Genomic DNA, 57,671 nt, shown 5'->3' with positions numbered 1-57,671 from the left:
CAGTCGATTTTTCGGCTCTGTTAGGCGATGCGATTAACCATGTTAATGGGCTACAAAAAAGTGCAAATACACAAGCCACACGTTTTGATGCCGGAGATCGAACGGTCGGGCTATCAGATGTCATGATTGCGGGGCAAAAGTCGTCAGTGGCGTTTGAGGCGACAGTACAGGTACGTAATAAGCTTGTTGAGGCTTATAAAGAAATTATGAGCATGCCAGTTTAACGGCGATTGGTTGAAATATGGCAGAGTCAAACACACAGTTAGCCACAGCATCTGATGCAACGTTGATCACGGCAGAGAGCCGTGGGCAGAACCCTGATCTGGGGGAGCGATCATCACGTTTTGAGTTTTTATCGCAAATTGACTGGTTACGACAACTCATTTTAGTTGTGGCTCTTGCGATTTGTATCGCATTGATAATATTTGCTTTTTTTTGGGCGCAAGAGCCTGAAATGCGGCCGTTAGGCACATATACCAACGAGGAGTTGGTGCAAACGCTTGATTTTCTTGATCAGAATAAAGTGCCTTACACATTAGAAGGTAACACGGTCAAAATTAATCAAGAGACATATCAAAAAACCAAACTGATGTTAACGCGTGCAGGTTTAAATCAAACCCAAGATCAAGGTGATGATATTCTGCTCAAAGACATGGGGTTTGGCGTTTCACAGCGTTTAGAGCGCGAGCGCCTAAAACTTAGCCGTGAACGCCAACTTGCTTCTGCAATAGAAAAAATCCGCAATATTCAAAAAGCACAAGTTATGCTGGCTTTGCCGCGTGAAAGCGTTTTTATTCGTGATGAAGCAAAAGCCAGTGCCAGTGTCATGGTGACATTGCGTTCCGGCCGTAGTTTAACGCAAGAAGAGGTTGACTCAATTGTTGATATTGTTGCCTCAGCAGTGCCAGGGCTGAGTAACACCCGAGTGACAGTGACCGATCAAAATGGCCGCTTACTCAACTCAGGTAGCCAAGACCCCAGTGCAGTAGCCCAGCGTCGAGAATTTGACTTACAACGTCAGCAAGAAAAAATCTTACGTGAAAAGATTGACTCTATTCTGATCCCCGTATTAGGTATGGGCGCATATACCGCTGAAGTGGGTGTTTTGCTCGATTTTACCCAAACCGAACAAACCCAAAAACAGTTTGATCAAGCCAATCCAACCATGCGTAGCGAGTTTAACCGCGAAAATGTTAATCGTGGGCGGGGGGTAGCAGGGGTGCCTGGCGCTCTGAGTAATCAGCCTCCGGCAGACTCTTCTATTCCTGAAGATGTTAAAAACTTGCAAAACAGCGATAAAACCGCAGAGGGCAATTTTAGCAAAGAATCAACCCGTAACTATGAAGTTGACACCACCATTAAGCACACTCGTCAGGCCAGTGGGCAGGTGAAAAACATGAGCGTTTCGGTGGCAATAGACTACAAACCTGGAACGGCACCCGATTCAGGAAATCCGGTACGGGTTGCACGCAATGATGCGGAAATTGAAAATTTACGCCGTCTGCTTGTCGGGGGATTAGGGTTAAATATGACCCGTGGTGATGTGCTTGAGGTTGTTTCTGTGCCGTTTGCATCAACAGATGCTCAAGCGCAAATGACAGATCCTCCGTTCTGGGAGAGCGAAAATTTCCGCCAAAGTGTTCGTTATCTCTCGGCTGCATTAGTGGTGATTGTACTGTTACTGGTGTTGGTGCGCCCAGCAATGCAACGCCTGCTTAATCCAAAACTGGATAAACAGCTGCAAGATGGTGCTGACAACGATCTGCTGCAAGAAGATGAGCTCAAATTGCTCAGTAGTGATTTGGATGATAACTCTCTGTCTCTGGGCAGTATGCTGGAGTTGCCAAACCTACACCGTGATGAAGATCTGGTCAAAGCGGTGCGTGCACTGGCTGCTAATGAGCCAGAATTGGCAACGCAAGTGATCAAGTACTGGTTAGAAAATAATGACGGATAAAGAAGAGTTACCGGCATACAGCATGTCGGGATTAGAGATGTCTTCTATTTTGCTGTTAAGTTTAAGTGAAGAAGATGCGGGTAATATTTTAAGTAAACTTGAGCCTAAACAGGTACAAAAGTTGGGGCGGCAAATGGCTGTCACACTGGATCCTGGGCATGAGCAAGTTGCGCATGTTCATCGCCGTTTTGTTGATGATATTCAAAAGTTCACCAGTATTGGTGTGGGTAGCCATGACTTTGTGCGTAATGCATTGGTTGCTGCATTGGGTGAAGATAAGGCCAGTAATCTGGTTGATCAAATCATCATGTCGAGCGGTTCAAAAGGCCTTGATACCTTAAAATGGATGGATGCACGGCAAGTTGCCAGCATTATTCAGCATGAACACCCGCAAATTCAGACCATTGTATTGGCCTATTTAGAGCCTGATCAATCGGCAAATATTATGTCGCAATTCCCTGAACGGGTTCGCCTTGATTTGATGATGCGAATTGCCAATCTAAGCGAAGTTCAGCCCGCAGCCCTGCAAGAGCTAAACGATATTATGGAGAAACAGTTTGCTGGTCAGGCAGGCGCTCAGTCAGCCAAGATGGGCGGGCCAAAGGCGGCTGCCGAGATCATGAACTACTTCGATACCGCCATTGAATCACCACTGATGGATTCACTGCGCGATCAAGATGAAGAGCTTGCACAGCAAATTCACGATCTGATGTTTGTATTCGATAACTTAATGGATGTTGAGGATCGTGGTATCCAACTGTTACTGCGTGAAGTGGCCAGTGATGTATTGCAACGTGCATTGAAAGGGGCAGATGAACATATTCGTGAAAAAGTATTCCGCAATATGTCTAAACGTGCAGTTGAAATGTTGCGTGAAGATCTTGATGCAATGGGGCCGGTGCGAATTGCTGATGTTGAAGCCGCACAAAAAGAGGTGCTGGCGATTGTCCGTCGGATGGCCGATGCCGGAGAGATTGCGATTAATAGCCCTGGCAGTGGTGATCAGTTTATCTAACCTGAGGTATACCCATGGATAAGCCCCCAATAGCCCGTTATTTGCGTGCTGATCCACGCACTGCAGATCAGTTCTCTGCTTGGCCATTGCCTGATTACAGCCAAGAAACGGTTGATGAACAAACATTAAATGCACTCGGTTATAACCGTACAGTGCGTTGGGAAACACCCGATAGCGAAGAGGAAGAGCTCAGTGTACCGGGTCTGACGGCAGAGGCGTTAGCTGAAATCCAACAAGCTGCGCACGAAGAGGGGTTAGCTGCTGGAAAGTTAGCCGGTGAAGCACTGGGTTATCAAGCAGGTTTTGAGCAAGGGCAAAAAGAGGGGTTTGAAAAAGGGCAGCAACAGGGCTATCAACAGGGCGTTGATGATGGGCAGATTTATATTCGTGAACAAGTTGATGCCCTAATACAAACATTGGCAGCACTGCATCAACCTTTGCGTGATATTGAGCAACAACTTGAATTGCAATTGGTCGATATGCTAGTCACTCTTACAAAAGAGGTGACACATTGTGAAGTTATGCTTAACCCTGCCGTATTGCTCGATACGATACGTCAGGCGATTGCAGCTTTACCTGTTGCCGCAGCACAACCGCTGATTTTATTGCATCCAGCAGATTTGCAGTGGGTTGAGTCATTGTACGGTCTCGATGCAATTGCCGAGCGTGGCTGGCGTTTACGCACAGATCCTACGTTACAGCGTGGTGATGTTCAAGTGAGTGAACATATTTCTCAGGTTACGTTTTGTATGCGCGATCGCCTTGCGGCAGTCATCAATCAATTTCATCATACCAACCATAGCCATGTAGAGCCTGTTGCGCAGGCGGTACAACATCGGTTAGAAACTTTACCTACGCCGCTATCAGAGCCAAGCGCACCTGATTGTGAGAGTACATCTATCTCTATGTCGGCATCTGAAGTGATGAACAGATCAACGCCACTTGCTACGTCAACAGAGACATCAACGACACACACATCAATGGCACACACATCACCAATCTCTGATCAAAATATCTCTGCGCAACATCCTACTGATGAGCCATTGTGTGCATGAAACTGGCTGACTCTGCGTTAACACCGATATTGACTTCCCCACGTTCATTACAGGGAACACTGCCAGTATCAACATTACAACAACGTCTGTCAGCGTATCAGTTGCACGGATTAAGTACTCGTGCAGTTGCAGCCGGAAAATTAATGCGTGTGGTGGGGCTGACACTTGAAGCGGTGGGTTGTCGGGCTTCGGTCGGCAGCTTGTGCATGATAGAGACCCTCAGCGGTGAAATGGAAGCCGAAGTGGTGGGTTTTAGTGATGAAACCCTGTTTTTGATGCCAACTGAACCCTTAACGGGTGTGTTACCAGGGGCACGAGTTACACCGATTATCAGCAAGCAAGGTATTCCAGTTGGCCCTGAGTTGTTAGGGCGGATTATCGACGGTGTTGGCCGGCCACTTGACGGGCTTGGCCCATTGCGCTGTCAGCAAAGTGCTGATTTCTCTGCTGCACCGATTAACCCACTGCAGCGTAAACCGATTCACGATGTGCTTGATGTTGGGATTAAAGCCATCAACAGTATGTTGACGGTGGGTAAAGGCCAGCGGATTGGTCTATTTGCCGGATCGGGGGTAGGTAAATCGGTCACGCTGGGCATGATGACGCGTGGCACAACGGCTCAAGTAGTGGTAGTTGGGTTAATTGGTGAGCGTGGCCGTGAAGTGCGTGAGTTTATCGAAGAGATCTTAGGTGATGAAGGGCGACAACGTGCTGTGGTGATTGCCGCGCCTGCTGACTCTTCACCCTTGATGCGTTTGAAAGGTTGTCAGACCGCTTTAACGGTTGCAGAGTACTTTCGTGATCAGGGGCAAGATGTCCTGCTGCTGATGGATTCGCTAACCCGTTTTGCACAGGCGCAGCGTGAAATTGCTTTATCAGTAGGGGAGCCTCCGGCAACAAAAGGTTATCCGCCATCTGTTTTCGCCAAATTGCCTGCACTGGTTGAACGTGCAGGTAACGGTGCAGAGGGGCAAGGCTCGATCACTGCATTTTTTACCGTACTGAGCGAGGGGGATGATCTGCAAGACCCAATCGCTGATGCTTCGCGCGCCATTTTAGATGGTCATATTGTGTTATCGCGCCAGCTTGCTGATGCAGGGCATTATCCAGCGATTGATGTTGAACGTTCAGTCAGTCGGGTTATGCCATCGATCACCAGTGAAGAGCACCAACTGATGGCTCGTGCAGTACGCCAGATTTGCGCCACTCACAACCGTAATCAAGACTTAATCGCCATTGGTGCTTATCAGCGTGGGAATGATCCACGTGTTGATCAGGCTATCGATATCAAGCCAAAAGTTGATGAGTATTTACAGCAGCGGATGAAAGAGGTCTGCCCGTTTGATGCGTGTGTAAGTCAGCTAAAACAGGTATTGCTGGGGGGATAATACGCTCCGCCAATCAATGTATTCATAACGCGTATATGACCTGTAAGGGTTACGGCTATGCACTTTGTGAGCAGTACCACAAATAAATCAACCATATTATCAATTGTGGCACAGCAAATGCTCTCATCTTATAGATATAGGCTTTGTGCAAATTTAACATGCCAATAAACATACGCGTAATACGCAGTACCAGTGCATGATAAAAAGCATATATCGATCTTCTATCTCGATAGAAAAGCTCAGTGAAGCCCCCCTAAATGCGCGTAAATAACAGGAGTTATCAGGTGAATGCACTTACGCTGTTGCTAGAGCAAGCAGAACAAAAAGAACAAACTGCTTCGGGTGTTTTATCTCAAGCACGCCAGCAGTTGAGTGGTCATCTTGCGCAGATGGATGTGATTCACGACTACCGTTTTGATTATTGTCAGCAGTTATCTGTACGCGGCTCAGCGGGGTTAACGGCTCATGAGTATAGCCATTTACAGCAGTTTATTGGCCATCTTGATCAAAATTTAACGAAACAAAACTACGCGCGTCGCTCATTTGAAGAGCAGGCGGATCGGGCACGCGATCAATGGTTAACCGCAAAAAAAAAGCATAAATCGCTGATGATGTTAATAGAAAAGCGCACGTTGCAAAAACAGCAAAAAGCTGCACGTGAAGAACAAAAGCTCAATGATGAAATGGCTGAGCAATTACTGCGACGTAAAGCAACCACACGTTAACGCAGATACGTGTTAAGTCAATTTATTGTCACAGCAGATATTTTTTTTGGCGTTCCTTTCCCCGAAAATTGTAATCGCCACGATGCGTGCAGAAAAAGGAGATTTCGAGATGACATTAAGCGCAATACCGACAGCCCAATCTTCTGCACCTATGCCGCATTCGGCTGGCAAAAGCCAGATGAAACCTAACACTACAGCAGCAATTTTTCCCGCTAAAGAGGGGCATTTTGCCACGTGTCTAGAGCAATCAAATGTAGATTTAGCAACACCTACAGATAAATCACTTACAGAGAGTCAAGATGAAGCCGAATCGGCTATTGCAGACAATGCGAGTACACCTCTGGCAACGCTTGAGGGGCAGATTGCCACTTTGCCTTCTGAAAATACGATAAACAGTGAGTTATCCGGTAATCAGTTTAATCAACAGGCGAATATCACAGACAGTGAGCCAACAACGGTAGAAGGGCAAAATACCACAGAAACATTGGCTGCAGAGACACCGCTTAAGAGCGAGATCACAGGCCACGTCACCCTATTGAGTGATCCGTTAAACTCAATGATTAATGCACAAGATGATCCTTGGCTACAGCAGCTTGATGCTAACCGTAAAGCACTGCAATTACCTGTTTCCCACTTAGAGAGGGAGAGTCAGGGGGGGCAAGATGCTATACAGCATACTGATTTTAGCCACTTAACGGGGAAAATTTCTGCCACGAAGATGACCGAGAACGATGTTGCTATTTTGCAAGTTAATGAACCAGTATCAGCCCATTCTCAGAAAATAAAGACGCTGTTACACGGTGAAAATAGAGATAATGTCCTTGTTGACGATGATGTCACGTTGCAGAACAAGCTGATATTAAATGAGAGTAGTTTACAAAAAGAGCTGAGTAATAGCGCACAAATGGCAGAGCGTCTCTCGCTTTTAACCTCAGTAGCAACACAACCCAATGATAGCGCAGCAGCGATACCTATGCCGGCTCATGGGCAAGATTTACTCACGGCACTGCGCCAACATAATGCGATATCGACCCACCAAGCAGACGTTATCGCTACGCCAAATACACCCCTCCCGTTGCGTCATTTTGAACAAAGTGCACAGGTTTTGCATGAACAGGTACAGTTTTTGCTTAACCGTAAGTTAGATACGGTGGAAATCCGACTCGATCCCCCTGAACTGGGTAATTTACAGATTAAATTACAGATAAATCAGGATCAGGCACAAGTGGGGATCACGGTCCACAATACGCAAGCACGTGAGTTGCTTGAGCAGACATTACCGCGCTTGCGTGAGATGCTGGCACAACAGGGTATTTTGCTTGGGCAGACCCAGATACAGCAACAAGCACAAGGCCAAGGGCATGATCGTAGAGAACAAGCTCATGAACACCCGCATGCTATGTCGGCACAAACGTCACGCACAACAGAGTCTGCAGACGCTGAATCACGGTTGTTAGATACTGTCGCACTTTCATCCTATCAGGTTGATTATTATGCGTAGTTGATAACAGAGCATCGTTGATTACCGTGCAAAATATGGCGCAATACTCAATAGATTATTAACAATAAACGGGGCATTGCGCCTTCGTAAGAGCAGATTAAGGGATCAGGAAAAAGGCAATGGCGGAGAATCTTACGCTTGAGGGCTTGCGTCGTCGTAGTGCATCACAGCGAAAAAAAATTATGTGGGTTGTGGGAATTGTCACTCTGTTGGCGATTATTGCGGGCAGTTATTACTTTTTTTTCCATCGCAATAATTCTATAGAAAATGAGAAAATTGAAGCTGACTTTCTGCCTGCTATGGGCTCAACGGCATTATATGTCAACGCATCACGCTCGTTTGTCTTTAACGTGCAGGGGGAGTCGCGTGATCGGTTAGTTGAGATCAGTGTTCAATTGTTAGTACGTAATGAGATTGAGCAACAACAAGTACAAGCAAATCTGCCACTTATTGAAAATCAAATGATTACCTCATTTGCAACGGCAACAACAGAGCAGTGGCGTGATCCACGGAGTCGTGAAACGCTGCGCGCCCAAGTGCTCGCAGAGGTTCGCGATACGTTGCAAAAATTGCTAAATACACCAGCAGTCGAGCAAATTTTGTTAACTAATTATGTTATGCAGTAATTCAGTAGGGTGACCCTGTGAGCGATATCCTATCCCAAGATGAAATCGACGCGTTATTACACGGGGTTGATGATGTACTAGAAGATGTGCCTATTTCTACCCGCGCAGGGGGAATACGCGCGTTTGATTTTTCATCGCAAGATCGCATTGTGCGTGGGCGGATGCCCACTCTTGAGCTGATCAATGAACGCTTTGCCCGCCATATGCGGATCAGTTTATTCAATATGATGCGCCGCACTGCCGAAGTGTCGATCAATGGCGTGCAAATGCTGAAATTTGGTGAGTATGTACACACGTTGTTTGTGCCAACGAGCCTAAATATGGTGCGTTTTCGCCCCTTAAAAGGCACAGCTCTGATCACACTGGAAGCCCGCTTGGTTTTTATTTTGGTTGAAAACTTTTTCGGTGGTGATGGCCGTTTCCCGAATAAGGTTGAGGGGCGTGAATTTACCCCTGCTGAACGCCGAATTATTCAAATGCTGCTGAAGCTGATTTTCGGTGACTATAAAGATGCTTGGGGGCCTGTCATGGAGATGGAGTTTGAATACCTTGACTCCGAAGTGAACCCCGCGATGGCCAATATTGTCAGCCCAACAGAAGTGGTGGTGGTGAACTCATTCCATATCGAACTCGATGGTGGGGGCGGTGATATTCATATTGCAATGCCTTATTCGATGCTTGAGCCAATTCGTGAACTGCTAGATGCCGGTGTGCAGGGCGATAAAAGTGATACGGATATGCGCTGGGGCAAGGCGCTGCGTGAAGAGATCATGGAGATCAATGTTGATCTGCGCGCCAAGCTGCTCGATGTTGATCTGCCGCTGCGCGATCTGATGAATATGCAAGCAGGTGACATTATTCCGGTTGATATGCCAGAGAACCTGTTGGTATATGTGGAAGATTTGCCTACGTTTCGCGCCAAATTAGGGCAGGCAAATGAGAATTTGGCGTTAAAAATTACTGAACGGCTAAAACGCCCTGAGGTGATGAAAAGTGAACTCTCGTTGATCCGAGATAACGATAAATTACTTGATGAAATTGTGGTGCTAGACGATGAGTGACATAACAACTGATCAAGACCTACTGGCCGAGCAGTGGGCTAACGAGATGAGCAATGAGGGCAATCTTGATAACGGCGTAAAACGTGCCGAACTTGAAGAGTTGCATGATGATAGCGAAGCTCTAAATATGACAGAGCGAAAACGTCTTGACAGTATTTTGGATATACCTGTCACCATTTCGATGGAGGTTGGGCGTAGCCAGATCAGCATTCGTAATCTGCTGCAACTGAATCAGGGTTCTGTTGTTGAGTTAGAGCGTATCGCCGGAGAACCGCTTGATGTTATGGTTAACGGCACACTGATCGCGCATGGGGAAGTGGTCGTCGTCAATGATAAATTTGGTATCCGTTTGACTGATGTTATTAGCCAAACCGAGCGCATCAAGAAGCTTAAATAGATGATATTAAAAATGTTTTTTACTCTACAGGAACGAATGACCACGTTTTCATACCGAAAATTATTACAACACACACTATCGCAGCAGATAGGGTGTGTTGCAGTACTCTTTGCTTCCCCCTTATTTGCCACGCCGATAACAGGAAATACCACAATATTGGCGGCAAGCGGACAGTCACCAACCAGTATTGGTATGGCGCTACTCTCACTGTTGTGTGTGCTGGCATTAATTGTTGGATTAGGGTGGTTGGCAAAACGGCTACGGTTGCCGCTTCACAATAAAAGCAGTATTCAAATTGAGCAGCAACAGGCGTTAGGTCAACGTGAGCGTTTGTTAATTGTGAATGTTGAAGGGCAGCGTTTACTCGTTGGCGTAACACCGCAACATATTTCGCTGCTGACTACACTTAACTCGGCACAAGAGAACCAAAACGCTCACTCTTCTGGTGAGATAACGCACAGTACTGCTGCAACAACAGCGCATACTTTGGGTAGCGGGTTTGCCCAACAACTGCGGGCGGCAATGCAACGTCGGGCTGGAAGTACGGAACAATCAGTAACAAATGACACAACTGCTGATCAGGCAACAACCTCTTTTTCCTGCAAGTCCGCTAAGTGAGTTAGATGAGAGACTTTAAATCTGTTGTTGTTTTAGCCCATTTGCACTCGTTTTTTGGGCATGATCGTGCATCATTATCAGCATACTGGCCGTGTTGTATACGCATCAAGCGGTTTTGCTTGCGCTATCTGTTTGGCATCGGTCTGTTATTGGTGGCTGCTCCGCAAGCATTGGCGAGTGCTGGGGGGGCTACGGGTATTCCTGCGCTGACCATGAGTAACAACTCGGCGGGTGGCGCTGACTATTCTGTGTCACTGCAAGTGCTAATTTTAATGACGATGCTGAGTTTTTTACCGGCTATTGTCATTATGATGACTTCGTTTACCCGTATCATTGTGGTGCTCTCTATCTTGCGGCAGGCCATTGGATTGCAGCAAAGCCCCTCGAACCAGATTTTGGTCGGTATCACCCTGTTTATGACGCTGTTTATCATGTCTCCTGTGCTAGATAAGATCAACCAACAGGCACTGCAGCCTTATATGCGTGAAGAGCTGACCGCACAGCAGGCACTCGAAGAGGCGGGTAAACCTTTGCACACCTTTATGCTGGCTCAGACCCGAGAAAGCGATCTGGCCACTTTTGTGCAAATCTCAAAACAGCAATTTAACACCCCACAAGAGGTCAGCATGACCGTGCTGATCCCCGCGTTTGTCACCAGTGAACTGAAAACCGCATTCCAAATCGGTTTTATGCTGTTTCTACCGTTTCTGATTATTGATCTGGTGGTGGCGAGTGTGCTGATGGCGATGGGGATGATGATGCTCTCGCCGATGATTGTTTCGCTGCCATTTAAACTGATGCTGTTTGTGTTGGTTGATGGGTGGAGTTTAGTGCTGGGCACATTAGCAGGCAGCTTTGGGCTCTGAGTTGGATGATTTTTACGTATAAGAAGTAAGTAAGCGTATTTATCTGCGCTTATTTTCACTTATCGCCATACGTTTATCGCTGTTTTGTTTGCTCATGATGGTTTGCTCACAACCCATTTGCTAATGACTGTCTCTTGATAACAGGGAGCACACTGTGTCACCAGAATCGTTTGTTGAGATCTTCCAGCATGCGCTGTTTAAAGTGCTGTTACTGGTGTCTGTGATCATGGTGCCTGGCTTGCTAATAGGTTTACTGGTTGCAGTATTTCAAGCGGCTACCTCAATCAATGAACAAACATTGAGTTTTTTGCCCCGTTTAGTGGTGACATTGCTGGCACTGATCTTTCTAGGCCACTGGATGACCAGCCAATTGATGGATTTTTTCTTCAGCATTATTGATGATATTCCACGGGTAATCCGCTAATGACCCTGGCGGCAGACACGGTACTGCAATTTTGGGCCAGCTTTTTATGGCCGTTTGCCCGAATTGCCGGAATGCTGATGACCATGACCGCTATAGGTGCCGCGTTTGTATCAGCAAAAATCAGACTGCTGCTGGCTGTGGCAATTACGCTGGCGGCGCTACCCTCTATTCCGTTGATGCCACACGATGTTGCGTTATTTAGTTTTACCAGCGTTATGATCACCGCACAGCAAATTGCCATTGGTGTTGCTATTGGCATGATCTCGCAGTTTGTCAGTCAGACGTTTATTGTGCTGGGGCAAATTATCAGTATGCAGTCAAGTTTAGGGTTTGCGTCTATGGTTGATCCTGCCAGTGGCCAGAGCACCCCTTTGCTTGGGCAAATTTATATGATGCTGACACTGCTGGTTTTTCTGACCCTCGATGGGCATCTGATCATGATAGAGATGCTGATTCGCAGTTTCACTACTCTGCCGGTGGGAGAGTCAGGTATTACTGCTGGTGGCTACCGTCTGTTGGCGCAGTGGTTTGGCACGCTCTTTTTGGGGGCAGTCAGTATGTCATTATCAGCAATAATTTCACTGCTGACCGTTAATATTGCTATGGGGATCATGAACCGTGCTGCACCACAGCTCAATGTTTACAGTTTGGGTTTTGGTATCATTTTGTTGTGTGGATTGTTTTCGTTATGGTTTTTACTCTCAGCATTTCCGCGCCACTACAATATCTATTGGCAACATGCGGTAAACGACATGTGTACGTTGCTTAATCTTTCGTGTTCTGGGGGATAACCGCATGATTTTTTTTACTTTTCCGCATGATATTTTTCTTTCCTCTCAATCGGCAGTGTCTGTTTTCGTTTCAGCATTTATTTGCCATGAGCCAGTAAATTACCATAAGCAGGTTTCTGATGGCCGAGTCTGACGGGCAAGAGCGCAGTGAACAGGCTTCTGAAAAACGGTTAGCTGATGCTCGTAAAAAAGGGCAGGTTGCCCGTTCACGTGAATTTGCCACGGTCATTGTGCTTGTGACAGGCTCTGTCGCACTGCTTTGGTTTGGGCAAAAACTGGCCGTTGCACTGGCCAATATGATGCACCGACTGTTCAGTTTTACCCGCGATGAAGTGTTTGATGCCGATGCTCTGCTCACGATTGCGTGTGATGCATTGCTATCAATGCTGCCCTCTTTTAGCCTGATTTTACTGCTGCTGTTTATTGCCTCTATTTTGGGGGCATCCTTGGTCGGAGGGTTTAATATCTCTGTTGAAGCTATGATGCCAAAACTGAATAAACTCAGCCCTATGTCAGGCTTTAAGCGTATGTTTGGGATGCAAAGTTGGGTTGAGTTAGGCAAATCTATCCTCAAAATTTTACTGCTTGGCATCACCACATGGCGCTTATTGATAACCACCCGTGATGATTTAGCACAACTGAGTATGGAAGCCTTCCCACAAAATATGATTCATGCAGTTGATACACTATTGTGGTTTGTGTTGTTGCTCAGTTGCACCCTGATTTTGGTCGCAGCCATTGATGTGCCATATCAGTTGTGGAATCACGGAAAAAAACTGATGATGACCAAACAAGAGCTAAAAGAAGAGTACAAAAATAGCGAGGGAAATCCGCAAGTTAAGGGGCGTATTCGCCAATTACAGCGCGAAATGGCCAACCGCCGAATGATGGGGGAAGTGCCAACTGCCGATGTGATTGTCACTAACCCTGAGCACTTTTCGGTGGCTCTGCGTTATCAGCGCGATAAAGACAAAGCGCCAGTGGTGGTAGCCAAAGGGGTTGATATTATTGCAATGAAAATCCGTGAAATTGCTAATGCACATGCTATCCCAATTGTGGCCGCGCCGCCATTAGCACGAGCACTGTATCATAGCGCAGAGCTAGAGCAGCCGATTCCCGACGGGCTTTTTGTGGCTGTAGCACAAGTATTGGCCTATGTGTTTCAGTTGCGCCAGTATCAAGCAGGGCGCACCTTCCGCCGCCCGATACCTTTACCCGAAACGTTACCTATTCCAGATGATTTACAACGCTAATGCGAAAAGTGGCTTTATTTTTTATTAAAAGATCAAGAAAAGCATAAACAGAAGCGTAGCGCACTCTTACTCTTTTTGTGGATGCTTATCTATTTATCTATTTATCTATTTATCTATTTATCTATTTATCTATTTATCACTTGCCTATTTATTGCATCCAACTGAATTAACGTGGCTTTTCCCTGCCCTTATCGAGCGAGCGTTTACGGCGTTTTTGCTAATCTTGCACCTCCCACATCAGCGTCCAACCGATTGAAATTATAGGGTTAACACCGATTTATACTGTGAAATGGCAGATTAACAGAGTTTAATCAGCTTCACAGATTTTCGCTTGACATAATTATCTTTCGGCTATTGGCACTTATATTGCTTTGTTACGTGATATTGACGGTGTTCAGCCAAATTCCTGTCGCTCTGCTTTTATCTTGTATTGGTGAGTAAAGCGTTATTCGTATAAACAGGCTGAGTGACCAGTGGCATACGTTCAGGTCTATGGTTCATGAATTTTCAATCAGCATTAGCAAAGTTTCCGAGAGAAAAACTACAGCGTTTACAGGGAGTTGGTACACCAATACTGGTACTGGCAACGCTAGCGATGGTGGTATTACCAATGCCACCGATGCTGCTGGATATGGCCTTTACCTTCAATATTGCACTGGCGCTGGTCGTGCTGATGGTCTCGGTGTACACCTTAAAACCGGTCGACTTTGCCGTCTTTCCAACTGTACTGCTGATTGCCACTTTGCTGCGTTTGGCTCTGAATGTGGCCTCGACACGGGTTGTCCTGCTAGAAGGGCATAATGGGCCAGAGGCTGCTGGGCAAGTTATTGAATCTTTTGGTAATGTTGTTATCGGCGGCAATTATGCAGTGGGTATCGTGGTGTTTGTGATCTTAATGATCATTAACTTCATGGTCGTAACCAAAGGTGCAGGGCGGATCTCCGAAGTGAGTGCGCGCTTTACACTTGATGCGATGCCCGGCAAGCAGATGGCGATTGATGCTGATCTGAATGCAGGGTTGATTGACCAAGATCAGGCACGTACGCGCCGTGAAGAGGTTACCCGCGAGGCTGACTTTTATGGCTCGATGGACGGTGCATCGAAGTTTGTAAAAGGCGATGCCATTGCCGGGATCATGATTTTGTTTATCAACATCATCGGCGGATTTTTTATCGGGATGATGCAGCATGGGCTGTCGGTTGATGAAGCTCTGGCTATTTATACCCTGTTGACTATCGGTGATGGTCTGGTAGCTCAAATCCCTTCACTGCTGCTGTCAATCGCCGCCGCTATTATGGTTACGCGGCAAAATCGCTCTGAAAATATGGGTGATCAACTGGTCGAACAGATGACCGGTAACCCAAAATCATTGATGATCGCCACCGGTATTTTGTTTGTGATGGGCATCGTGCCGGGCATGCCGCATCTGGCATTTTTATCATTAGCACTGGTATTTGCTGGCATTGTGTATTGGAAACTAGAACAGCAAAAACGGCAAAACAAACAAGCTGAAAAAACCACAAATACCCCACCTGATGCGCTGCCTGCGCCACACAAAGATCTCTCGTGGGATGATGTGCAGCCTATTGATATTATTGGGCTTGAGGTTGGGTATCGGCTTATTCCGCTGGTTGATCGCGGCCAAAATGGTGAGCTGTTAGAGCGCATTAAAGGGGTGCGCAAAAAGCTATCCCAAGATCTGGGCTTTTTACTGCCTTCGGTGCATATCCGCGATAACCTTGAACTGCAACCGAGCACCTACCGCATTATGCTGATGGGTGTCAATTACGGTGAGGCTGAAATTCGCCATGATTGTGAGTTGGCAATTAATCCCGGTCAGGTTTTTGGCACGATTGAAGGTCAATCTACCCGCGATCCGGCTTTTGGGCTAGAGGCGGTATGGATAACCCCCGATCGCCGTGAACATGCCCAAGCTCTGGGTTATACCGTGGTTGATGCTGCCACTGTTGTAGCAACGCACATCAGCCAGATTTTGATTAACCATGCCTCACAATTGATTGGCCATGAAGAGGTACAAAACCTGCTGCAAATGCTTGCGCGCAGCGCACCAAAACTGGTTGAGAACTTCTCTCCAGACACCTTGCCGCTTGGTACGGTAGTCAAAGTTCTGCAAAACCTGCTCAGTGAAGCCATTCCTGTACGCGATATTCGCACTATCGTTCAAACATTAACAGAGTATGCACCACGCAGCCAAGATCCCGATGTCCTGACTGCGGCTGTTCGCATTGCTTTACGTCGAATGATAGTCCAAGAGATCAACGGCAATAGCCTTGAGTTGCCAGTGATCACCCTTGCTCCAGAATTGGAACAGATGTTGCATAAGACTATGCAAGCAGCAGGCGGTGATGCCGGAGGCATCGAACCTGGATTAGCCGAGCGTCTGCAACAATCAATGCTACAGGCTGCACAAGAGCAAGAGTTACAAGGAGAGCCTGCCGTTCTACTGACCTCTGGCGTATTGCGCTCAACCATGGCGCGCTTTGTGAAAAATGCCATACCCAGCTTACGGGTACTCTCTTATCAGGAAGTGCCAGATGATAAACAGATCCGCATTGTTAATTCAGTCGGTCGATAACACCGTCAGGAGGCAGTGTTGAAAATTAAACGTTTTTTTGCCAAAGACATGCGAGAGGCTCTGGAACAAGTGAAAGAGCACTTAGGGCCTGATGCCGTCATCATGTCGAACAAAAAAGTGGAAGGGGGGGTTGAAATCGTTGCCGCGTTTGATGATGCAGCATCGCCTGCGTTGGTTAGCCGAGCAGAAGAAGATGAAGCGGTTAAACGCGAACTGGTCGCACAACTGACCGCGGCCCGTAAGCGGATTCAGGAAGAGAAGCAGAGCAGTGCCTCAGCACCACTTGGGTTGCCAGCGGTAGCACCTCGTTTTTCTGTTGATGCAGAAGATAAGCGAGTTTCGCCCGTGATAAATAGCCGATTACGTGGCACATCATCATACCCATTGCCAGAAAATCGTGCTGTTTTGGCAGGGCAAATGCAGGCATTAGGTGTGAGTCGTAACGCCTCATCCATTGACGGAATGCGTAGTACTGATACGTCAGAACCACCTATCGATTCGCTCAGTGCTCTGCTGGCGCGCCAGCAACGCCGTCGACACGAGGGGGGGCATACCGAGCCACCACAGGCAACACGTTCATCACATACTGCAACCTCAGTACAAGCGAACAGCAGCTCAACCCGTTCACGTTCACGTGCCCAAGAGAACCAACGCGTTATCGAACAGATGCAGGCTGAGATGTTATCGATACGCCGCTTACTTGAGCATCAAGTCTCGAATTTAATGTGGCAAGAGATGGAACGTAAAGAGCCCGTGCGTGCCATGTTGATTGATCGTTTATTGAAAATGGGGTTTCCAGCAGAGCTTTCTGAGCAGTTGATCTGCTATATCCCAGAAAATACGGCTTTAGCTGAGGCTTGGTCACTGGTGTTAACCCTGCTCGAAGCGCAGTTAACCATGGTTGAAGATGATCTGCTTAAACGTGGTGGTGTGGTTGCGCTCATTGGCCCAACGGGTGTGGGAAAAACGACCACGATCGCCAAACTTGCCGCTTTGTATGCCATGGAGTACGGCGCAGAGCATATTGCACTGGTAACTACCGATAACTACCGTATTGGCGCACATGAACAATTGGCAACGTATGGTCGTATTTTAGGCTGTCCGGTTCGGATAGCTAAAGATGCAGATGAACTGGCCGCTGTACTGTATCAGTTACGGCATAAACGCTTTGTATTATTGGATACCGCAGGTATGGGGCAACGTGATCTGCGTTTAACTGAGCAATTAAATACGCTTATACAGACGCAAGGTGAGCGCATACGCAACTTTTTGGTATTACCAGCAACGGCGCAGCGCAGTGTCCTTCAAGAGACAGTCGAGCATTTTCGTCGTATTCCGCTGGCCGGAACTATTTTAACCAAACTCGATGAGAGCTTAAGTTTAGGTGAAGTGATGAGTGTCACGATCCAAAATGCGTTGCCGATCAGCTATATCACCGATGGCCAGCGTGTGCCGGAAGATATTCGTATTGCTGATCAACAATATTTGGTCAATCGGGCTGCTGAGTTACTCGATAAACACCCTACTGCACAGCATTTTTGGACAAGCGAAGAACGGACTCTAACGCAGGCAGTAAATTGTTATGACTAACGTGATGTTAAATGATCAAGCCAGTGGTTTGCGCAATTTAGTACAACCTGCTCGAACCAAAGTGATTGCAGTCACGGGCGGTAAAGGCGGTGTAGGAAAAAGTAATATTACCTTGAATATGGCCGTTGCATTGGCGCGTCAAGGTGTGCGCGTCATGATTTTTGATGCAGACCTGAGCTTGGCAAATGTTGATTTACTGTTAGGGCTGCGGGTAGGCAAAAACCTTTCGCATGTTTTAGCAGGGTTATGTGAGCTGGCCGATATTATTGTTGAAGGGCCATATGGGTTAAAAGTGATCCCGGCCTCTTCGGGCACGCAATCAATGACTGATCTTTCTGCTGCACAACATGTTGGGTTAATCCGCGCTTTTAGTGCCTTGCAAGATCAGGTTGATGTGTTGCTCATTGATACCGCGGCGGGTATCTCTGAGATGGTTATCAGTTTTGCAAAAGCGGCACAAGAGATATTAATTACCGTCTGCAATGAGCCAACTTCGATTGCAGATGCTTATGCGTTGATCAAAATTTTGAACCGTCAGCACGGTATTTTACGCTTTAAAATTGTGGTGAACATGGTGCTGAGTTATCGCGAAGGGCTTGAGTTGTTTAGCAAACTAAGCAGTGTTACTGAGCGTTTTCTCGATGCTAATCTTGAACTGGTTGCCTGTATTCCGCTTGATGATCATGTGCGGCAATCTGTACGTAAACAGCAAGTGGTTGTTGAAGCATATCCACAATCACCAGCGGCAGTTGCGCTGACTACGTTGGCAAACCGAGTGCGTACATGGCCTGCACCAAACCATCCGAATGGGCAATTAGAGTTTTTTGTTGAGCGGTTGCTGCGTCGGCCGGTTGATGCAGGGGAGAGTGTACGTGAATAAAGCACGTGCTTATCAACAGTGCCAAGATCGCGATAGTGAACTGATGCGTTATGTGCCGCTAGTCAAACGGATCGCCTGCCATCTACTTGGGCGCTTACCTGCGAACGTATTGCTCGAAGATCTGGTGCAAGCGGGCATGATTGGTCTGCTGGAAGCTTACCAAAATTATGATGCCAGCAAAGGGGCAAGTTTTGAAACCTATGCAGGTATTCGTATTCGCGGTGCAATGTTAGATGAAATTCGCCGCGGTGATTGGATACCCCGCTCAGTACACCGTAATAGCCGTAGTATTACCGATGCTATTAGCCAGCTTGAAAAGCAACTTGGGCGTAACCCACGTGACAACGAAGTGGCCGACTATTTACAGATATCAACCGATGCCTACCACCACATGCTGCAAGATGTAAATGGTGGGCGAATTATCGGTTTTGATGATCTGGGTATGCCTGAAGATATCGCATTTGCCCCTGAGGCGCGTCATCAAGACTTGTCTTTTCAGGGCGTAGAAGAGATGCACTTTCAGCAGGCATTGGCTGATGCGATTCGCTCATTACCTGAGCGTGAGGCTCTGATTTTATCACTTTATTATGATGAAGAGCTGAACCTAAAAGAGATTGGTGCTGTGTTGGGTGTGAGTGAATCTCGCATTAGCCAAATTCTTAGCCAGACAACACACCGTTTACGCGCCAAGTTACAAGCATGGTCAGCGGTATAAATATCACTTTATTTTAGTCAGTAACACCTCACCGGAGGCTCCTTTGGACAAAGAGATGAAAATTCTGATTGTTGATGATTTCTCAACGATGAGACGTATTGTTAAAAATTTATTGCGTGATCTAGGGTTTAACAACACACACGAAGCTGATGATGGCACATCAGCATTACCGATGTTGCGTAGTGGTGGCTTTGATTTTGTGGTGACTGACTGGAATATGCCTGGCATGCAAGGCATTGATCTGCTCAAAGTGATCCGCGCTGATGAGAGTTTGCGCCATTTACCGGTACTGATGGTTACCGCAGAAGCCAAACGAGAGCAGATTATTGAAGCGGCACAAGCGGGTGTAAATGGCTATATCGTCAAACCATTTACGGCGGCTATTTTGAAAGAGAAACTCGACAAAATTTTTGTACGGATGCAGTAACGCCACGGTTATACATAAATAGTGCCATAAAATGGAAGAGATTGATGATCACCCTTGAACAAGCACGAGAGTTGGTGAGTTTACTTGAAGCTGGTCAACAAGATGAAGCCGATCAAATCATCACGACTTTAGCAACGAGTGACTACAATGTTTTGTTTAACGAAATCGGAAAAGTGACCCGTGTTTTGCACAGTGGTCTGTCTGAGTTTCAGCTTGATCCGCGTTTAAATCAGCTAACACAACAAGATTTACCTGATGCACAAGGCCGTCTGAACTATGTCGTTAGTATGACTGAAAATGCGGCTAATCGCACTATGGATGCCGTGGATGCTGCATTGCCTATTGCTGATGGTTTAGCGCAACAAATTGAGGCCATTTTACCGGTTTGGCAAAAGCTGTTTAACCGTGAAATGGAGCTGGGCGAATTTAAAACACTCTGTATCGAACTTGATACCTTCCTAAAATTGACTCAGCAGCAGAGTGATCAACTGCGTACACAACTGACTGAAATTTTGATGTCACAAGATTTTCAAGATCTTACCGGTCAGATTATCCGCCGTGTAACCGGGCTTGTCGGGGAAGTTGAAGAGCATCTTATCACTATCATGAAATCGTTTGGTATGCCAGAGAGCGAGCAACACACTGAGCTCACCCACGAGCAAGCAATCAGCGCCGAAGGCCCAATACATGATCGTGAAAAACGCACTGATGTGGTGCAAAACCAAGATGATGTTGACGATCTGCTCTCTAGCTTAGGGTTTTAACCACCAAGCTATCCCCGTATCTGTGCCATGTTCAGGAGTACGTGATGAGTTTTGAATTAGATGAAGAGATCCTGCACGATTTTCTGATTGAAGCCGGTGAAATTATTGAGCGGTTATCAGAACAATTGGTTGAACTTGAGCAACAACCTAATGATAAAGAGCTGCTCAATGCCATCTTTCGCGGGTTTCACACCGTTAAAGGTGGTGCAGGCTTTCTGGCATTAACCGCACTGGTTGATACCTGTCACGGCGCAGAAAACGTGTTTGACGTACTGCGTAATGGCAAGCGCAGTATTGACTCTAACCTCATGGATGTAATCTTGCTGGCACTCGATACTATCGTTGCTCAGTTTCAGCAGATTCAGCAAGGTGATGAGCCAGAGCCAGCCTCTCCGGCATTGCTGCATGAACTACATCAGTTGTGTGATCCCCAACCTATCACCCTCACTGATCATACCCAAGCGAAAACAGAGATAACACCGGGTATGCATTCGGATGTGAAATTAGAGCCAGTGGCAAATACACCGCGTGCCGATCATGCGCTAAGCCTAGCAGCAAGCTTGTCACCTGCGAACGCACTCACACCGAAGCCTTCTAATGACAGCACTCCCTGCTTACTTGCTGATCGTCAATTTGGATTAGATGATATCTCTGATGATGAGTTTGAAAGTCTATTAGATACACTACACGGTGTAGGGCAAGCCCCTTGTAACGGAGCACATACCCCCCATGTTGCTATACCTGTAGCCACACAGACACCGGAGCAAGAGACTGTGTCTACAGAGGCTATTTCTGATGATGAATTTGAGCGTTTACTTGATGACTTGCACGGTGTTGGTAAAGGGCCGGCATTAAACACGGGTATGATAAAAGAGTCCGCATGGATCTCCCCCTCATTAGACATTGTACCAGAGGAAGCCACACCGCCTGCAGAAGTCTCTACCTTCGCATCTACCACAATAGCCGCACAACCATCGAATAACAGTGCACAGGCTCAAGTGGCTAAAAATACCTCTGCGGCTGAAACAACATTGCGGGTTGATACTAAAACACTCGATGAGATCATGAATATGGTCGGAGAGCTGGTATTAGTGCGTAATCGTCTGGTCAGTTTAGGGCTGAACAGCGAAGATGAAGAGATGGCCAAAGCCTGTGCCAATCTTGATGTGGTGACGGCTGACTTGCAAGGCGCGGTGATGAAAACCCGCATGCAGCCTATCCGTAAAGTCTTTGGCCGTTTTCCACGCGTAGTACGTGATTTAGCCCGTAGCCTGAAAAAAGAGGTACAGCTTGAACTGAGCGGTGAAGATACAGATTTGGATAAAAATCTGGTTGAAGCATTGGCCGATCCACTGGTGCACTTAGTGCGTAATGCAGTCGATCACGGTATTGAAATGCCAGATGTCCGCCAAAAAGCCGGTAAGCCAGCACAAGGCTCAGTACGTTTGTCTGCCTCACAAGAGGGCGATCATATCCTACTCATTATTGAAGATGATGGTGCGGGAATGGATGCCAATAAATTGCGCAACATTGCCGTTAATCGCGGAATGATGGATACAGAGTCTGCCGCACGTCTGAGTGATAACGAAGCGTATGCCCTGATTTTTGCCCCCGGTTTTTCCACGAAAAAAGAGATCTCTGATATCTCAGGGCGTGGCGTGGGTATGGATGTAGTAAAAACCAGTATCACCAAACTCAATGGTGCGATTCATATTGATTCAGAGCAGGGGCGCGGTACACGTTTAGAGATTAAAGTGCCACTGACATTGGCTATTTTACCTACCTTAATGGTTGGCGTTGCTGAACAGACATTTGCACTGCCACTTGCGTGTGTAAATGAGATATTCCACCTTGATTTGAGCCGCACCAACACCGTTGATGGCCAGTTGACCACCATCGTACGCAAGAAAGCCGTTCCACTGTTTTATTTACAAGATTGGCTAGAGAAAACACATAACAGTGAACCTCGGCCACAATTTGGCCATGTTGTGATTGTCCAGATTGCACATCAGCGGATTGGTTTTGTGGTTGATACCCTCATTGGCCAAGAAGAAGTCGTGATCAAAGCACTCGACAAACTGCTGCAAGGCACGCCAGGAATGGCAGGGGCGACTATTACCAGTGATGGTGGTATCGCCTTGATCCTCGATGTTCCTGGTCTGCTGAAACACTACACTGGCCGATAACGAGACTGGCGGTTATTGCCAAGGCAAATACCGCCAATAAACAGACCAGATGCCGGCAAGGTTGCCCAATAAAGAGAAATAAGTAGAGGGATAATGAGTATCAAAGTGTTGGTGGTGGATGATTCAGTCTTTTTTCGCCGTCGGGTGAGCGAGATCCTGAATAGTCATCCGCGAATAGAAGTGATTGATACTGCAAGCAATGGCCGTGATGCGCTAGAGAAAGTGCAGCAATTAAAACCTGATGTGATCACCATGGATATCGAAATGCCGGTGATGAACGGTATTGATGCTGCGCGTGAGATTATGCGTGTCAGCCCGACCCCAATATTGATGTTCTCTTCGCTCACTCACGAAGGGGCACGAGCTACCCTTGATGCGCTTGATGCAGGAGCCGCTGACTTTTTACCCAAAAAATTTGAAGATATTGCCCGCGATCGGGAAGAGGCCGTTGCTGTTTTGCAACAACGCGTGATCTCTATTGCACGTCGCCGATCTGCATCTGTGCTACGCAATAATGCGGCAATGGTAAGCACTGGCTCATCGAGGGCTCATGTTGCACGCCACTCATCTGATGTAGGGGGGCAATCGGCTGAAGCCCGGTTAGGTGTAACCTCTGCACAGGGGCGATTGTCACCAAGCCGCCAAACAGAGAGTCAGGCAGCATCAAATAGTACAACACGCACACTTTTATCTACCTTGCACGCACCACGCAATCAGGGGCATTCACGTCGCAGTGGGAAAAGTTACCAATTGCTGGCTATTGGTACATCAACCGGTGGCCCTGTAGCACTGCAACATTTATTGACACAGTTTCCTGCAAATTTTGCCCAGCCCATTTTACTGATTCAACACATGCCCTCAACGTTCACTGCTGCATTTGCTGCCCGCTTAAATAACCTGTGTAAAATCAGCGTGAAAGAGGCTACCGATGGTGATTTGTTACAACCGGGGATGGCCTATTTAGCCCCAGGTGGTAAACAGATGGTATTAGATGGCCGTCCAGGGGCTATGCGAATCCGTATTCTCGATGGCGGTGAGCGTATGAATTATAAACCGTGTGTTGATGTTACGTTTGCATCATGTGCTCGTCAGTATAAAGACAAAGTTTTAGCAGTAGTACTTACTGGAATGGGGGCCGATGGGCGTGATGGCGCAGTCTTACTGCACGAACAAGGCGCAACTATCTGGGCGCAAGATGAAGAGAGCTGCGTGGTATACGGCATGCCGCAAGCGATAGTAAAAGCAGGCATTGCACGCGAAATATTGCCGCTGAGTAAAATAGGCCAACAGATTTTAACCGAAATGGGGGCTGTTTAATCGGCTTGCTGCTCTTGAAGCTCTCTTTTAAACCTGCGGTATCGCTGAGTAAAAAATACCGTTAAGAGAGCCAAAGATCCCCATTTGATCACTCAGGGTGCTAATGTTTCTTGCATCCTGCAATAAAAACAGAATAAAAACAGATTGAGGAGCCGAACATGAGCCAAATCAAAACATTAGAATCAGGTAATCAGCGCGATCAAGTCTTGCAATGGGTGACATTCAAGTTAGGGGATGAAACGTTTGGCGTAAATGTTATGCAGGTGCGAGAAGTGCTGCGTTACAGCGAAATTGCCCCTGTACCGGGTGCGCCGGCCTATGTCTTAGGCATTATTAATTTGCGTGGTAATGTTGTCACTGTTATTGATACTCGAGCTCGTTTTGGGTTATACCCAAATGCGATTACGGATAATACCCGTATTGTGATTATTGAAACTGAACAGCAAGTCATCGGTATTTTGGTTGATAGCGTGGCTGAAGTAGTTTATCTACGCACCTCTGAAATTGATAAAACCCCTAATGTTGGTACTGATGAGAGCGCACGCTTTATTCAAGGTGTGTCGAACCGTGAAGGTGAGCTGCTGATTTTGGTCGATTTAAATAAATTACTGACTCATGATGAGTGGGATGAACTGAGCGGCTTGTAATGACTATCGTAAACATGGCGCTATTGAGTATACAAGGTGTTGTTTTGCTGGGGCTATTGTGGGGATATTGGCACTTGCGCCAGCAACACCGGTTGGCTTTACGGCGTGTAGAGGCCAGTGAAGTTCTGCTAAAAGCGGCCAGGCGACAGTTTGAAACTGTCGACAAAAATGTGGAAGAGTTGCGTAATGGCTTCACCGGGCTAGGCAATGAATTGCACCAAGTGTTAGATAAGCAAGAGTGGTTAACCCAAAAGCTGACAGAAGTGACCTACATTGACCCTGAGCAACGTCTATACAGCCGAGCAACTAAATTGGCAGAGATGGGGGCAGGGTTAGATGAACTCATGCATGAGTGTGAGCTACCCAAAGCAGAAGCAGAATTGCTGTTAAACCTGCGTCGCCAAATTAAAGAGCGGCGTGGTTAACTACAGCATAGCATACTGTAACAATCTACACCCTGACTGATAGCAGTGTAGACACAAGGCTTTATCGTTACAGATGATCCCGCTTGCGCTGGATCATCTTTCCTCACACTTTCACTTTAAAAATAGATAAAGCGCATAATTTGCACTTGAATTTGATCCTTATTCACGTAAAAATTCACGCTAACTTGCTGAAGTTATTCTATTTTAATAACTAGAAAGAGTTATTGTGTTGTGTGTCTGCCCACAATAACAACAAGTGTTGAAATAACCAGTCATGCTACTGATTGTGTTATTATTGTGTCCTCTCTTATCAATGTGTTTACAAAAACCATGCTGGACGCTTGTGAATTAAGCTGTATCCGGGGCGAGCAACCGCTATTTTCTGAGCTCAATTTCACTGTAACACCAGGGGAATTAGTACAGATAGAAGGCCCGAATGGTGTCGGAAAAACCAGCTTATTGCGTATTCTAGCTGGGCTGTCACAACCGGTATCGGGTGTTGTGCGTTGGCAAGGTGAACCTATCACCCGTTGCCGCGAAATCTATCATCAAGATTTACTCTATCTTGGCCATCAAGCTGGTATTAAACCAGAGCTGAGTGCATGGGAAAATCTGGCGTTTTATCGCAATATTAATCAACACAACCGTTTATCCCCCCATGCTCTCTTACCCGCGAAACCAAAGAGTACAACAGACAGTCTGTTTGCAATTCTTGAACGTGTTGGATTAGCAGGGCGTGAAGACCTACCTGTATGGCAACTCTCTGCCGGACAGCAGCGGCGGGTAGCACTGGCTCGCTTATGGCTCACATCTTGCCGTTTATGGATTTTAGATGAGCCACTTACTGCCATTGATAAACACGGCGTTGCGGTACTTACACGCCTATTTGAACAACATATCCACAAAGGGGGAATGGTTTTACTGACCACTCACCAAGAGATATTGACACAAAGCCCCACCTTGCTGCGAAAAATCAAACTGCAAGCACAGTGCACAAGCACAGATCACGTTGATAGCTCTTTTGCACTTGCACAGCACGGCAGCGCCATGCAACAGCAGGAGTTAACATGATTTTTACTGACATTATCCGCCGAGAATTGCAAACAGCCATGAGGCGTAGGGCTGATATCGTCAATCCGCTGTGGTTTTTCCTGATGGTGATCACCCTCTTTCCGTTGGGGATCGGCCCCGAGCCTGCGGTGCTGATGCGTATTGCACCCGGTATTATTTGGGTTGCCGCACTGCTCTCGGCTCTGCTTTCACTTGAGCGGCTGTTTCGGGATGATTTTCTTGATGGCTCACTTGAACAGATGATGCTACTGCCCACTCCTTTGCCATTTGTTGTATTGGCAAAAGTTTGTGCGCACTGGTTACTGACTGGATTACCTCTACTACTGCTTTCACCGCTGGCGGCACTGTTACTCTCTCTTGATACCGCAACATGGCGGGCAATGGCGCTGACACTGCTATTGGGTACGCCAACACTGAGCCTGCTAGGGGCTATCGGGGTTGCATTAACAGTGGGGTTGCGTAAAGGCGGAGTGTTACTGAGTTTATTATTGCTCCCTCTGTTTGTACCTGTGCTGATTTTTGCAACTTCAGCGATAGATACAGCCAGTATGCAACTGCCGATTAATGGTCAATTAGCCATTCTTGGCGCAATACTGGCTGCAACACTGACATTTTCACCTTTTGCAACCGCAGCTGCATTACGCATTAGCGTTAATTAATGGTTATCGATTGGCTCGTGCAAATGCACACAGGGTTGATAGCCAAATATGAAGTAATGGCAGGTTACAGCATTGGCAATAAAAGGTATGCACGTGCTGCCATCGAGTGAAGTGATGTTTTTTTATCTGTTTCCTGAACTGTTTTTTGAGCCATTTTGTTGAACCGTTTTTTTGAACAAGGGTATTTAGAATGTGGAAATGGTTACACCCGTTAGCCAAACCCGAAGTGCTGTATCGCTTATGCGGTACGCTGTTACCGTGGTGTAGTGCACTTACAGTGCTCACACTGCTGCCCGGTATTATCTGGGGGCTGACTTTTGCACCAGCCGATTATCAGCAAGGTGATAGCTTTCGGATTATGTATATCCATGTTCCAGCCGCAATTTGGTCAATGGGCGTGTATGCCAGCATGGCCGTTGCGGCCTTTATTGGGCTGGTATGGCAAATTCGTCAGTCAGATATGGCGGCAGCAGCTATGGCTCCGATTGGTGCGGTATTTACCTTTATCGCACTCTTTACAGGGGCTGCATGGGGAAAACCCATGTGGGGTGCATGGTGGGTGTGGGATGCTCGCCTCACTTCTGAACTAGTGCTGCTATTTCTCTATCTGGGGGTAATGGCACTTTATCGCGCATTTGATGATCGCACACTGGCAGCGCGCGCAGCCGGTATTTTGGCGCTGGTGGGCGTAGTCAATCTACCGATTATTCACTTCTCGGTAGAGTGGTGGAATACCTTGCATCAAGGTGCAAGTATTACTCGCTTGGCAAAACCGGCTATTGATAGCCGCATGTTATGGCCATTACTGCTCTGTATTGCTGGTTTTTTATTCTTCTTTATTACATTAACCCTGATGCGTTTGCGTAATGCTCTGTTACAGCGCGATAGCCAACGCCCGTGGGTATATGCATTGGCACATTCACAAGTGCATTCAGATTTACAGCCGTCTGCCGGCACAACCGACAAGGAGTGTTGAGATGACCCCTGCCTTTAGTTCACTGGCTGACTTTTTCGCCATGGGAGGCTACAGCTTTTATGTCTGGCTCTCGTTTGGCCTGACCGCACTGTGCATGGCCGGTTTAGGGTTTAGCAGTTGGCGTGAACGCCGAATTATTTTACGTGATGTGTTGCAGCGCAGTGCGCGGGCGCGTCGTATGCAACAAGCTCACCCGCGGGAGAACCAGCTATGAACCCACGCCGTAAAACGCGCTTATACATTATTTTAGCCGTGGTGCTGGGCATCTCATTAACCACCGCATTAGTGCTATATGCATTGCGCCAGAATATCGATCTCTTCTATACCCCAACGGAGCTTGTGCAAGGGAAAGGGGCAAATCACCAAAAACCGGAAGTAGGGCAACGTTTGCGGATTGGTGGCCTTGTGGTTCCTGGTTCGATAAAGCGTGATCCTGAATCACTGAAAGTCTCTTTTAAAGTGATCGATATTGGCCCGATGGTCACGGTTGAGTATGAGGGCATTTTGCCTGATCTGTTTCGTGAAGGGCAGGGCATAGTGGCACATGGCACACTAAAAGATGCAACCACAATCTCTGCCTTTGAAGTACTGGCCAAGCATGACGAGAACTATATGCCACCTGAAGTTGCAGAAGCGATGCAAAAAGGTGGACACCAGCCAGCAACGGCTGTGCCACAACAAAATAGCCCGCAACAACAGGATCAACAGAAAAGCAGCGGGGAAGTGAAATGATCCCAGAAATTGGTAATTACGCTCTGAGTCTGGCGCTGGCTGTTTCACTGCTTCTTAGCATCTATCCGCTAATCGGGGCATCGCGGCAAGATACCCGACTGATGGCAGTCTCTCGGCCGTTAGCATGGGCACTGTTTGCAACTGTCGGGATCTCTTTTCTTTGCCTGACCTATGCCTTTATCTACAACGATTTTACTGTGGCTTATGTCGCGAATAACTCCAACAGTCAGTTGCCTATCTACTACCGGATCTCTGCAGTATGGGGGTCGCACGAAGGCTCACTGTTACTGTGGGTGATGTTGCTGGCGGGCTGGACTGCCGCCGTAGCACGGTTTAGCCGTCAGATGCCGGCAGATGCGGTGGCTCGCGTGTTAGCGGTCATGGGCATGATTAATGCCGGATTCCTGCTGTTTATTATTATTACCTCTAACCCGTTTACCCGTACGCTTCCTTACTTCCCAACAGATGGGCGCGATCTTAACCCGCTGCTGCAGGATATCGGGCTAATTTTCCATCCGCCATTGCTGTACATGGGCTATGTTGGTTTCTCGGTGGCTTTTGCCTTTGCTATTGCCTCACTGATGACAGGGCGTTTAGATACCGCATGGGCGCGCTGGTCACGCCCGTGGACACAAGCTGCATGGGTATTCCTAACAGTTGGTATCGTACTGGGGTCATGGTGGGCTTACTATGAGCTGGGCTGGGGTGGCTGGTGGTTCTGGGATCCGGTTGAAAATGCCTCGTTCATGCCGTGGCTGGCAGGCACCGCTTTAATGCACTCACTGGCAGCTACCGAAAAACGCGGTACGTTTAAAGCATGGACAGTACTGCTGGCAATCAGCGCATTTTCGTTAAGTTTACTGGGCACATTTTTGGTGCGTTCTGGTGTACTGGTTTCCGTGCATGCTTTTGCCTCTGATCCGGCCCGTGGCATGTTTATTCTCGGTTATTTAGTGCTGGTGATCGGCAGCTCACTGCTGTTGTATGCGATCAAAGGTGGGCAAGTGCGTAGCCGCGTACGCAATGAGCTTTACTCCCGTGAGAGCTTCTTGCTTGGCAATAACGTCATGCTGGTTGCCGCATTGATTGTGGTATTGATTGGTACTTTGTTCCCATTGGTACATAAACAACTGGGCTTAGGCAGCATCTCAATTGGTGCGCCGTTCTTCGATACCCTGTTTACTTGGCTGATGGCACCGTTTGCCCTGTTGCTGGGTGTTGGGCCGTTGGTGCGCTGGCGCAGAGATGAGCCTTCTGCGCATATCAAACGTTTGATGATAGCTCTACTGATCACCTTCGCGGCCTCTGTTGCACTGCCGGCTCTCATGATGGACCAGATTAAAGCGATGACGGTTGTCGGCTTGCTGATGTCGATTTGGGTGATAGTGCTGACACTGATGGAACTGCATGAGCGCGCTACGCATCGCCACCGCTTTTGGGTGGGGTTGACCAAGTTACCGCGCAGCCATTGGGGTATGGTGCTCGGCCATTTAGGGCTGGCTGTTACGGTTATTGGCATTGCATTTACGCAAAACTACAGTGTTGAGCGTGATGTTCGCATGGTTGCGGGGCAATCTATTGATATTGGGCAGTATCACTTTACCTTTGAAGGGGTACGTGATGTTAAAGGCCCGAACTACGAAAGTGCGCGTGGCACACTGCAAGTCTCTGAAAACGGTAAACAAGTTGCTACTTTGCATGCGGAAAAGCGTTTTTATCCAGTTACTCGTGCGGTGATGACCGAAGCAGGAATTGATGCGGGAATTACCCGAGATCTGTATGCCGCACTGGGTGAAGACTTGGGTGACGGTGCATGGGCGGTGCGGGTTTACTACAAACCGTTTATCCGTTGGATCTGGTTTGGCGGCCTGTTTATGGCGCTCGGTGGCGTGCTCTGCATGCTTGATCCCCGTTATCGTTTGCGTAAATCGGCCCCTGCTAACAACACGTCAGCAAAAAGCGAGGCTGAATAATGAAACGTAATCTGCTGTATATCCCCCTTGTTCTATTTTTAGTGGTTGTTGTGGCATTTTTGGTTCAGCTCATTCGTAATGCTGGCGGAGAAGATCCAACAACCTTGGAATCTGCATTGGTAGGAAAACCGGTGCCAGAGTTTACGCTGGAGTCACTCAATCAGCCGGGTAAAGAGTACGATCGTAGCCTGTTTGTGACCGGCCAGCCGATGCTGCTGAATGTGTGGGCAACGTGGTGTCCGACCTGCTATGCCGAACACAAATACCTCAATCAACTGGCTGCAAACGGTGTTCGGATCATTGGCCTGAATTATAAGGATGACCGCACCAAAGCGGTAAAATGGCTGAATGATTTGGGTAACCCTTACCAGTACAGTTTGTTTGATGGGAGTGGTTTGTTAGGCATGGATTTAGGTGTATACGGCGCGCCGGAAACCTTTGTGATCGACGGAAAAGGGATTGTGCGTTACCGCCATGTGGGTGATGTAAATGAACAAGTTTGGCAGACTACCTTAAAACCGTTGTATGAAAAACTACAGGAAAAGCAATCATGATCTTGCGCAATACATCGCGCCGAAAGTCAGGCTTTAGTGGCCGAGTCATTGCGCAGTGCAGCGCGTTAGTTGCCGGATTAGTGCTGGCTGGTAGCGTGTGGGCAACGGTAGATACGTTTGAATTTAGCAGCCCACAGCAAGAACAAGAGTATCGCAGCCTGACAGAGATGTTGCGTTGCCCAAAATGCCAGAACAATAATATCGCCGACTCAACGGCTATTATCGCAACGGATATGCGGCAAAAAGTGTATGAATTACAGCAAAAAGGCTATAGCAAAGGTCAAATCGTACAATATATGGTTGATCGCTATGGGAATTTTGTCACCTATGACCCTCCGCTGACTCCGGCAACCCTGATTTTGTGGGTTGCTCCACTGTTGTTTGTGCTGGTCGGGGCGGGAGTGATTGTCGCACGTAGCCGTAAGGGGCGCTCTCAACATAAGCGTGCTGACGTACAGAGTGCAGAGAATAACGGCTCAAAAGGTCATGATGCTAAGGGTATCGATGTGGTGATGCTGAGCGCAGAAGAGCAGGCGCGATTGGACGATCTGTTAAAACCGGTTGCCGCAAAAAAGGATGAATCATGATGCTATTTTGGATGACAGCCGCACTGTTATTGCTGCTGGTTTGTTTAGCGTTTGTCTTGCCCGCGTTCAGACAACACTACCATGCTGACAACAGATCACGCGATGCATTGAATAAAGCCTTCTTTAATGATCGCCTGCGTGAACTTGATAGCGATGATGATCAGGGGCTATTGCCACAGCGTCAGGAGATGGTCAGCGAGCTGCAACAAACATTGCTGGATGATATTCCAGTGGCCAGCACCACGTCAGCAGCACCGTTAAGCCGTTGGGTTCTGCTGCCCGGTGTGCTCGTACTGGCGGGGCTGAGTATCGGTTTGTATTGGGGATCAGGGGCATATTCTGAGGTGAGTGCATGGCAGCAGGTGGCAAACAATCTGCCGGCACTTTCAAAACGGGTGATGGAAGAGGATAAAAATCCGCTGACACAAGAAGAGCTCACGCAGTTTGCACTGGCGCTGCGTACCCGTTTGCAACAAGAACCGGATGATGCGCAAGGCTGGTTATTGCTTGGGCGTGTAGGGTTGGCATTGGGTGATGCTTCAATGGCAACTCACTCACTGGCTAAAGCCAATACGCTTAGCCCGAATAACTCAAGTATTCAACTTAGTTACGCACAAGCCCTGATTTTATCTACCGATGAGCAAGATAATCAGCAAGGCCGCAGCTTGTTGGCCGATGTTTTGCGTACTGATCATACTAATATTCAGGCACTCAGTTTACTGGCATTTAGTGCTTATGAGCGTGGCGATTACCCACAAGCCATCAGTGCATGGAAAATTATGCTAAAATTATTGCCAGAAGGTGATAGCCGGATCACAGTTGTGCAACGTAGTATGGCGCAGGCCGAACAACAGATCAGTGCGCCGAAGACCTCGGTTAGCGTAAATGTGGCCATTTCACCGCAAGCGCAAGCTGCTCTGTCAGACGCGAAAGTGCTCTACGTATCGGCCTTAGAAGCGGGTTCACCCATTCCGGTGGCAGCCAAGCAGATACCGATTAGCCGTTTTCCATTACAGGTAACGCTCAGTGGCGCTGATGCGATGATAGCAGACCGCCCGTTGAGTGAAATAAAGAATCTGGTGGTGCGTGCCCGTTTATCGCTTGACGGGCAGGCAATGCCACAATCAGGTGATTGGTACGGTGAAAGTCAGCCACAGGTTTTTGATGGCCAAGTACACGTTAATATCACCATTGATAAACAAAAGCCTTAATAATGAATTTAATGTGAGCTGATGTTCACGCTATGGAATAACATGGATAATAAAATCGCATTTAGTTTACTGCTGGCCACCAGTTTATTAACGGGATGTTCAACAACAACTGAAAAAACAGAAGAAGTCAAAGCAACGAAAGTGACAACACCCGTTGCTGGCTCTAATTCAGAGATTTATGATCCGTTTGAAGGGTTTAACCGCACGATGTGGAATTTTAACTACACCGTGCTTGACCCTTATATTTTACGCCCGATAGCGGTTGGCTGGGATAATATTCCAAAACCTGTGACAACAGGGGTGCGTAATATGCTCAGTAACCTTGATGAACCTGCTAGTACAGTTAACTATTTATTGCAGGGAAAACCGAAAAAAGCGTTAGTCCACTTTAACCGTTTTTGGATTAATAGCACCTTTGGTTTGCTCGGATTAGTTGATGTTGCCACGTCAGCCGGATTACCTAAGCAAGATCAACGTGAATTTGGTCATGTATTAGGGTCTTATGGCGTAGGGTATGGCCCATATATCATGATGCCAGCTTATGGGCCATTTACACCTCGTCAAGATATTGGGGGAATTGTTGACTCTGTTTATATACCTTTAGCATGGTTAGTGCCGTGGGGGTCATTAGTGAAATGGACCATTGAAGGAATAGACAACCGTGCACAAGCATTAAATAAAGATGCGCTGTTAAAAAATTCATCAGACTCCTATATTTTTGTGCGCGATGCTTATTTCCAACATCAAGATTTTATTGTTAATGATGGTCGGGCAGTACAAAAAGAGAATCCGAACGCCAAAGAGCTCAATGATGTGCTTGATGAGATAGACTGATTATTGACGATAGCACATCGATAAATAACGCTTTTATCACAAAGTACTTATCGTATAGATACGGCAACAGTATCTAAACAGTACAAAAAAGAAGAGCAAAAAAATATAAATAGGCAAAGCCTATAAAGCATTAAATAATTCAAATGTGTAGAAAATAAAGGCATAAAAGGCGCTGAGAGAGATCAGCGCCTTTTGTTTTATGCAGTATTTAACCAAGAATAACCAATAAGAGGATATCTTAAAACACGTATGATAACTGCACGCCAGTTAGCCACAGATCACCGCTTGTTTGGCCAATAAATGAACCAGGAACTTGAGGCTCATTCCGGTTAGTCGTATTGCCATTAGGCTCACTGATATGTGCTTTTTTACTCGCAATATACGTTAACCCGACATCAACAGTCATCGCAGGGGTTACGGCATAACCAACCCCTGTACTAAACCAATAGCGATCGGTTTCAGGAATACTTAACGTGCGATTAGTATTACTGACAGCCGCTCTATCATAAGCAATACCAGCACGCCATGTCATTTGTTGGTCCATTTTCCATGTCGTACCCACGGCTAAACGGTAAGTGTCACGCCAATTTTCAGTTTTTACCGTGTCGCGCCCAATACCATCAATATTTGCAACCAGAGAGTCAAACTTGCTCCATTGCGTCCAGTTGATGCTTGAATGAATGGCCCATTGTGCATTGATATTATGCACGGCGGCTAATTCAGCCGTTGCCGGCAAGGTTAACGGTAAAACACCGGCTATTTTTTTACTCGGATTCATTGGGTTATAAGCTAAACCATTGGCATGGCCACTGAGATCTAACTTAACTTCTGATCGGTAACTTGCCCCAATACGAGTTTGATCTGTAGGCTGCCATACTGCACCCACATTCCAAGCAAAATCATGATCACTGCCCTCCATATATTTCAATGTTTGGCCTGCGAGTGGTTTGGTCATCGGGTTTGCTGAAAGGTATGTTGGCGCAGTTGCACCAATAGAGCCTTTGCCTGTGATATAGCGAACCCCCGCACCGAATTGCCACTGGTTATTGAGTTTATAAGCAATATTAGGATTAATTTCTACCGTCGTGATTGACGTATGATTACCAAACTGAGTCGCTGCAAAACCTTTTTCAATATCGGTAGAGAGGCCATAATTAGAGTTGACAGCTAACCCAGCAAACCAGCGATCGTTTAACGGTATCGCAAAGTAGGCATTCGGGATCCAGTTATTACCAATAACATTATTTGCATGGGTTGTTATTGATTGAGATTGCCCTGTAATCGGGTTTGGGAATGATGCGGCGGTGCCCGTTAACTTGATATTAGGATTGACATAAATTGCTCCAACAGAAAATTGTGGTGCAGTAAATTGTGTCAACAATGCCGGATTACGCGCTTGTGCTGATGCATTATCAGCCATTGCTGCTTCACCAGCAAAAGCGCGCCCTAATCCGGTTGCGGAATATTCGGCCAATTGAAAGCCTGCGGCCTGCGTGTTTAAAATAAAACCTGTAGAGAGTACAGTACTGATAAATCGAGCAGTAACGTTATATTTCATGTTTATTGTATTTAGATAGTGTAGGTACAGACAAAAAAGAGCATAGTAAAGGCTTGGTTATGTAATACAAAGCGGTATTACTGTGGGTAAGTATATCAAACATAAATGCTAATAAATAAGATTTAACGATATTTAATGCTGCCATTTCGTGTCAATTGTCATATTTAGAAATGGTTTCAGCGTACAAGCGTTTTGATTGCATCATCTTAAAACTGATTGATATTAAAGTATTTATCACCAAAGTTATGCTCTGTTTGCAAAATAGTGGTTTGATTTTGTAGCACGAAAAGATAAAAAAAAGCCCTGCTCAGTTTACCTAAGCAGGGCTTATATTCTGTTTATCGTTATCACTCAATGAGCGTGTTATGCTTTAGTTAACCTGCACTATTGCGTATCAGGGCTAATTAAAAGCGGTAGTTCATGCCAACGCTATACAGGTAGGCATCACCTTTTGCATCAAAGTTTGATTTAATGGTTGCAGGGCCAATTTTCTGATCTTCAGTAAAACTTGCACCACGGCCATTTAGGTAAGCAAAACCAGCATCAACACTCAGGTTACTGTTAAATGCGTAGGTTGTACCTAATGTATACCAGATACGGTTTTGGTCAGGAATAGAGATTGACGGGTGCTTGTTTGAGGCTTTCTCGTCATACGCAAAACCGGCACGGAATGTCCACTCAGGGCTATAGTAATATGTTCCCCCTACAGAGTAACGGTATGCTGTTTCAAAATTCTCATCTTTTTGTATGCATACTGAATCACCTGTACCGCAGTTGTTGCTGGTTGCTTTGAGCTCTTCAAATGCATTCCAACCCGTGCGCATAACACCATAGCTTACTGCAAATTGTGAGTTTAAGCGGCTATAACCAGAGATTTCCCAGATATCAGGTAGATCAACTTTCAAATTAGCTGGAATGGTTTGAAACTTTGAAGATGTGCCAGCGTAGTCACCATCAAAGTCTAATTTCACTTTTGAGCGGTAAGTTAATGCTAGGCGGTTAGCGTCGTTAATTTCCCACATTGCGCCAAGATTCCAACCAAAGGCCCATGTGTTACCTTTCATATTGGCAATTTCAGTGCTTGCAGGTAGGCCCGCAATTTGGCCTAACGCACCTGCATGGCGTACCAATTTCGCGTCAGCATATACCGCATTAACACCTAAACCAAAACTAAATTGCTGGTTTAAACGATAAGCGGCGCTTAAGTTAGCATTAACGGTTTTAAGATCGGTTTTGCCCCCTAAGAAACCAGCACTGTAGCTTGTTGGAAACTCAGTTGCTAAACCGTAGTTAGAGAACAGTGCTCCACCTACAGCCCACTTATCATTGACAGGATAAATAGCAGCACCGAATGGCACAACGGCAGTTGGTGCAATATCATTGGCATTTGCGGGCAGTTTGCCCATGACATTGCCTTTTACATCAACTGCAGGGTCAATATACGTTAAACCACCAGAGATAGCGGGTGCATCAAACATCATCATTGCAGCGGGGTTACGGATGACTACGGTTGCATTGTCTGCAACCGCACCTTCACCTGCAAAAGCACGTCCTAAACCAGAGGCAGAGTGTTCACCAATTTGATAGCCGGCTGCGCTGGCTTGAGCAGATAACAGTGCCACTGTCGTTGCTAATACTGATTTTTTTAACAAGCTCTTCTTATTCATATTACAGATTCTCTGTCTGTGATGATTATATGCGGTCTCACCTTCATGGTGAGTTGCGCCGGATTGTAGGGGCTTACTGATAGGTCTGAAATCAGACCAGTGGTCAATATAAGCGAAAAATAACTTTTTGTTAACACGGTTTCGCTTTGATACAGAATAAATTGACTCTCTTTGTGTATGAACAGCGTAATGTTGGTCTTTATCAGGCTAAGGTATGAAAATAAAAATAATATAAAACAGTTGCTTACATTTTTGGTGTGAATTGATTTAAAAAAATGAGCGATCTATCGCACGTTTTTGGAATTTTTTTGAAAAAGATGAGTCACTAAATCCAGTTTTTAACATGCTGATTACGTATTCCAATGTGTTTTGGCCTTGTGCAGTTGTATCAATAATTACAGTTGGGCAGGCTGGCCGAGCCGTGTATGATGAATCCGTACCTTTATTAAGGTTTTGGCTGTTTGATTGATTTGGTTTACAAGAGGGCTTATTAATGTCTAATGAAAATACCTGTCGTGTACAAGAGACTGCGGCTTGCTGCTGTGTGGATGTTGGTACTATTTTGGATAACACCGATTGTACGGCCAAGGTTGAGCAACAATTCGCTAATCGTGCCGATGCCGAGGCATTTTTAGAGCAACTTACTGAAAAAGCACGCGACATTGAATCTGATGCTTGTGAGATTACCAGCACACTGACTGACAATGCTAACGGCGTACAGCTTCATGCTGAGTTCACCTTCTCTTGTCAGGCTGAGACAATGATTTTTCAGTTGGCACTGCGCTAGGTTAGCAGTGCATGGGTAAATGACTACCCTGTAAAAGCCGTAGTTAGCGCAAAGCGTGACCCGTTAGGTTGCCGTTAACGAATCCTATTGATAAAAAAGCCGCCATTGCGTTTGTCGTATGACACGCTATTTGGCGGCTTTTTAATATCATAAAGGTCAATAGGGATATGCTATTTGGCTTTGTATCTCTTTTTTATTTAATTACTCAATTTTAAAGTTAATTTGTGGATAGTCATCGTGTTTGCGTGTTTTATGAGCCGATGTCTGTGTTGCAGGTGGTGCGTCTGCACGCCGAATGCCACGAATACGGTAGAGTAATTGGCGCAAGGGGGTACTATCCCATGCACTGGTATTTCCTTTATTGTTTGGGTTATCAGTACTGCGTTTGAGTTTGGTCAGTTCTCTGTCTATCGCATCACCATTTGGCAGTTCGGCAAAGTGGGTGAATTTTTTCCCTGGCCAACGCAATCGTGCCCATTGGCTAAATGCACGGGTAATTTGTGCCGGATCATGTTGGTTTAGCGCATATTCCAACTCTTGCCACGCTTTCTCTTCGGGCTCTGGTTCACTGGGCATCATCAGTGAAAGTTTACTTAGCTCATTACGTAAATTCCGTTTTTGGCTCATGTGCCAATAGATAAAACCACCTGTGAGTAATGCTGCAAACAGTGCTAGATAGCCCAAAATATTGGCGTAATTCTCTTTGGGTTTTACCATCGGAACAACAGGCTGGCTCAATGCCGGATTAATACTAATATTCAAGGGTTGGGCAGCTAATACCGCATTTTCAGCTTTTTCACTTTGGGTATTCCACCAACTGATTGTGATCTCAGGCAGTGTTACCACTGCAGTGCGTTTTGGCATCAAAATATGGCGGATTTCCAGCTCAGTTTCATCGTTGAGTGTACGCCGCTGCTCAACGGGTTGTGCATGTAAACTGATCTCATTCGGGTAGTCAATAGCTGGCATGACCAGCGGTTTATTACCTAATCCACGAGCACGCAGGCGAATAGTTCTTGTCAGTGGTTCACCCACTTTGGCAGCTGATGGTTGCGGAAACCAGGTCTCTTCAAGGGTAATTTTTTCGGCTGGAAGCCAGTTATTACGCAAATCTTTAGGTAAAGCCTTAATGTTGAGGATAACAGGCAGTGATTCGGCATAACTGTTGAGCGGCGGTTGCCGTAGGCTACTACCACGTACTGTGCCTCGAAAACGAATGCTACCTATAGTGACATTTTCAGTGTCAGTAGCGGTAATTTGATAGCGGCGGCTGATGATCTGATAGCGGTTGCCATCGCGCATTAAACTCCATGCTCGATCTTGCCCTATTTGTCGCAATGTTCCGCCACTGATCTCAGGTGTTGAGAGCACGCCGTCGAGCAGTTCACTGGCCAGTTCAAGATCAACATCCAAATATATCGCTTCATCAGGATAGGCTATCGGCTTTGAGAGCCGAGTACTGAGTACGGCTTGATCAAGGGTAATTACGGGCTCAGGTTCAGGTGTAGGCAGTGGTGACTCTGCAGAGGGGGCTACCGGTGGAGTAATCGTGACGGTAAGAGGTTGGCTTGAGACGTTATCAATGGTGAGTGCAGGAATTGTATAACGGCCAGCCTGATCGTGTAACAGGGTGGTTTTCCACTGTGTCTGTGCCGGATTTTTTTTATCTGCCGGAATAGGGGTGTATTCGGTGTTCCCAATAACAAAAGACAGGCCAAACAGTGGGGAGAGATCCAGCGCATCATTAGGTAGAGTATCGTCAGCACTGACCGTTAAAACAAAAGGTTTTCCTTGCTCTACCGTGCTGCTCTCAATACTGATATTGAGAGAACTTAGTGCTATGGCCTGCGAGCTAAATACAACACAGCATAAAATAATGCTCAGGGTGCGCAGAGTAAAGAGACGCGAGTGAAATAAGCGCAACGTATCGCGTGTCATCAACATAGTGGTGATCTTTTCCAACTGAGAGTGAAATAACCGTGAATGGCACATTAATGTAGCCAGCAAATGCAATAATTGTGCCTTATCTGCGTAAGGTGACAATATCAGTAGACAGATGTGGTCGTTGCGTGAAGTCAATATGGTAGTGCTAGATAAATAGGAGAAAGAAAATAAGACATAAAGAAAGCACAAGAAAGGCTGCATGTATCAGGCAAAGTCAAAAAAATGGCAGTTATAGCCAGATGATGTCAGTTAAAGGGTAGACACATCATCACCTAAAACAGATGTTTTAAAAATGTGAACATAAGGTTACACTTAGGGTGTTCAGGTCAGACCAGATAGGGGCTTACCCCGTGAATCTTCAGGAAGGAGTACACATGAGAGCCGCGCAAAATCTTATTACCCGTAACGGGGAGCGTGTTGCTGTGGTTGCTGGGTTACGAACACCGTTTGCTCGTCAGGCAAGTGCATTTCATGGTGTGCCCGCATTGGATTTAGGGAAACTGGTGGTAAATGAGTTGGTGCTCAGAACGGGGATTGATCCGGCATTAATTGATCAATTGGTTTTTGGTCAGGTAGTACAAATGCCAGAAGCGCCGAATATTGCCCGTGAAATTGTACTGGGTACGGGCATGAGTGTGCATACCGATGCTTACAGTGTTTCACGTGCGTGTGCGACCAGTTTTCAGGCAGTGGCTAATATTACCGAAAGTATTGTGTGTGGCCATACGCAGGTGGGGATTGCCGGAGGCGCTGACTCCTCATCAGTACTGCCTATAGGGGTATCAAAGACACTGGCGCGTGCCTTGGTTGATCTGAATAAAGCCCGTTCACTGAGCCAACGGCTGAAGGTGATCAGCCGTTTACGTTTGCGGGATTTAATGCCGGTTCCACCGGCAGTTGCCGAGTATTCAACGGGCCTTTCAATGGGGCAAACCGCAGAGCAAATGGCCAAGACCTACGGTATTAGCCGACAGGCGCAAGATGAGCTGGCACTTCGCTCACATCAGCGTGCGGCGCAGGCGTGGGATCAGGGGCTGCTGGATGATGAGGTGATGACTGCCTATGTTGCGCCGTATAAAGCGCCGTTTGCAAAGGATAACAACATTCGCCACGATGCTACGCTGGCCGGTTATGCGAAGTTGCGCCCAGCATTTGATCGTAAACACGGCAGTGTCACCGCAGCGAACAGTACACCGCTGACCGATGGTGCAGCCGCTGTGATGCTGATGTCAGAAGGGCAGGCAAAAGCGTTGGGGCTGACACCACTGGGTTATATTCGTAGCTATGCGTTTGCCGCGATTGATGTGTGGCAGGATATGCTGATGGGCCCGTCGTATGCGACACCGCTGGCGCTTGACCGCGCGGGGATAACGTTGGCAGATTTAACCTTAATTGATATGCACGAGGCCTTTGCTGCCCAAACACTGGCCAACGTACAGATGTTTGCGAGCCAAAAATTTGCGCAGGAAAAGTTAGGCCGTAGTCAGGCTATCGGCGAAATTGATATGGATAAGTTTAATGTGCTGGGCGGATCGCTGGCGTACGGCCACCCGTTTGCTGCCACAGGTGCTCGGATGATCACCCAAACGCTGCGCGAGTTACAGCGCCGTGGAGGTGGTTTGGCGTTAAATACCGCATGTGCAGCCGGTGGGCTTGGCGCCGCTATGATATTGGAGAGTGAATAATGACAACGCAAAGCGCATTCTCTGTCACCGTAAGGGATGATGGTATCGCGGTACTGACTATTGATGTTCCCAATGAGAGCATCAATACATTGAAGGCCGAGTTTGGTCAGCAAATTCGGGCTATTTTACAGCAATTGCAACAACCCTCAGATCCGGCGCAACCGACCGTAAAAGGGCTGGTGTTGATCTCCGGTAAGCCAGATTCATTTATTGCCGGTGCGGATATCAACATGCTGGCAGCTTGCCGCAACAGCAGTGAAGCACAGCAACTTTCACGTGAAGGGCACGCAATTATGGCAGAGTTGGCTGGCCTGCCGTTTACGGTGGTTGCGGCCATTCATGGCGCTTGTCTGGGCGGTGGGCTTGAGCTAGCACTGGCCTGCCATGCGCGAGTCTGTTCGCTGAGTGATAAAACCGTACTGGGGTTGCCAGAAGTGCAACTGGGTTTACTGCCCGGCTCTGGCGGAACACAGCGTTTACCGGCGTTGGTTGGGGTGGCAAAAGCACTTGATCTGATGCTCAGTGGCCGACAGGTGCGCGCTAAACAAGCCCTCAAAATGGGGCTGGTGGATGATGCCGTGGCGGATACGGTATTGCTTGATGTTGCCGCAGCACTGGCATTAAAGCCTAAACCGACCCGTAAGCACCCGAACGGTAAAATGGGCTGGCTAATGGATGGCAACAGCATCGGGCGCAATATCATTTTAACTCAGGCACTCAAGCAAACGCTGAATAAAACCCGCGGAAACTACCCTGCGCCGGAGCGCATTATTGATGTGGTGCGTATCGGCCAGAGTGAGGGGTTTGATGCCGGATTAGACGCGGAAGCGCGCCATTTTGGTGAGCTGGTGATGACACCAGAATCGGCTGCCCTGCGCTCGATTTTCTTTGCCACCACCGAGATGAAAAAAGAGTCAGGTGCTAACGCGAAGGCGCGACCACTTCAACAGATAGGTATTTTGGGCGGTGGGCTGATGGGGGGCGGAATTGCATTTGTGACCGCTACCAAAGCTGGGCTGCCAGTGCGGATTAAAGATGTTGCTGAAACCGGCATCAACCACGCACTGCGCTACAGTTTTGATTTGCTTAATAAACGGGTTAAAAAGCGGATTTTGCTGCGATCCCAAATGCAAAAACAGATGTTGATGCTCAGTGGTGGTTTGGATTATACCGCCTATCAACATCGTGATTTGGTGGTGGAAGCGGTATTTGAAGATTTGAATCTGAAACAAAAAATGGTGCAGGATATTGAGCTACACGGTAAACCTGAAACCATTTTTGCCTCGAATACCTCATCACTGCCGATCCACCAAATTGCCGCCCACGCGCAGCGGCCAGAAAATGTGATAGGCCTGCACTATTTTAGCCCCGTAGACAAAATGCCGCTTGTTGAGGTGATCCCGCATGCTGGAACATTGGCAGAAACGATCGCCACAACAGTGGCTTTTGCCAAAATGCAGGGAAAGACCCCGATTGTGGTGGCCGATAAAGCCGGTTTTTATGTTAACCGTATTTTAGCACCGTATATGAATGAGGCCGCGCGCTGCTTGCTGGCGGGCGAGGCGATTGAGCATATTGATGCTGCACTGCTTGATTTTGGTTTTCCGGTAGGCCCGATTACGCTGCTTGATGAGGTTGGCATTGATGTGGGTGCTAAAATAGCACCGATTCTTGAGCGGGAGTTAGGCGAGCGTTTTGCCGCACCAGAGGCGTTTGCCGCCTTGCTGGGTGATGATCGCAAAGGGCGTAAAAATGGCCGCGGGTTCTATCTGTATAACAGCAAAAAGAAGTTGTATCGCCTAACAGGACAAGAGAAAAAAGAGTCAGATAACCGTGTCTATAAAGTGTTGGGAGTTCAACCTAACTCATCACTTGCCCCACAAGCATTGGCCGATCGTTGTGTGTTGATGATGCTCAATGAAGCTGCTCGTTGTTTAGATGAAGGCATTATTCGCAGCCCACGCGATGGGGATATCGGTGCTATTTTTGGTATTGGATTTCCGCCGTTTTTAGGTGGGCCATTCCGTTACATGGATCGCATCGGAGCTGCACAACTGGTGCAGCAACTTCAAGAACATGCGAAGTGTTTTGGCCAACGTTTTGAACCTTGTGATGCGCTATTGCAACGTGCTGAAACTAATGCGAAATTCTATTCACAATAACAATATAACCTCCTTATGTAATCACTCCTCTTAACCAGCCATTCGGCTGGTTTTTTTATGTGATAAACGCAGTGGCTTGGTGGTATGTTATCCTGCACGCTATCCCCTCGAAAAAATACAAACTGATTGAGTGAATGTAATAATGCAAATTTGGGTTGATGCAGATGCTTGTCCAAAAGTGATTAAAGAGATCTTATTTCGTGCCGCTGACAGAGTTAGGGTGCAAGTGACTCTGGTTGCTAACCAGCCTATCGGTATCCCATCTTCTAAATTTATCCAAGCTGTGCAGGTCAGTGCCGGGTTTGATGTGGCAGATAACGAAATTGTCCGTCGTGTAGAAGAGGGCGATCTGGTGATCACGGCAGATATTCCGCTGGCATCAGAGGTGATCGAAAAAAAGGGTATTGCGTTGAACCCACGTGGTGAGCGGTATACCACCGAGAATATCAGGCAGCGCCTGAATATGCGTGATTTTATGGATACGCTGCGCTCTAGCGGTATCCAGACCGGTGGCCCTGCGGCACTTAATCAGCGTGATCGGCAAGCATTTGCTAATGAGCTAGATCGCTGGCTGCTGGCATTTCAGCGCAGCCAGAAAGCGGTGCAGTAACTTTATATTCTTGCCTCTTACTTCTGTTTACCCCTTGGTATAAAGCCTCGCCCAATACGGGCGAGGAGTAGCCAGCTCATGGTGTAATACACCTTGTTATGTCTCTGTGCTATATACTCGTGCAATATATCAGTGCTATAGATTAACGCCATGAATGAGTATCGTATACTGGGTAAAGTACTTTATACTCAACGCGTTACGGCTGGTGTAACTTTTGGCTGGCTTGCACAAAAGCGTGTGGATGAGTGATCATATGCCCAATATGTAGCCTTTCCTGATTGAGATGCGCCTCACCGTGGCTGCATAAGATCAACCGATCTGCCGTGCGCGGGCGTAGCATCTCGATAATAAAACGGATCACATCAGCTCGCCGTACCTGAGTTAGCTCTTCTGCAATACGCTGGCGCTGATCAAAAGCCCAATCTTTATTCCCGATACTGACCCATGCCCGTTGTGCGCGGGTTCGCAAATTGGTATCGGGTTCAGTAATTTGTGCCAATAGCCCATTTTTGCTGGCTTGCCACTGGGCTTCACTCAATTCAAGTAATACAAGCGGAAACTCATCAATAAACTCATCAATAGATTCAAGCAGATGTGTAGGCCCAGCCACAGGTGACTGCACATAAAAAATCAGCCCCGGAAAACGATTGAGTGGTAGGTTGCCTGATCCCAGCATATAACCGAGCTGTTGGCGTGTGCGTAGCTCATGAAAGAAGGTGGCTGACATTAAGTGGTTAGTAAAAATCGACAGCATAATATCGTTTGGCGTGCAGTCAGCCGCTTGATAATAGACCAAAAGTGCCGAGTCTTGGTGTGGGCAGTCATACGGCAGCATTAGGGTACTACACCCCTGAATACTGACTAACTGGCGTACTGTTTCTACTCCGGCATTGTCGGTTGTTAACAGCGCATCAGTAAGCTGTTTTCCTATATCTCTGGCTTGTTGTGCTGGCCAATCACCATAAACCAGCATTTCGATATGCACCTGTGAAAACATCTGCTCAACAAAATCAGGCAGCTCATTTAACGTGATACTTTCAAGTGCAGGGAGCAGCTTTTCATATGGCGGATTATTCGGTTGCAGTAAACCTGTGAGCTGATTAAACAACTGCGAAATAGGTTTATCTTCAGCCACATTACGCCAGTTGCGCAGCAGTTGTTCATGAATCGTATCAAAGCGTGCTTGTGTGAATTTACGGTGAGTAAAACGGTGCAAAATGGTGGCCAGCAACAGCGGTTGTTTGGCACTAAAACCAGAAAGATGCAGCGTAACGCCTCCCTGATGAGCATAAATATTGTAGCCGATACCAGCAAGCTCTGCGGGGTAGGTCTCTTCGGTCAGTGAATCTATTAGCATTTCAACACACAAACGGGTCAATGCCACGTGGCGTGCAGAGCTGACGGCATTGAGGCTATCAATCGCGATATATATGTGCCCTTTGGGTAGATGAAACTCCGGCTCTTGGCAGTGCCATAAGCGAAAACCACTGCTGTCACTGAGCAGTTGTGGGTGCGCAGTGGTATTTTCCAGTGTTTGCGGTTGCAAATGCTCGATAAGATAGGGGTTAGGTTCAGGCAGATAAAGCGCACTGTTATGCGCGGCCTGATCGCGCAAGCATTGCCATTGGGCAACCCATTCCGGTGGCAGCGGTGTAACCGAATAGGGGGTAAAATACCATTGAGCCTGTTTATCGGTACTGACTTCCGGTGCAATTAGCGTTACGCGGCAGCAAGTTGGCTGCATCAGATCAAGAAAATGGTTAATCTGTTCGGCATCGAATTGCTGCATCATATAATCACCACAAATCAGATCTTCGGCGGAATAGATAAACATATTCATGACTAAATGACTGACCAGATCAATCGGTTTACACGGCTCTTGAAAGTGAAACGCTGCATCGAGTACCGTGCGTTTTTCGGCATAGCGCCACGCGTGCAAACCCTGTTGCGCTATCAGAGATAAATACGAAAATATTGCGCCGATAATGGCCTGAACCTGATCAACCCCTTGAGGCGTAAGCAGTACGCTTACCGTGAAATCTTTAAAATTTGCGCCACTGATCCCGCCGCCGGCTGACAGAGTATTCACCCAGCCCTGCTGTTTTAACCAAGATAACAAACTGCCTTGCCCCTCATAACCCAGTAAGTGAGCAATAAATGAGAGTGGTTTTTGGGGATACAAAGCATCTATATTGGGCAAAGGAAAGGTCAGCGTCAGCTTGCGCATCTCTTTTTTGGGTTGAACCTGAATCAGTATTTGCAAATCTTCGGGCCGATACAGCGGTGGTAACGCTGTTTTTATGGGCGCAACGTGCGGTTCAAGCTGGGCGGTGGCCTTTGAAATCGTGGTTGAATCGGAAAGAGAGGCTGATGTTATTATTGAAGCCGTATTGGGAATTGCTGAAAAGTAGGCTTCTACCCATGCTTGCAACTGTGTTAAAGAGTGTGGCCCAATCACAGCAAGACACATACGTGATGCTTGATAGTGGGTGTGATAGAAAGCTAGCAGATCATCACGTACTGTGCGGTTTTCTCGATCTGCCAATGTCTCTTCCGAACCGACCGAAAATTTAGCGAACGGATGCGTCGGATTTACTGTCTCTTTATGTACCTGATACAAACGGCGTACATCATCATTAATCTTTAATTTATATTCTGCATCAATGGCCTGACGCTCTTTATCCACCAATTCTGGGTGAAACAGTGGTGCGGTAAAAAATTGTGCAAAGCGATCAAGCCCTTCGGTAAAAAAATCGGCCGAGATATCGAAAAAGTAGCTGGTATGTTCTGTGCCTGTCCATGCATTGTTGCTACCGCCGTGACGGTTGATAAATTGCTGAAAATCGCCCGCGTGCGGGTAGGCTTCTGTCCCTAAAAAAAGCATATGCTCAAGAAAATGCGCCATACCCTGACGATCGAGAGGATCATCAAAATGCCCCGTTTGTACTGACAAGGCTGCCGCTGCACGCGCTGTAGTGGCATCGTGAATCAGTAATACCCGTAGTTTGTTGGATAAAGTCAGTGTGCGATACTGTTTATAATCGTTGGGGCTTTGGTGCACAGCAGTGCCTCAGTTAAGGTAAAAAGTACAACAGCAATAATAGATGCCATCACATCGTTATCACCCTACGTTTAAATACGGTGTGGCAAGATGTAACGTGTAAAGACAATACGGGTAAAACCCAGTGAGGGTTGTACTGTACAAGCTATGGTTGTGTGTTTTATAGGAAGCGTATTCACATTATGGTGCGTGAGTAAACAGTGTGCAATTTTCTTTCTCTGCTTTCTCAGTAAGGGGCAGCACCTTATTTGGTTTAGCGTGGCAAATATCAGGCATTAATCAGGGTGGTTTATCAGAATAGACAGTGAGAAAAGTGCCGTTTATACGGTTGCCAGCATGCGGTGAGCATCACGTTCGTAGGGGGCGGCGTTTAGTTTTTAGACATATTCAGGCACAATATAATTTTTAGATATACCGATAGTTATGCAATCAATATAGGTCTATCGAGTGTTACGCTATAGCACAGCGTATGACTTGCCAGCCACAAAAGGTGAGTAAGAGGCCACAATATTATGGCTACCCTATTAGGGTTGTAAATTGTAAGCTCGGTAAGTTGCCACAGTGATAGAGATCTGTGTTTAAACATTATCTTAAATACGGTATTAAACCGTAAACCGGCAATTGCCTATGTTGTTTTTCTGGTAAGGTTTTTCTCGCCAGATTATTACGGATAAACCGAATTAAAACAGAAGATTACAGTTATTATGCACGTATTTATTATGCGACACGGTGAGGCGACTCATCAAGCCCCTAGTGATGCCCAGCGCGCACTGACACCGCGCGGCCGCGAAGAGTCTCAGTTAGTAGCAACATGGCTTGCAGCGCAATATCATCAGATAGCAGAGCTAAAAAGCACAGGCATTGAACGAGCACTGGTTAGCCCCTATTTACGAGCCCAGCAAACCTTTAATGTTATCAAACCGCTGTTACCGGTGATTCAAGAGACAGAAACGTGGGATGCCTTAACACCAGATTGTAACCCAACACTGATCGCCGATTACCTCACGACATTAGCCACAAGTGGCTTAAACAGTGTGCTGGTGGTATCACACCTGCCATTGGTTGGGTATTTAGTGGCTGATTTGTGTGTAGGGGAAGTTCCGCCCATGTTTGCAACCTCAGGGCTGGCACAGGTACACATTGATGCCAGCACCGGTCAAGGAACACTGTTACGCTTAATACAGCCAAGCCAACTGCTCTAAGAATACATGCACATGTATAAGTACACTTGTTTTGAAATACCGCGGTGTTGAAATACTTTCGTTTTGAAACAAGCGTATAACGGGATATTTATAACATGTTCATCAACGCTGGCATGGCTACTCAACGACATCGAGTAAAACCAGCAATGCTGCATCACCCCCCCACTCTTTAGGGGCTTGATAAAACGCTCTAACTTCAGGGTGTTGTGCTAACCATAACGGGGATTGCCGCTTCAATACATGGCGGCCATAACCATGCATCACACACGCACAAGAGACATGCTCGCGTCGGCATGCGGCCAGCAGTGCACCCAGCTCTTTTTTTGCCTCTTCTTGTGTGAGCCCATGCAGATCAAGAAACAGTTCGGGGGTAAAATCGCCACGTCGTAACTGCTTGAGCTCATAATGGCTGACGTCGGCCCTGACATAGCGAACTGGCCCATCGTGCTCAATGAGCGGCTGAAACTCATCAGAGAAATAGAAGCTGGCATCTTTTTGCTCTTGACGCAGACGAATCTGCGCACGTTCAGGGCGCTGAATGCGGGGTGGGATTATGGTATCCTGCACCAACTTTTTCGCCCCTTGTATGGCTTCTTGAAACAAGGTGCAGTCGTCTTCGGACAATCTGTTTTTTTTCTTCATGTGATATCGGGTTCGTATCAATCAGTAGTGATAGAGTGAAACAACCCGTAGATTATCACGTTGCGAGGTTTTACACGTGGATAAGATTTTTATTGATGAAGCTGTCAATGAGCTGCATACCTTACAAGATATGTTGCGTTGGACCGTCAGCCGCTTCAATGCAGCGGGGATATACTATGGCCACGGCACCGATAACCCGTGGGATGAGGCCCTGTCATTAGTGCTGCCAACGCTCTATTTGCCGTTAAATTTACCGCAAGAGATGCACAACAGCCGTTTACTGCCCAGCGAGCGCCACGGTATTATCGAACGGGTTGCCCGCCGGATTAATGAGCGTGTACCGGTAGCCTATATCACGAACAGCGCCTGGTTTTGTGGCATGGAGTTCTACGTTGATGAGCGGGTTCTTGTTCCACGCTCCCCGATTGGTGAGCTAATCCAGAACCATTTTGCTGGCTTATTACCGCGTGAACCAAAGCGTATTTTGGATATGTGCACCGGAAGCGGCTGTATCGCCATTGCTTGTGCCGCACAATTTCCTGAAGCCGAGGTGGATGCCGTAGACATTTCACCGGATGCACTCTCTGTTGCTGAACATAATATCTACGAACACGGCTTAGAACAGCAGGTTACGCCAATTCGTTCTGATGTTTTCCGCGATCTGCCGCAGGATAAATATGACCTAATCGTCACAAATCCACCGTATGTTGATGCTGAAGACATTGCCGATATGCCTGATGAGTATCACCATGAGCCTGAAATTGGTTTGGCCTCAGGCAGCGATGGGCTGAAACTGACGAAACGCATTTTAGCCTGTGCACCCGATTATCTGCGTGATGATGGTGTGCTGATTTGCGAAGTGGGCAACAGCATGATTCATTTAGAAGCACAGTATCCTGATGTGCCGTTTACATGGCTGGAATTTGAACACGGTGGTTTAGGGGTCTTTATGCTGACCCGTCAGCAACTTGTTGATCACTACCACCATTTTGCGATTTACCGTGATTGATTAATGCGGGCTCATCTCCCACGGTTTCTCTGTTGTGGCGTGTCAGTGGTGCTGACAGACAGAGGCTAATGCTTTTTACTGTGCAAACCATCTTAACGTTATCACCGTTGAGCAGAGATAAAACCGCGTGATCTGGGTGATGCGCTGCCATTTTTAGCGTAATCTAGCAGAAAATATGTAAATTCCGAACGGGCAGCCTTGAGCTGCCCGTTTTTATTGCGCATTATCAAGGAGAGTAAAAACGCAAAACATAACGCGTAAAACATAAAAATAGCGCAAAAACCCTCAATAATAACGATGAATATAAAACGGATGGACTGATGGCAGGGAACAGTATCGGACAACTTTTTCGGGTGACAACCTTCGGTGAATCACACGGCATCGCATTAGGGTGCATTGTAGATGGCGTGCCGCCCAATATTAGCCTAACCGAGGCCGATTTACAGCACGATCTGGATCGCCGTCGCCCTGGAACATCACGCTATACCACACAGCGCCGTGAACCGGATGCGGTAAAAATTCTCTCAGGTGTATTTGAGGGAAAAACCACTGGCACCAGTATTGGGCTGTTAATTGAAAATACGGATCAGCGTTCGCAAGATTATTCGGCGATTAAAGATCAGTTCCGCCCCGGCCATGCCGATTACACTTATCACCAAAAATACGGTTTGCGCGATTACCGTGGCGGTGGCCGCTCGTCTGCCCGCGAAACCGCGATGCGTGTTGCAGCGGGTGCCATTGCCAAAAAATACCTGCAACAACAGTTTGGTGTGCAAGTGCGTGGCTATTTATCCCAAATGGGGGATATCGCACTTGATCTGGTTGACTGGCAGCAGGTTGAGCAAAACCCCTTCTTTTGCCCTGATCCCACAAAGTTAGAGGATCTAGATGCACTGATTCGTGATCTGAAAAAAGAGGGTGACTCGGTCGGTGCAAAAGTGACAGTGATTGCCGAGCACGTGCCGGTTGGCTTGGGTGAGCCCGTTTTTGATCGCTTAGATGCTGATTTAGCCCACGCACTGATGAGCATTAATGCTGTGAAAGGGGTCGAGATTGGTGATGGTTTTGCCGTGGTTAATCAGCGCGGCAGTGAGCACCGTGATGAGATCACCCCGCAGGGTTTTTTAAGCAACCATGCAGGCGGTATTTTGGGCGGGATCAGCAGCGGCCAGCCGATAGTGGCGCATCTTGCGCTGAAGCCGACATCCAGCATTACGATTGCGGGACGCTCGATCAACACCCAAGGCGAGGCGATTGACGTTGTGACAAAAGGGCGGCACGACCCTTGTGTCGGCCTGCGTGCTGTGCCGATTGCCGAAGCGATGATGGCGATTGTGTTGCTTGATCACTTACTGCGCCATCGCGCACAATGTGCGGATGTGCAAACCACTACGCCATCATGGTCAGTATGAGTTACGATGAGTCAGTATAAATTACCAGTGATTTCACTGTGTGTAGCCGCAGTATTGGGGAGTTTTGCCCTGAGCGCCACTGCGTCACCGTGGAGTCAGTTCACCGCTCCGATGCGCGGTGCACCGCAAGCGATTGGCGGGTATGCCAATGGGTGTGTGGTTGGCGCTGTGCCGTTGCCGTTATCAGGCAAAGGATATGAGGTGATCAGAACCGAGCGGTTGCGTTATTTTGGGCACCCAGAGTTGATTCGTTTTATTACGCGATTAGCCCAGCGTAGCCAGCAGGCGGGGTTGGATAATTTTTGGGTCGGCGATATGGCGATGCCTGTAGGTGGGCGTTTTATCTCAGGGCATGCAAGCCATCAAAATGGGTTAGATGTGGATATCTGGCTGCGCTTTAGTCAGGGAAAACTCAGTGCTAAGCAAAAGCAGAATCCATCTGCGGTGAGCTTGGTTGATTTCTCAGCCAGAAAAGTCAAACCTGCATTGTGGAAGGCGCAATACACGCGCTTAATTGAACTGGCAGCCACAGATCCTAATGTGGCACGTATTTTTGTTAATCCGGCCATAAAAAAGCAGTTGTGTGAAACGGCAAAAGCAGCAGGTGATACCCGTTGGTTGCATAAAGTGCGGCCATGGGGTGGGCATGATTATCACATGCATGTCAGGCTTGCTTGCCCACCAGGTTCAACGGCGTGTGAAGCGCAGCTACCCCCACCCCCTGGTGATGGTTGTGGACAGGAGCTAACTGATTGGTTGCGCCCACCACCGGCAGTGAAACCCGCATCGCCTAAAAAACCTGCATTGCCAAAAGCCCCTCCTGTAATGCCTGCAGCATGTCGGGCATTGCTGCCTTAGCTGGGTGTTTTCTGAAATTTAGCTGGGTATTTTCTGAAATAGAGATAAACCAATCACAAATAAAAAATGGCCGTTACAGTGTGCACTGTTTCGGCCATTTTAATTACCATCGACCTACGATATTTGATGGCTGTAAATAGTTATCGTATAAACGTATGTGCCTATTACACTGTGATTATACGTAGAAAATCAACGAGTACAGGGTGGTGACCACCAGTGCACCGAGCATTGGAATGGCAGTGCGTTTGACCAAGTCAAACGGTGATACTCCTGCTGCGCCAGCAACGGCAACAATCACGCCAGTAATCGGGGAGATAGTGCGGCCAAGGCCCGCAGCTAATTGCATCGGCAGCAGCATGGATACTGCTTGAATCCCCACTTTTCCGGCAATATCAGGCACCATAGCAGCAAATGAGAAGAATGGTGCGTTACCTGAGCCCATCAGGAATGCGGCAATAGTAATAATCACCACCATGAGCAGAACGAGAAATACCGGCGAAACATTTGAGGCAATCGCCCCGTGGATCACCATATCCAAAATACCAATCGCTTTTAGGCCATGTGCCAGTGTTTGACCGGCAATAATCAGGCTGACTACACGCGCAAATGCTTTGCCCATTGCATCAAAGAACACCAGAATATCTTTAAAGACTTTTTTACCGCCAAAGCGTACTGTTTCAACGGCCATGGCTACCGCAAAGCTGATCAGCATAGCGGTAACGACATCAATTTTCACGGTAGAGATGATCATTTTACTGAAGGTGAAAATCAGGATCAGCGGGATCATCGGAAACAGTGCATACCATAACGGCGGGGTGCTTAGGGTTTGTTCCGTCGTGTTATTCTCTTCATGTGTTACGGTTTTTTTTGCTTCACGCTGATCAAACCAACGCTGTACCACCATATGTAAAACCGCGATGGTTAGCATGCCTGCAATAGCAACAGGGCCTTGATAGTGCAAAAAGTATTCGGTAACAGGCATCTGGGCAATTTTAGATGCCAGATTCACGTTACCTGAAGCAGGGCCCAGATCAAGACATGCTGTTGTTGCAATAACAGCGGTTGCCGACATGCGGCTAACCCCCAAATTGATCATAATGGGGTACATTGTGACCATTAATAACAAGCCCAAACCTGCTGCACTGGGAATAAAGATGTTTAGCAATTGGCCTAAAATATAACCCATTGCCATTACTAAATAGGGGTTGCGAATAATTGAAAGTGGGCGAGTTGAAATGGCAACAAGTGCGCGCGATGCACCAATATGATCCATATATTTAGCAAAACCACCTACGGCCATAATAATCAGGCCTAAATCGGCAACAGTGCTGCCCATCATCCCTTTAATATAGTAGAAAATATCGAGCCAAACCGAACCACTTGATTTAGCTTCGGGCAGGGGAACACCTGTGTTAAGTAAAATAGCCGCAGCCAATAAAATGATACCGGCTATAAAAAGAACCATCTGCGGATTATATTTTTTAACAATAAGATAACCGGTTGCAAATACCACAACCAAACTGATGAGAGCGACCATATAGGGTCTCCTTGTAACAAAAATGTATAGATCAGGCAGAAACGAAAATTGTTATCGGCTCGATTATTTTGTTTCAATAATGTTTAATTTGTTTGCGCTATTTGTGTATTTACACACACGGATTCTCAGGTGTGTATAGCAACGTATATACAGGTCTTTATTTAAATGAAGCAGTGAGTCGAATAAGCGTCAATCTTATTACACCTGCTTATTACACTGGGCGCGCTGATATTAAATAAGGTTATTTGAAGCGCGGCGACTTTCGCATAGATAGGTAAATAAGGTCAATCATTCAGGGGAGAGTTACGTGAAGTTGATCTGAGCGGTGATGATTTAAACGGCACGGCTCACAAATTTAAAATAAACAGATGTGCACATTTTTGCATTTGTTGTGTGCCGTGTGTAAGAGAATAGGGGAGATTATAGTTGCCATTTTAGTGTAAATAGAGTGACATTACTTCTACGCTCTTTTCCCCCCCACCCTGATTTAGGTGCATAACCCACTTCTAGGCTTAACTGTTTATAACCTAATGAGATCATCGGCAGTGCAACGATATTATTTTCACCTGAGCCGTTTAAATACCCAGCCTGAATGCCAATGCCCAGTGTGAAATTAGGGGAGATATTCCACTCTTTATTGTATGCAGCGCCAACATAGTAGGCCATATCACGTAATGAGTCATAATATGTGCCGGTGCGTACAGAGAGTTTGCCTGTTACTGAGTTGCCAATAAGAGCCCAATCAAGGCCTAATCCGGGGTTAAAGGTATTAAAGTCGCAAGTTTTGGCTCTTTTTCCTTGGCCTTTTATACAGCCAGAATGCAGAGATGAGCCGTGTATCAATACAGAGAGGTTATTTTCAGCAGATGCCATAAATGGAATACAGAGTATAACCAGATGAGAAATAAATTTAATCATAGAATTAACCCCTTAAGAAACAATACAAAATGTTATTCAGGTATATACAGTTGTATATATTAATTCTTTATGACTTTTATAAGCTAACCGTGTGGGTTTTCGTGAGGTTTTGTGTTGTATAAAGGGTATAATACCTAACTCTTTTTTCTTCAATGTGAGATCTAATTAAATTTCATTTAAAAATGGAGCTTTGTTTGTAACGTATTGATTTGAATCATTTACATTTTTAATTGATTCGATTTTAAGTCGGATTTTAATTTTAATGGCTTACTTGAGTTTTTATTGAATAGGCTTTATCACATAAGATAAAGAGTGCGAAAACAGACATGATAGGAGTTAAATTGCTACGATTTTAACTTTTAAATTTCATTTATGAAACTAAATTTTTTATTTATTTGTACGTATTAAAAACATGGCACAAAGTCCTAACTTGTTTTGTGAATTTTATCACTGCATTATATGTAACAACTTTTGAATGGCTGGTAATGTATATACACACATTACTGTGTTGTTTGTTATCATCATATCTGGGTCGGAGTGATATTTTTCCGGCCCTCTTTTTTTATCTGCTATAACATTTCTTTTAAAAAAATAAAGCCTCCTCAATATTTTCTGCTCAGTGATGATACGTGTTCGAAAATAATCATGTACAGTATCAGCGTTAATCTTCAACGTCATATAAATGATAAAACTCTTATTTTATTTGTAAGATAGCAGTAAATATAATATGTATTACGGACTCTTTTATTTTAATAGGAAGAAATAGGGGGGAACATAATGATATTATACGATGAAAATAACTTATACTGCTAATGAGATGAGATGAGATGAGATGAGATGAGATGAGATGAGATGAGATGAGATGAGATGAGATGAGATGAGATGAGATAAGATGAGATAAGATAAGATGAGATAAGATAAGATGAGAATAGTGTTACAACGATAATCAATATTGAACACCAATAACCATGCTCACAATAAGTATACTACTCACTGTGAGCACAGCACCTCATCAATGAACACTTTTTATTCAATTTGATAAGGGGGCAAGAGTGTCATTACTCAGTAACGATATCTTTAGCGCCTTGAATTTCAATATCTACACGGCGATCAGCCGCTAAACAAGCAATTAGCTTATTGCGGTTTTTCTCAGTATCGCATTGTGTGCCAGTGACTGGGTTTGCTTCGCCCATACCTTTAACACTCAAGTTGCTTTCTGGCAGGCCAAGGTTTACAAGGAATTTAGCGACAGTTTCTGCACGTTGTGTAGAAAGCTTTAAGTTATAAGCTTCTGAACCAATACGGTCAGTGTAACCAAGAACCACAGTAGATTGATCTTTTAGGCCCATGTTGCTCATTTCTTGGTACATTTTGCTCAGAGCAACTTTACCTTCTTCCTTTAAGCTGGCTTTGTTGAAATTAAACAGCACATCAGAAGTTAGGGTAAAACGCTTAGTTTCAATAGTTGGTGCAACAACAACAGGCTCAATGGCAGGGGCTGCGACTGTTTGACCAAAGCGATAAACAACACCTAGGCTTAACAAGTTAGAGTCCGGGCGTGCGCCAACTTTGGCTTTATTACCTACATCGCTAATCCACTGATATTCAGCACGTACAGCCCAGTTAGGGTTGTATGCATATTCACCACCTAACGCAACAACCGGTGATGCACCCGTGTCATGGGAGTTTTTACCGTTAGCACGATAGCCCATTACACCTACACGGGTATAAAGGTCAAAATCTTCAATAACTTCGTAACCCAATTTAGCACTCAGTTGAATGCCTTGAGTCATCAGTTTACGGCGGCCATCAACAAAGTTATACTTCATTTGGCCCAAGTAATCATACCCACCTTCAATCGCTAACCATGGGGTGATTTGGTAACCTGCAAATACACCTGCACCTACGTCACTTTTATCACGATTAGACGGATTGCTTGCTTGCTGAGATAAATTTACGTGTGTGTAGTGTGACCAACCTAATTTAGCACCCGCATACCAAGTATTATCTTGTGGCGCAGCCTGTGCCGCAGTAGCAGAGAATAAGCTGGCAACAGTTAATGCTAAGAATGTCTTTTTCATTTGAATCTCTTATTAGTTTTTTGCACGCAAGTGCATAATAGATAATGGTGCTTTCACCATAATAAATATATCCACACTCTTTCATAATCAATAATATGAATATAAATAGAGGTATTGATATTAATGTGTTCTACAGGAAGTAGCTCGTAATTGTAACTTGTCGTTTTATTTGATCATTTAACAGTTTGTGCTTTCCGTACTGTATTTTTATTAATAACCGTTGTTGTTAAAGGGCTCATCCACGGGTTATTTGTGAAAAAAGAGCCATTTAATTGGGTGTGCTGAATTAATGTCTCTTTAAATGCACGGTAAAGCCGTTTATCAATACGGTGTTCTGCATTCCAAAACAGATTGAGTGAGTTTTGGTATGTTAAACCGGGCATATCATATAATGCGCGGCCCATCACTTTTAATTTACAGCCGTGGTGTAATGCAGAGAGCCCAACGGTACTATTAATGGTAATAACACCACACGCATGCCTTAACATGGTAGGCAGGTGTTGATCGTGCATATAATAAACACGGCACGCTATACCCGCTTTTTTAGCCAGCTCACTGATTAAGTGGCCGTAATAGCGGTGCCCGCGATCCATTGGGTGGTGTTTAAACACTAATACCCGATTTTTATCAGCATATTGTGCAAATGATGTAATTAGCTCATCAATATACTCGCGTACATCTGCATAATCACTGTGTGTTTTTACTTGGCTATCATTA

Annotated in this window: 51 protein-coding genes and 1 pseudogene (2 of these 52 running past the window's edge); 43 read left to right on the top strand and 9 right to left on the bottom strand. The window is 46.5% G+C overall.

Going from position 1 to position 57,671, the window contains the following annotated elements; all coding sequences use genetic code 11:
- The 35 genes and pseudogenes from fliE to ACRC53_RS11285 all read left to right on the top strand — a co-directional run.
- Positions 1-224: the 3' portion of a flagellar hook-basal body complex protein FliE gene (gene fliE, locus ACRC53_RS11455; protein ID WP_438643530.1), read on the top strand. Its footprint begins 100 nt before the window's first position; only the last 224 of its 324 coding nucleotides appear in the window; its start codon lies off the left edge, out of view; it ends in the stop codon at positions 222-224.
- A 17-nt stretch (positions 225-241) separates the two neighbouring features.
- Positions 242-1,957, top strand: a complete 1,716-nt coding sequence (fliF, locus tag ACRC53_RS11450; RefSeq protein WP_438643529.1) for a flagellar basal-body MS-ring/collar protein FliF — start codon at positions 242-244, stop codon at positions 1,955-1,957.
- Complete coding sequence (gene fliG / locus ACRC53_RS11445) at positions 1,947-2,972, top strand: flagellar motor switch protein FliG (RefSeq protein ID WP_438643528.1); 1,026 nt, start codon at positions 1,947-1,949, stop codon at positions 2,970-2,972. The genes fliF and fliG overlap by 11 nt, the downstream gene beginning before the upstream one ends.
- Positions 2,973-2,986: 14 nt before the next feature.
- Positions 2,987-4,027, top strand: a complete 1,041-nt coding sequence (locus tag ACRC53_RS11440; protein ID WP_438643527.1) for a flagellar assembly protein FliH — start codon at positions 2,987-2,989, stop codon at positions 4,025-4,027.
- Positions 4,024-5,415, top strand: coding sequence for a flagellar protein export ATPase FliI (gene fliI / locus ACRC53_RS11435; RefSeq protein WP_438643526.1), 1,392 nt, complete (start codon positions 4,024-4,026; stop codon positions 5,413-5,415). The genes ACRC53_RS11440 and fliI overlap by 4 nt, the downstream gene beginning before the upstream one ends.
- Positions 5,416-5,699: 284 nt before the next feature.
- Positions 5,700-6,140: a flagellar export protein FliJ gene (gene fliJ / locus ACRC53_RS11430; protein ID WP_438643525.1), complete on the top strand. Its 441-nt coding sequence runs from the start codon at positions 5,700-5,702 to the stop codon at positions 6,138-6,140.
- 109 nt (positions 6,141-6,249) lie between these two features.
- Positions 6,250-7,641 (top strand): flagellar hook-length control protein FliK, encoded by a 1,392-nt coding sequence (locus tag ACRC53_RS11425; RefSeq protein ID WP_438643524.1) that lies wholly within the window; start codon positions 6,250-6,252, stop codon positions 7,639-7,641.
- A 119-nt stretch (positions 7,642-7,760) separates the two neighbouring features.
- The gene (locus tag ACRC53_RS11420) at positions 7,761-8,267 is read left to right on the top strand and encodes a flagellar basal body-associated FliL family protein (RefSeq protein ID WP_438643523.1); all 507 of its coding nucleotides are present in this window, start codon (positions 7,761-7,763) and stop codon (positions 8,265-8,267) included.
- Between the two features lie 17 nt (positions 8,268-8,284).
- Positions 8,285-9,328 carry a flagellar motor switch protein FliM gene (gene fliM / locus ACRC53_RS11415; RefSeq protein WP_438643522.1) on the top strand — a complete coding sequence of 348 codons (1,044 nt, stop codon included), beginning with the start codon at positions 8,285-8,287 and terminating at the stop codon, positions 9,326-9,328.
- On the top strand, positions 9,321-9,725 hold the full coding sequence (gene fliN / locus ACRC53_RS11410; protein WP_438643521.1) for a flagellar motor switch protein FliN: 405 nt from the start codon (positions 9,321-9,323) through the stop codon (positions 9,723-9,725). Before fliM ends, fliN begins: the two co-directional genes overlap by 8 nt.
- A 36-nt stretch (positions 9,726-9,761) precedes the next feature.
- A complete protein-coding gene (fliO, locus tag ACRC53_RS11405) occupies positions 9,762-10,343 on the top strand; it encodes a flagellar biosynthetic protein FliO (protein WP_438643520.1) in 582 nt (193 codons plus the stop codon).
- Positions 10,344-10,348: 5 nt separating this feature from the next.
- The gene (gene fliP, locus ACRC53_RS11400; RefSeq protein WP_438643519.1) at positions 10,349-11,209 is read left to right on the top strand and encodes a flagellar type III secretion system pore protein FliP; all 861 of its coding nucleotides are present in this window, start codon (positions 10,349-10,351) and stop codon (positions 11,207-11,209) included.
- 154 nt (positions 11,210-11,363) lie between these two features.
- Positions 11,364-11,633, top strand: a complete 270-nt coding sequence (gene fliQ / locus ACRC53_RS11395) for a flagellar biosynthesis protein FliQ (protein WP_438643518.1) — start codon at positions 11,364-11,366, stop codon at positions 11,631-11,633.
- Positions 11,633-12,424 (top strand): flagellar biosynthetic protein FliR, encoded by a 792-nt coding sequence (fliR, locus tag ACRC53_RS11390; protein ID WP_438643517.1) that lies wholly within the window; start codon positions 11,633-11,635, stop codon positions 12,422-12,424. The genes fliQ and fliR overlap by 1 nt, the downstream gene beginning before the upstream one ends.
- Before the next feature lie 119 nt (positions 12,425-12,543).
- On the top strand, positions 12,544-13,677 hold the full coding sequence (gene flhB, locus ACRC53_RS11385) for a flagellar biosynthesis protein FlhB (RefSeq protein ID WP_438643516.1): 1,134 nt from the start codon (positions 12,544-12,546) through the stop codon (positions 13,675-13,677).
- A 499-nt stretch (positions 13,678-14,176) separates the two neighbouring features.
- The gene (gene flhA / locus ACRC53_RS11380; protein ID WP_438643515.1) at positions 14,177-16,273 is read left to right on the top strand and encodes a flagellar biosynthesis protein FlhA; all 2,097 of its coding nucleotides are present in this window, start codon (positions 14,177-14,179) and stop codon (positions 16,271-16,273) included.
- A gap of 18 nt (positions 16,274-16,291) precedes the next feature.
- Positions 16,292-17,863 carry a flagellar biosynthesis protein FlhF gene (gene flhF, locus ACRC53_RS11375; protein WP_438643514.1) on the top strand — a complete coding sequence of 524 codons (1,572 nt, stop codon included), beginning with the start codon at positions 16,292-16,294 and terminating at the stop codon, positions 17,861-17,863.
- On the top strand, positions 17,856-18,743 hold the full coding sequence (locus ACRC53_RS11370) for a MinD/ParA family protein (RefSeq protein WP_438643513.1): 888 nt from the start codon (positions 17,856-17,858) through the stop codon (positions 18,741-18,743). Before flhF ends, ACRC53_RS11370 begins: the two co-directional genes overlap by 8 nt.
- Positions 18,736-19,458, top strand: coding sequence for an RNA polymerase sigma factor FliA (locus ACRC53_RS11365; protein WP_438643512.1), 723 nt, complete (start codon positions 18,736-18,738; stop codon positions 19,456-19,458). The genes ACRC53_RS11370 and ACRC53_RS11365 overlap by 8 nt, the downstream gene beginning before the upstream one ends.
- A 55-nt stretch (positions 19,459-19,513) precedes the next feature.
- The gene (gene cheY, locus ACRC53_RS11360; RefSeq protein ID WP_438643511.1) at positions 19,514-19,885 is read left to right on the top strand and encodes a chemotaxis response regulator CheY; all 372 of its coding nucleotides are present in this window, start codon (positions 19,514-19,516) and stop codon (positions 19,883-19,885) included.
- A 44-nt stretch (positions 19,886-19,929) separates the two neighbouring features.
- Entirely contained in the window at positions 19,930-20,649 is a 720-nt protein-coding gene (locus ACRC53_RS11355) for a protein phosphatase CheZ (RefSeq protein WP_438643510.1), read from the top strand.
- A 44-nt stretch (positions 20,650-20,693) separates the two neighbouring features.
- Positions 20,694-22,835, top strand: coding sequence for a chemotaxis protein CheA (locus ACRC53_RS11350; protein WP_438643509.1), 2,142 nt, complete (start codon positions 20,694-20,696; stop codon positions 22,833-22,835).
- Between the two features lie 93 nt (positions 22,836-22,928).
- On the top strand, positions 22,929-24,152 hold the full coding sequence (locus tag ACRC53_RS11345) for a protein-glutamate methylesterase/protein-glutamine glutaminase (protein ID WP_438643508.1): 1,224 nt from the start codon (positions 22,929-22,931) through the stop codon (positions 24,150-24,152).
- Positions 24,153-24,310: 158 nt separating this feature from the next.
- Complete coding sequence (locus tag ACRC53_RS11340) at positions 24,311-24,799, top strand: chemotaxis protein CheW (RefSeq protein ID WP_438643507.1); 489 nt, start codon at positions 24,311-24,313, stop codon at positions 24,797-24,799.
- Entirely contained in the window at positions 24,799-25,224 is a 426-nt protein-coding gene (locus tag ACRC53_RS11335) for a DUF2802 domain-containing protein (RefSeq protein ID WP_438643506.1), read from the top strand. The genes ACRC53_RS11340 and ACRC53_RS11335 overlap by 1 nt, the downstream gene beginning before the upstream one ends.
- Before the next feature lie 330 nt (positions 25,225-25,554).
- A pseudogene (gene ccmA / locus ACRC53_RS11330) lies at positions 25,555-26,205 on the top strand (cytochrome c biogenesis heme-transporting ATPase CcmA); the annotation flags it as partial.
- Positions 26,206-26,291: 86 nt separating this feature from the next.
- The gene (ccmB, locus tag ACRC53_RS11325) at positions 26,292-26,954 is read left to right on the top strand and encodes a heme exporter protein CcmB (RefSeq protein ID WP_438643505.1); all 663 of its coding nucleotides are present in this window, start codon (positions 26,292-26,294) and stop codon (positions 26,952-26,954) included.
- Between the two features lie 190 nt (positions 26,955-27,144).
- Complete coding sequence (locus ACRC53_RS11320; RefSeq protein WP_438643504.1) at positions 27,145-27,930, top strand: heme ABC transporter permease; 786 nt, start codon at positions 27,145-27,147, stop codon at positions 27,928-27,930.
- 1 nt (position 27,931) lies between these two features.
- Entirely contained in the window at positions 27,932-28,144 is a 213-nt protein-coding gene (ccmD, locus tag ACRC53_RS11315) for a heme exporter protein CcmD (protein ID WP_438643503.1), read from the top strand.
- Entirely contained in the window at positions 28,141-28,662 is a 522-nt protein-coding gene (gene ccmE / locus ACRC53_RS11310; RefSeq protein ID WP_438643502.1) for a cytochrome c maturation protein CcmE, read from the top strand. Before ccmD ends, ccmE begins: the two co-directional genes overlap by 4 nt.
- Positions 28,659-30,635, top strand: a complete 1,977-nt coding sequence (locus ACRC53_RS11305) for a heme lyase CcmF/NrfE family subunit (protein ID WP_438643501.1) — start codon at positions 28,659-28,661, stop codon at positions 30,633-30,635. The genes ccmE and ACRC53_RS11305 overlap by 4 nt, the downstream gene beginning before the upstream one ends.
- Complete coding sequence (locus ACRC53_RS11300) at positions 30,635-31,189, top strand: DsbE family thiol:disulfide interchange protein (protein WP_438629157.1); 555 nt, start codon at positions 30,635-30,637, stop codon at positions 31,187-31,189. Before ACRC53_RS11305 ends, ACRC53_RS11300 begins: the two co-directional genes overlap by 1 nt.
- Positions 31,186-31,776: a cytochrome c-type biogenesis protein gene (locus ACRC53_RS11295; protein WP_438643500.1), complete on the top strand. Its 591-nt coding sequence runs from the start codon at positions 31,186-31,188 to the stop codon at positions 31,774-31,776. The genes ACRC53_RS11300 and ACRC53_RS11295 overlap by 4 nt, the downstream gene beginning before the upstream one ends.
- Positions 31,773-32,987, top strand: coding sequence for a c-type cytochrome biogenesis protein CcmI (gene ccmI, locus ACRC53_RS11290; RefSeq protein ID WP_438643499.1), 1,215 nt, complete (start codon positions 31,773-31,775; stop codon positions 32,985-32,987). Before ACRC53_RS11295 ends, ccmI begins: the two co-directional genes overlap by 4 nt.
- 42 nt (positions 32,988-33,029) lie before the next feature.
- The gene (locus ACRC53_RS11285) at positions 33,030-33,821 is read left to right on the top strand and encodes an MlaA family lipoprotein (RefSeq protein WP_438643498.1); all 792 of its coding nucleotides are present in this window, start codon (positions 33,030-33,032) and stop codon (positions 33,819-33,821) included.
- A 238-nt stretch (positions 33,822-34,059) separates the two neighbouring features.
- On the opposite strand, the gene ACRC53_RS11280 is transcribed toward ACRC53_RS11285, so the two are convergent.
- On the bottom strand, positions 34,060-35,379 hold the full coding sequence (locus ACRC53_RS11280; RefSeq protein ID WP_438643497.1) for an outer membrane protein transport protein: 1,320 nt from the start codon (positions 35,377-35,379) through the stop codon (positions 34,060-34,062).
- A 404-nt stretch (positions 35,380-35,783) separates the two neighbouring features.
- Positions 35,784-37,046, bottom strand: coding sequence for an outer membrane protein transport protein (locus ACRC53_RS11275; RefSeq protein ID WP_438643496.1), 1,263 nt, complete (start codon positions 37,044-37,046; stop codon positions 35,784-35,786).
- Between the two features lie 493 nt (positions 37,047-37,539).
- On the opposite strand from ACRC53_RS11275, the gene ACRC53_RS11270 reads away from it, so the two are divergent.
- Positions 37,540-37,833, top strand: a complete 294-nt coding sequence (locus ACRC53_RS11270) for a YfcZ/YiiS family protein (RefSeq protein WP_438643495.1) — start codon at positions 37,540-37,542, stop codon at positions 37,831-37,833.
- Between the two features lie 201 nt (positions 37,834-38,034).
- Here ACRC53_RS11270 and ACRC53_RS11265 read toward each other — a convergent pair whose 3' ends face one another.
- Positions 38,035-39,777: a BatD family protein gene (locus ACRC53_RS11265; RefSeq protein ID WP_438643494.1), complete on the bottom strand. Its 1,743-nt coding sequence runs from the start codon at positions 39,775-39,777 to the stop codon at positions 38,035-38,037.
- A 374-nt stretch (positions 39,778-40,151) separates the two neighbouring features.
- On the opposite strand from ACRC53_RS11265, the gene fadI reads away from it, so the two are divergent.
- From fadI to ACRC53_RS11250, 3 genes are all read left to right on the top strand, one after another.
- A complete protein-coding gene (gene fadI / locus ACRC53_RS11260; RefSeq protein WP_438643493.1) occupies positions 40,152-41,462 on the top strand; it encodes an acetyl-CoA C-acyltransferase FadI in 1,311 nt (436 codons plus the stop codon).
- Positions 41,462-43,624 carry a fatty acid oxidation complex subunit alpha FadJ gene (gene fadJ, locus ACRC53_RS11255; RefSeq protein ID WP_438643492.1) on the top strand — a complete coding sequence of 721 codons (2,163 nt, stop codon included), beginning with the start codon at positions 41,462-41,464 and terminating at the stop codon, positions 43,622-43,624. Before fadI ends, fadJ begins: the two co-directional genes overlap by 1 nt.
- Before the next feature lie 142 nt (positions 43,625-43,766).
- Positions 43,767-44,234: a YaiI/YqxD family protein gene (locus ACRC53_RS11250; RefSeq protein WP_438643491.1), complete on the top strand. Its 468-nt coding sequence runs from the start codon at positions 43,767-43,769 to the stop codon at positions 44,232-44,234.
- Between the two features lie 196 nt (positions 44,235-44,430).
- Here the strand turns inward: ACRC53_RS11250 and ACRC53_RS11245 are convergent, their stop codons facing one another.
- Positions 44,431-47,295: an insulinase family protein gene (locus ACRC53_RS11245; RefSeq protein WP_438643490.1), complete on the bottom strand. Its 2,865-nt coding sequence runs from the start codon at positions 47,293-47,295 to the stop codon at positions 44,431-44,433.
- Between the two features lie 704 nt (positions 47,296-47,999).
- Between ACRC53_RS11245 and sixA the strand changes: the two genes are divergently transcribed.
- A complete protein-coding gene (gene sixA, locus ACRC53_RS11240) occupies positions 48,000-48,497 on the top strand; it encodes a phosphohistidine phosphatase SixA (RefSeq protein ID WP_438643489.1) in 498 nt (165 codons plus the stop codon).
- Between the two features lie 117 nt (positions 48,498-48,614).
- On the opposite strand, the gene smrB is transcribed toward sixA, so the two are convergent.
- Positions 48,615-49,139, bottom strand: coding sequence for an endonuclease SmrB (gene smrB / locus ACRC53_RS11235; RefSeq protein ID WP_438643488.1), 525 nt, complete (start codon positions 49,137-49,139; stop codon positions 48,615-48,617).
- Positions 49,140-49,215: 76 nt separating this feature from the next.
- Here smrB and prmB point away from each other — a divergent pair, with 76 nt between their 5' ends.
- The 3 genes from prmB to mepA all read left to right on the top strand — a co-directional run bounded on the left by prmB (position 49,216) and on the right by mepA (position 52,418).
- Positions 49,216-50,148 (top strand): 50S ribosomal protein L3 N(5)-glutamine methyltransferase, encoded by a 933-nt coding sequence (gene prmB / locus ACRC53_RS11230; RefSeq protein WP_438643487.1) that lies wholly within the window; start codon positions 49,216-49,218, stop codon positions 50,146-50,148.
- A 320-nt stretch (positions 50,149-50,468) separates the two neighbouring features.
- Entirely contained in the window at positions 50,469-51,560 is a 1,092-nt protein-coding gene (aroC, locus tag ACRC53_RS11225; RefSeq protein ID WP_438643486.1) for a chorismate synthase, read from the top strand.
- A gap of 6 nt (positions 51,561-51,566) precedes the next feature.
- Positions 51,567-52,418, top strand: coding sequence for a penicillin-insensitive murein endopeptidase (gene mepA, locus ACRC53_RS11220; RefSeq protein WP_438643485.1), 852 nt, complete (start codon positions 51,567-51,569; stop codon positions 52,416-52,418).
- A gap of 175 nt (positions 52,419-52,593) precedes the next feature.
- Here the strand turns inward: mepA and dcuC are convergent, their stop codons facing one another.
- The 4 genes from dcuC to ACRC53_RS11200 all read right to left on the bottom strand — a co-directional run.
- Complete coding sequence (dcuC, locus tag ACRC53_RS11215) at positions 52,594-53,955, bottom strand: C4-dicarboxylate transporter DcuC (RefSeq protein WP_438643484.1); 1,362 nt, start codon at positions 53,953-53,955, stop codon at positions 52,594-52,596.
- 420 nt (positions 53,956-54,375) lie between these two features.
- Positions 54,376-54,873 carry a hypothetical protein gene (locus ACRC53_RS11210; RefSeq protein ID WP_438643483.1) on the bottom strand — a complete coding sequence of 166 codons (498 nt, stop codon included), beginning with the start codon at positions 54,871-54,873 and terminating at the stop codon, positions 54,376-54,378.
- Between the two features lie 1,058 nt (positions 54,874-55,931).
- Entirely contained in the window at positions 55,932-56,954 is a 1,023-nt protein-coding gene (gene ompA, locus ACRC53_RS11205; RefSeq protein ID WP_438643482.1) for a porin OmpA, read from the bottom strand.
- 173 nt (positions 56,955-57,127) lie between these two features.
- Positions 57,128-57,671, bottom strand: partial view of a capsule biosynthesis protein gene (locus ACRC53_RS11200; RefSeq protein ID WP_438643481.1) — the 3' end only. 710 nt of this gene lie beyond the right edge of the window; only the last 544 of its 1,254 coding nucleotides appear in the window; its start codon lies off the right edge, out of view; the stop codon is at positions 57,128-57,130.

The sequence above is a fragment of the Plesiomonas sp. genome, from assembly GCF_051652165.1.
Lineage (GTDB): Bacteria > Pseudomonadota > Gammaproteobacteria > Enterobacterales > CAMTGL01 > Plesiomonas.
The sequence above is the reverse complement of the archived record's forward strand: the minus strand, read 5'-3'. Positions and strand labels throughout refer to the sequence as shown.

Coding starts and splice junctions, on each gene's coding strand:
- ccmI (WP_438643499.1), top strand. CDS start 31,773: ATGATGCTATTTTGGATGACAGCCGCACTGTTATTGCTGCTGGTTTGT.
- ACRC53_RS11300 (WP_438629157.1), top strand. CDS start 30,635: ATGAAACGTAATCTGCTGTATATCCCCCTTGTTCTATTTTTAGTGGTT.
- ccmE (WP_438643502.1), top strand. CDS start 28,141: ATGAACCCACGCCGTAAAACGCGCTTATACATTATTTTAGCCGTGGTG.
- flhA (WP_438643515.1), top strand. CDS start 14,177: ATGAATTTTCAATCAGCATTAGCAAAGTTTCCGAGAGAAAAACTACAG.
- ACRC53_RS11305 (WP_438643501.1), top strand. CDS start 28,659: ATGATCCCAGAAATTGGTAATTACGCTCTGAGTCTGGCGCTGGCTGTT.
- smrB (WP_438643488.1), bottom strand. CDS start 49,139: ATGAAGAAAAAAAACAGATTGTCCGAAGACGACTGCACCTTGTTTCAA.
- fliF (WP_438643529.1), top strand. CDS start 242: ATGGCAGAGTCAAACACACAGTTAGCCACAGCATCTGATGCAACGTTG.
- fliP (WP_438643519.1), top strand. CDS start 10,349: ATGAGAGACTTTAAATCTGTTGTTGTTTTAGCCCATTTGCACTCGTTT.
- sixA (WP_438643489.1), top strand. CDS start 48,000: ATGCACGTATTTATTATGCGACACGGTGAGGCGACTCATCAAGCCCCT.
- ACRC53_RS11340 (WP_438643507.1), top strand. CDS start 24,311: ATGAGCCAAATCAAAACATTAGAATCAGGTAATCAGCGCGATCAAGTC.
- ACRC53_RS11210 (WP_438643483.1), bottom strand. CDS start 54,873: ATGATTAAATTTATTTCTCATCTGGTTATACTCTGTATTCCATTTATG.
- ccmD (WP_438643503.1), top strand. CDS start 27,932: ATGACCCCTGCCTTTAGTTCACTGGCTGACTTTTTCGCCATGGGAGGC.
- cheY (WP_438643511.1), top strand. CDS start 19,514: ATGAAAATTCTGATTGTTGATGATTTCTCAACGATGAGACGTATTGTT.
- ACRC53_RS11280 (WP_438643497.1), bottom strand. CDS start 35,379: ATGAAATATAACGTTACTGCTCGATTTATCAGTACTGTACTCTCTACA.
- fliR (WP_438643517.1), top strand. CDS start 11,633: ATGACCCTGGCGGCAGACACGGTACTGCAATTTTGGGCCAGCTTTTTA.
- ACRC53_RS11285 (WP_438643498.1), top strand. CDS start 33,030: ATGGATAATAAAATCGCATTTAGTTTACTGCTGGCCACCAGTTTATTA.
- fadI (WP_438643493.1), top strand. CDS start 40,152: ATGAGAGCCGCGCAAAATCTTATTACCCGTAACGGGGAGCGTGTTGCT.
- ACRC53_RS11335 (WP_438643506.1), top strand. CDS start 24,799: ATGACTATCGTAAACATGGCGCTATTGAGTATACAAGGTGTTGTTTTG.
- fliO (WP_438643520.1), top strand. CDS start 9,762: ATGACCACGTTTTCATACCGAAAATTATTACAACACACACTATCGCAG.
- ACRC53_RS11270 (WP_438643495.1), top strand. CDS start 37,540: ATGTCTAATGAAAATACCTGTCGTGTACAAGAGACTGCGGCTTGCTGC.
- ccmB (WP_438643505.1), top strand. CDS start 26,292: ATGATTTTTACTGACATTATCCGCCGAGAATTGCAAACAGCCATGAGG.
- ACRC53_RS11355 (WP_438643510.1), top strand. CDS start 19,930: ATGATCACCCTTGAACAAGCACGAGAGTTGGTGAGTTTACTTGAAGCT.
- ompA (WP_438643482.1), bottom strand. CDS start 56,954: ATGAAAAAGACATTCTTAGCATTAACTGTTGCCAGCTTATTCTCTGCT.
- ACRC53_RS11295 (WP_438643500.1), top strand. CDS start 31,186: ATGATCTTGCGCAATACATCGCGCCGAAAGTCAGGCTTTAGTGGCCGA.
- flhB (WP_438643516.1), top strand. CDS start 12,544: ATGGCCGAGTCTGACGGGCAAGAGCGCAGTGAACAGGCTTCTGAAAAA.
- ACRC53_RS11250 (WP_438643491.1), top strand. CDS start 43,767: ATGCAAATTTGGGTTGATGCAGATGCTTGTCCAAAAGTGATTAAAGAG.
- ACRC53_RS11320 (WP_438643504.1), top strand. CDS start 27,145: ATGTGGAAATGGTTACACCCGTTAGCCAAACCCGAAGTGCTGTATCGC.
- ACRC53_RS11275 (WP_438643496.1), bottom strand. CDS start 37,046: ATGAATAAGAAGAGCTTGTTAAAAAAATCAGTATTAGCAACGACAGTG.
- ACRC53_RS11440 (WP_438643527.1), top strand. CDS start 2,987: ATGGATAAGCCCCCAATAGCCCGTTATTTGCGTGCTGATCCACGCACT.
- aroC (WP_438643486.1), top strand. CDS start 50,469: ATGGCAGGGAACAGTATCGGACAACTTTTTCGGGTGACAACCTTCGGT.
- mepA (WP_438643485.1), top strand. CDS start 51,567: ATGAGTCAGTATAAATTACCAGTGATTTCACTGTGTGTAGCCGCAGTA.
- ACRC53_RS11345 (WP_438643508.1), top strand. CDS start 22,929: ATGAGTATCAAAGTGTTGGTGGTGGATGATTCAGTCTTTTTTCGCCGT.
- dcuC (WP_438643484.1), bottom strand. CDS start 53,955: ATGGTCGCTCTCATCAGTTTGGTTGTGGTATTTGCAACCGGTTATCTT.
- ACRC53_RS11370 (WP_438643513.1), top strand. CDS start 17,856: ATGACTAACGTGATGTTAAATGATCAAGCCAGTGGTTTGCGCAATTTA.
- ACRC53_RS11420 (WP_438643523.1), top strand. CDS start 7,761: ATGGCGGAGAATCTTACGCTTGAGGGCTTGCGTCGTCGTAGTGCATCA.
- ACRC53_RS11350 (WP_438643509.1), top strand. CDS start 20,694: ATGAGTTTTGAATTAGATGAAGAGATCCTGCACGATTTTCTGATTGAA.
- fadJ (WP_438643492.1), top strand. CDS start 41,462: ATGACAACGCAAAGCGCATTCTCTGTCACCGTAAGGGATGATGGTATC.
- fliG (WP_438643528.1), top strand. CDS start 1,947: ATGACGGATAAAGAAGAGTTACCGGCATACAGCATGTCGGGATTAGAG.
- fliI (WP_438643526.1), top strand. CDS start 4,024: ATGAAACTGGCTGACTCTGCGTTAACACCGATATTGACTTCCCCACGT.
- ACRC53_RS11265 (WP_438643494.1), bottom strand. CDS start 39,777: ATGTTGATGACACGCGATACGTTGCGCTTATTTCACTCGCGTCTCTTT.
- ACRC53_RS11425 (WP_438643524.1), top strand. CDS start 6,250: ATGACATTAAGCGCAATACCGACAGCCCAATCTTCTGCACCTATGCCG.
- fliN (WP_438643521.1), top strand. CDS start 9,321: ATGAGTGACATAACAACTGATCAAGACCTACTGGCCGAGCAGTGGGCT.